This is a genomic window from Lacrimispora sp. YZC11 (genome assembly GCF_057543815.1).
Genome location: NZ_BAAJYQ010000017.1, coordinates 113032 through 170702 on the forward strand (window position 1 = coordinate 113032; position 57671 = coordinate 170702).

Genomic DNA, 57671 nt, shown 5'->3' on the forward strand with positions numbered 1-57671 from the left:
TTAAGTCAGCAGGTATATTTTGATAGTTTCCCAGAATCTGCCCGGAATCATAAGCATCAATGGCCACATGGAAGGAATTCAATGATTCCCCTTCCTGTCCCATCTGGAAATCTCTTCTTAACATCTGGTTCATTAAAAGAATTAATTGAAGCGTGCTTTCAAACGGCTCCTGCCGGTCTCCTTCCTCCCAGTGGATCAGTCCCTGCCAGCTGGCATGGTAACGATACTGCACATATATACGGAAGGTATTCCGTTTTCCCTTTCGTTCACTCTCTTTACTGATCCTGGTCACAAAATCAGGAGGATTGGTTCCGGGAAAATGACGCATTTGAAATGTCTGTTTTGGACAGCCCATGGAATCAAATATACGGTCCATATTTAAAATCATCTCCAACATACTGCCGTATAGGATTCCCTGAGAATCATCGCAATGAAACATAACCCCTTTAATGCTCCAATCGTCGCATTCATCCACTGCTACGGTAATATACCGGTCGGTACCGCGAACTACACTCACTCTTCCTTTTGTCATAATTTCCACCATCATCCTTATGTTATGTTATAATTATAAACGAAGGCGGTTACATTTTGGTAACATTTTCCATATTCGGCTAAATTTATATACTGACTGTAACCCGCCTATTAATTCTGTGATATGAGGGAAGAAAACACTCTCTGTAATAATACTTTTATGGAATTCATTTGCTATTTATAACAAAAAAAGCTTATTCAGGCTGCTGATTACAAAACACCTGAACAAGCTCAAAAGTAGCTTTTAAATACTTGGAGCTATGCTGCGGCACCGTATCATTCCGGAGGCTATTTTTTATCTGACAGGAAACGCCCGAATATTACATGCCTGTAGCTGTTCAGCACGCCAAGCAGTATGTTTCCAAGAACCCCAATCACGAGAATTTCCCCTGCTCCAACCGTAAACATCGCATACCAGATGATATCCTCTGAGCCGTATGCGTACCGCAGAACCCATGGGATAATTATGGTATTTGCTAAAATCGGCGGGAGGCATACCAACCATCTGTTTTTCCGAAGCTTATAGGAACCGATAGCTCCGATCAGGGTTGCAATACTTCCGAAAATCACATCCAGGGTAGCTGCTCCGCATAATAAATTTGACAGGAAACACCCAATGAACAATCCAGGTATTGCTGCCGGAGTAAAAAATGGCAGAATACAGAGAATCTCGGAAATTCTAAACTGGATTGGGCCGAAGCTGACAGGTGCAAAAACCATGGTCAGCACAGTGTAGACTGCAGCAATCGCCGCTGAAAAGACCATAAAATAGGTCTTTTCTGAAGTTTTGTAATGCATATTCATTTCTCCTTTAGTTTTGTTTTAGGTGTGGAAGGTCTCGAACACACCGGTCTTTACTTGCAAAACTCCTTATTAATCAAGGAATTCTACGACCTTGGTACGGGGTTACTATAGCATAAATTACCTTGAAATGCAAGACGTACCCCAAATTCATCCACAACGTATTTGGAGCTTCCTGAGGCATTGGTAAAAGATTCGTTACTTCCGCACTTGTTGTGGATAATACATGGGAATCGGTAACAGTATCGTGCTATCCTATAATTATAGATATATTAATGTAATGGGAATTCAAATATTTCATCCGCACTGCATCACTGTCAATACCCAGCTGATTAAAACAGTTTTTGGTGAATAAATACAGATGAAATGAAAGGCGGGAATCAGAAAAAGAACACTTGCGGCATTCGCTCCAAGCTTTCTGAAGTGAAAGTCCCACAGGCAGTTATACGCCTGAAGGACTTTTATTAACCGATTAAATTTAAATGCTGGACTGATTTTTATTTATGATGAGCCGTTCTGCACTCTTTCCGCCCTGGGGAATCTGCACCTGATACCCTTTTGCCGCTCCACTTTGCCAGCAGGCAGCGGTCAGAGCATTTAAGGCAGCAATTGCCAACATCTTTCGAATAATATTGGAATGGTCCAAATCGGATAGATAATCTGCTGCGCTTCGGCCCCTCAGGGAGTCATTGATTCCGCTTTTATTTTTCTGCAAATGACTTGCTTATTGACATTTTAAATCATATCATAGAAAAGGAATTAGACATTTTTCCCAACATAAAGTATACTTAAGTTCAAAAAGTCTCGCTTTCAAACCCTGTTTTTTCCGGCTTAAGCGAAGTACAAAGGAGGAGTGATAATGAAAAGTATAAAAATGAAAATATTGCTTAGCATGGCTTTGACGGTATTTCTTTCCCTATGTGCAGTGGGAGGTACCAGCATTTATTTAAACTATTCCAGCATGATCGGAACTATGAACCAGACCATGACGGAGCTGGCCCTCACCGCATCACAGCGGGTTTCCAAAGAACTGGACATTTATAAAACGATTGCCTATGAAGTCGGCAGCATTGACAGTCTTTCCAGTTCAGGAATCAGCGTGGAGGATAAAAAAACCATTTTAGACCAGAAAGCGAAGGCCCACGGCTTCCAGCGGGGAAACATACTGGGAGCAGACGGGATCAGTTTATTCGATGGAAAAGACTACTCTGACCGGGACTATTTCCAGAAATCCCTAAAGGGCGAGACAGCGGTATCCGATCCCCTGATCAGTAAGATCACAGGACAGCTTACCATTATAATATCCGCCCCATTGTGGGATAAGGGAATTCCGAATTCCAAAGTAGTAGGCGTCGTATATTTTGTTCCCACTGAGACTTTTTTAAATGACATCGTTGCCAGCATAAAAATAAGCAAGGGAAGCAGCTCCTACATATTGAACAGAAACGGCGGCATCATTGCCGACGTGGATATGGAGAATGTTACCAATGTGACAAATACCCAGGACATTGCAAAGACAGATCCCGGACTGGCAGCCCTTGCTGCTCTTGAGAAGGGAATGACCGAAGGAAAAAGCGGCTTTGGCCGTTACAACAAGGGTGGTGTAAACGAATTCCTGGCTTATGCGCCCATTGAAGGAACCGACGGCTGGAGCTTCGGCCTCAAAGCGCCCATGACTGACTTTATGGGAGCAACCACAACCGGAATCATCATTTCGGTAATACTGCTCATCGCAGCACTGATTGTGGCCGGAATCATATCCGTTGTCCTGGCCGGAAAAATCGGAAATCCCGTAAATGCCTGTGCCGAACGCTTAAAAAGGCTGGTGCAGGGCGATTTAGATTCTACTGTTCCCGTTATTAACAGCCAGGACGAAACCGGTGTACTTGCAGGAGCTACCCAGGAACTGGTGGACGGGCTAAAAATGATCATCGGAGATGTGGATCATATTCTCAATGAGATGGCAGAGGGCAGCTTAACGGTTTCTTCCAGCTGCGAATCCGCCTATGCAGGAGGGTTTGGCGGAATCCTACAGTCCATGACCCAGCTGCAGTCCAGGCTTAGAGATACTCTCCTAAGGATCAACCAGTCCTCTGAGGAAGTAGCCTCCGGCGCGGAGCAGGTATCCGCAGGGGCGCAGGCTCTCTCCCAGGGAGCTACGGAGCAGGCCAGTTCCGTGGAAGAGTTGGTGGCCACCATTAGCCTTATTTCTTCTCATGTGGATCTAAATGCTAAAAATGCAGAGGAGGCCACTCTCCAGGCAAAGGAAACTTCTTCCCAGCTGGATAATGGTAAAGAACAGATGAAGAGAATGACCGATGCAATGAACGAGATCAACCAGACCTCCAGTGAAATCGGGAAGATCATTAAAACCATCGAGGATATCGCCTACCAGACCAATATCCTGGCCTTAAATGCGGCGGTTGAAGCCGCCCGTGCCGGAGAAGCAGGAAAGGGTTTTGCCGTCGTTGCTGACGAAGTGCGCAACCTTGCGTCAAAAAGCGCAGAGGCATCAAAAAACACTGCCTCCCTCATCGAAAGTTCTTCCCTGTCGGTGCAGAAGGGAACAGGGATCGTAGGGGAAACAGCGGATTCTCTGGAACTGATCGCCGCTTCTTCCGAAAAAATGGCTTCCCTGATATATGAAATCACCACAGCATCCCAGGAACAGGCAAGCTCCATTGCCCAGGTGGCCTTAGGAATCGACCAGATATCCGGCGTTGTGCAAACCAATTCTGCTACTGCACAAGAGAGCGCAGCTACCAGCGAAGAGCTCTCCAGTCAGGCCCAGATTTTAAATGGCCTTATGGACCAGTTTAAGTTTTAATTAATAAAAGCCGCTTCATAATGAATGATTCATGACCAATTAATAATCATCATTCATAATGAAGCGGCATTATTTGTATACGGATTTTTATTCCACCAGCTCTATTGCCAGTCTCTCATCGGAATGAATGATCCTATAAATCCCTTCCTTCCCGGAAACGCCAAAATACTTTTGCATCAGATGTTTTGCATCCCCATCGCTTTCAACTATAACAAGGAAATCATAGCTGCTTAACAGATGAATCAAGTTATCTTCATAAAATGCACAGATGCCGTCTACGTTGGGGGCATAAAGCATATATCTCCCAATGTATTGCAGATAATAATCCGTTACCTGGCTGTCCACATCCGATGCATAGAATAAATATCTGTTTTCATCCACCTTGCCGCCGGAATACCAGCGGTCTCCCGTAACCTGATATACCTTGTAAGGCAGGGTCGTTTTATAGGAACGCCGGATGGTCTGCATGCCATTGTATTCTGACATCAGAAGGGTTATGGCTAACGCCATAAAAAAGATGATGCCCTTTTGATACCGGTCCTTGCTTTCCACGGTTTTAAACGCCCGGTAATCCGGCAGCTCACCGGATTTATAATAAAACGAATTTTCAAGGTCAACGGTTGCGCACAGCACCAGCCCTCCGGCAAACAAAACCACGATACTTGATGCGTAACGTTCAAACCCAGCCAATCGGAGGGACTCGTCAAGAGGCATGGAGAAGACATAAAGGGCAAGAATGCCGAGATAGTAACCGATAAGAACCATGTTTAATGCGATCAGCGCCTTCCATAAGTTCCAGCTTTTCTTTAACAGGGCGGCTGCAAATACACTGGCTAATATGGCGGCCGCATCTACACCCAGAATCCCCATGGCAGGGCGGCTTGTGATATTAAACACTGATTTGACAAACAGATCGGCTATCTGACGTATCTCTTCCGGACTTTTTCCTCCGGTAATGCCGTGGAGGTTGTTGGCAGAAACTTCAAACTTATTTTCCACCCCCTGGAAATTAACCGCCATATGGATATTCCATAAAAGATATGGAATAGAAGCAGCTCCCACGGAAAGAAGCACTGCCAGCCCATTTTTCCAGAAGGATTTATCCTTGTTCTTTAACCAGACATAAATCAGATAAAGAAATCCAATTCCCGCAAATATGGTTCCGGTATTTTTTATAATCATTATTAGCCCTGCTACAGGTATGATGCAAATGCAGGTCTTCTTTATTTCCCTCTGATACCTGTATATCATCACAAATAATACAAGGGTATATATGGGAAGGAGAAAATCGACCAACAGATTGGTGATCCGTATGGTAATGTTAAATATGGACAGCAGGGAACAGCCTGCCGCCAAAAAAGCAAACAGCAAAAACCGCTTCTTTTCCCTGATCACCCCAAACATGGCATAGAAGCAGGAAAAAATAAGGGCTCCCAGGGCTGCCAGCATAATCCCCTGGGAATTCCCGGCGAAGCGGCAGATAAAATAGAGAAACGAGGAAGAACCCAGAGGATAATTTTTAAAATCAATCAAGGCAGATGCGGCATCAGGAAATGCATTGGTGTTTAGCATCTGCTTAACAACTATGGCCCAGTGGGAGAAATTGTCATAGTGTACCAGCCTGCTTGCAAACAGCAGTTGAAAAAAGAGCAGACTTCCAACAGCAAACCCCGCCTGGAACGGGGAAATGTGGAAATTTCCATAGGACTGATTTCTGATCTTCTTTAATAAAAAGAAGAAAAACAGAATAATTCCTGCGGCAAGCACGGCTGCAGACCCTGGCAGTAAAAAGCCGGCCAGTCCGCAAAAGTAAACGGTGCAGGCAATCGCTGAGCAGACAAAGACAGGAGTGAACTCTGCCAGAAGCCCCAGTATTTCCCTTGTAAACATCATATAGCCGGACAGGGAACACAAAAGTGCCACTGCCATTAACATATGGACCATAACACTCATCCTTTACCCTTCTTTTTCCTCTGTGTTTGTTATGTCAACCATAATCTGATTGATTCTGTTTTTCCGAATGAGATCATTAAGGTTCACAACTGACAATAACTCCTTTGATGAATGCCGTATGTATATTCCCGTCCGTTTTAGTACTAAAGGAATCCCGCTTTCTGTATGATAGATAAACTTATCAGCCTGGCTGCCGTTGGTATTAAAATCGGAAACAGAAAAGTAGTGGTAGTTAAAATCAACCAGCCTGCAGGCAGCCCCGTTTGTAAATGTAATTTGTTTATTAAGCGGGATCCTGGGCATCTTTCTTTTGTCTGAAAGCGGCTGTTTCAACCGTTTTTTTATGTTTCTCAGCATATCGTCATAAACGGTGACCCATAAATCCATCTGCTTTGGGAGGGAATGGGTTCTGTCATATATGATCTGCATGTACTGGCGTTTGTTTTCATCGTCAACCGCCCGGATGGCTGCGGAATAACGCCAGCCTTTGTCCTGCTCTTTCACATAAACGATATTCCCCTCAAGTCTGGCTTTATAATAAGGCGTGGTAATCACAAATTTCACGGTTTTATTTTCCGGAAGGTATATGGGCTTCTCCGACCAGAAGGCTAATCCGTTTTCGGAAACGTCTGCCGTCCTCGCTTTATGGTTTAAGGCATTATATTGTATGGTGATATCTTCCTCTGCCCTGATCCGCTCGCTGCTTCTGTAAGAACGTCTTCCCAGCATGAAAAATAAAGCATAGAATAACGAAACCATGTTATGAATGATCCAGAACAGGATAATGCTGCTGTAAAATAATGCCCAGCCGTATTTCCCATGGATAAAGCGGACCATGGCCGCAGCGGAAAGCGCAAGTAAAATTACATGAGGGACCGCAAACACGGCAAACTCAATGCCGCTTCCTTCTTTCTTTTTATTGGTGACTTTAAATTTCCTTTGATGGATATGAAATGTCTCAAGCAATACCGGAACAATCAAATAGGGCATAAATATGGTGTCAATGATCTGGCTCCATCTCTGGTTCCTGACGTTGCTTGACAGATAACTCATGGACAGGCTGTAAAAAAAGTACGCAGGAAGCCAGAGCACGATCACATCCCAGAAATGACTATTCACGATCCTGTAATCAAACAGGGCAAACAGGATAGGGGACATGATAAATATGAGCCTGTTAAAAAATGAGCACCAGTATAAAAAAGTGTTAAGATAAGTGAGCCGTGCAAGCAGGGGGAGCCCAGGGGTAACAATTGCATGGGTATTCTGAAGGCTCTGAATGATGCCCCTTGCCCAGCGCACCCTCTGCCTGATCATGCTCTTTATTGTTGTGGTCGTAAGCCCGGCCGCCTGTATCTCATCCGTTGCATAGGTAATGAATCCCGCTTTTTGTATCCGTATGCTGGTCTCAAAATCCTCTGTAATGGTTTTTAAGGGAAAACCTCCTATCTCCTCCATGGCTTCCCTTAAAATGACGGTGTTGCTGCCGGTATAGGCGATCGCGTTTGAGGTATTTCTCATGGTATTAACTTCTCTGGAAAAGAAATCCTGCTCATTGGGGATGCTTTCTTCCGCATATAAATTGAACTGGAAAAGATCGGGGTTATAGAAACTTTGAGGTGTCTGAATTAATCCAAGCTTAAACTTTTTGTCAATCTCTTCTTCCTTTTTAAGTCTCCACTTCCCGTTTTCTTTTATGAACCTGGAAAGCTGGAAATATGGTACCGTCTTCATGAGAAACGTATGCTGTGGGATCATATCCGCATCAAAGGTAGCTATAAGGGGCGATGAGGTCTTACTTAAAGCATTATTTAAATTACCTGATTTTGCATCCTTATTATCTGCAAGCCCCAGGTAGCCGACTCCAAACTGTCTGGCCAGCCCTGCAATCTCTTCGCGGTTACCGTCATCGCAAATATAAATATGTACCTTATTTTTATCCGGATATTCCATGAACGTGCATGCATTGACCGTTTTGTACAGAATATCGGCCGGTTCATTATGGGTCGAAATGAAAACGTCCACATCCGGATAATATTCATCCGGTATTTCCGGACACTCCAGATGAAATTTATTCATCTGCATCTTTTGATAAAAAAGCTCAAAGGAGGTAAATACCATAACGGTCTCCGCCGCCACCAGCAATATACCAAATATCAGACTTAATGTCCCCTCATGAAGCGGCAGGGTAAATATCATACGCCAGCCCAGATAAATTGTCATCAAAGCCATGGTAATGATAAAAATTATATTTCGTTTTTTCTCTTCTTTATTCACGGAACCAGCCCTCTTCGCGGGAAAATACCCAGCGCTGTTGTATTTGATAACCAAGTAGAAACAGACAGCCATCACAGAGAAGCTTTGCCGTCTTTTCATTGTATCCCAGAGACACATGGAGAATATACACTCCGGCTGCAGACAGCAGTATATTGAATACGCACAAGCTTAAATAACGGATAAGGCTATGGCCTGGAGCCTGCTTGTCCTTAAACACCATACTTTTATTCAAGAGATAATTCCCGGCGGTTGAAACCGATCTGGCAAATGCCGTGGCTATCATGATTCTAAGGAAATCCTCCCCCTTCATATAAGGCTTCATCCAGTCAAGAAGCGCCCAGGTTATCCCTATGTCAACAAAAGAACAGGCGACGGAAGATGAAAGGAACTTCATAAAATCAGCCCCAAGGATACCAATAATTTTTAAGCTGTCCCTTACAGCCTTAAAATGCGTGCCTCTGTTCTCATCTTCATAGATGGTCTGAATGGGGAGCGTTAGGATCGGTATCTTAGACCGGATGCAGGTAATCAGCACCTGGGTTTCATACTCAAACCGTTCTCCCTTTATGTCAAGCATCCGTTCAGCAAGCTTCGGGCCAAAGGCCCTGAGCCCTGACTGGGTATCAGGAAGGCATTTCCCGTACAGTGCCGCAAATATTGCAGAAGTAACACGGTTTCCTATGAGGGACTTGGCCGGTATTCCGGCCTTTTTAAAGTCTCTTACTCCCAGTATCATTGCATCGGGATGGCCTTTGGTTTCAACCGCCAGCTTATAAACATCCTCCGGGGCATGCTGTCCATCAGAATCTGCGGTCACGATGCACGTATAGCCTGATATATTTTCCCTTATGTAGTCATATCCCGTTTTAAGTGCAAAGCCCTTTCCCCGGTTTATGCTGTGATGGATAACGGTACAACCGCACTCCTCCAATTCTTTGTAAATATCCTGATAATCGTTTCCAGAGCCATCATCTACAATCACAATTCGGGATAACCCGTATTCCTGCAGCTCCTTTATATAAACCGGAAGCCTTCTGTCAGGTTCAAGAGAGGGAATCAATACAATGGCGTGATCGATCGTTTGTTTCATCTCAGCTCCCGTTTCTGTTTTAAATAATTTTATTTATGTAAATTAAAGTATTTGCTATATAATATACACTCAACGAAAATTATGTCAATCTTTGTCGCCATGGTGAATTATGGATGGGAAGAATGCACTAATTCTGGCAAAATATTGCTTCCAGAAGCTGCTTACAAGTCCTCCTGCCGCCGCTTAAAACTCTGTTGACGAAATTTTTCACGTAGGCATCTGCCATATTGACTAAATTCGGAAAGATAACTATAATTATTAGTAATTCCATATACAGGAAATTCAAGAAAAGATATAATATTACATAATCATGTAATATTGTGCCAAATCTGACATTTATCCAAAAATTCATGGGAATAAGCAATTTACAGAAACATAACTTAAAAACTGGGAGGAAATTGTATGTTAAAAAAATTAAAGGTAGGGAACCGGCTTCTTGTAGCATTTCTCATCGTTGTATTGTTTTCAGGGTTGGCCGGAACCATTGGGATCCTGCTCATTCGGGCCGTTAATAAGGAATATCATGTAGAGCTGCAGGATTATGGATTTGCCCAGGGGGATATCGGAAGTCTGGGACAGGCGTTTCAGGCCCACCGCGCCACAGTCTTATACATAATCTTTTCAGAAGACACTGCTGAAACCGCCAAGCAGAAGGAAAACTTAACCAAACAGGTCGCTGTGATAAACGAAAAGATGCAGTTGGTACAGGCAAGAATGAAGACAGCCTCAGAAAAAGAGCTTTACAGCCAGCTTTCAGAGAAGATGAAATCCTATGAAGATATCCGCAGCCAGACAATCGAGCTTGCATCAAAATCTTCCCAGGAGTCTATGGCCTTTTTCCGAAGTTATGCAGCTCCGCTGGCAGCGGAAATCGCCGATACCATCAATGCCATGCTGTTGGATAAGTCAACAACCGGAGATATAAAATCTGACCAGCTTTCCCGCCAGACCTCCGCATTCATAGCAATTATGGGCATCATCATCTTTATTTCCATTGCTACATCCGTGATTATTGCAATTGCGATTACAAGGGGCATCACCCGTCCTATTGACGAACTGAAAAAGGTTGCAGACCGGATGGCCCAGGGAGATTTAAAATGCCGGCTGGAATACAATTCGGAGGATGAACTTGGCCATCTTGCCGACAGCATGCGGACAATGATGGAGCGTTTATCCTACTATATGGATTATATCTCTACCACAACAAGCCGTATGGCCCAGGGAAATTTTGACATTCCCCATGATCCGGAAGAATTCAAAGGAGAGTTTCGTTCCGTACAGCTCTCCATACAGAATCTTACAGACTCCTTAAATGTTGTCATGGCAAAAATAACCCAATCTTCTGACCAGGTGGCATCAGGAGCCGAACAGGTGGCAAGCAGCGCCCAAGCCTTAAGCCAGGGTGCGACCGAGCAGGCCTCCTCTATTGAAGAGCTGGCGGCAACCATCAACGATATTTCCAATAATATAAACCTTAATGCGGAAAATGCAAAAGAAACAAACCAGCAGGTAAACAATACCGCGTCCGAGCTGGAATATGGTAAGACTCAGATGCAGGATCTGACAACTGCCATGGAGGATATCAGCAATGCATCCTCAGAAATCGGAAAGGTAATCAAAACCATAGAGGACATCGCCTTCCAGACCAACATACTGGCCCTTAACGCAGCTGTAGAAGCAGCAAGAGCCGGAGAGGCAGGAAAGGGCTTTGCAGTTGTTGCCGACGAAGTCCGCAACCTGGCGAATAAAAGCCAGGAGGCTTCCAAAAACACTGCCGTATTAATTGAACACGCCCTGGCTTCCATTGACGCTGGAAATCAAATTGCAAAGGAGACTGCAATATCCATGGACCGCATTGTCCAGTCATCTAAAATAGCGGCAGACTTAGCATATCAGATATCCACCGCATCTAAGGATCAGGCACATGCCGTTGCCCAGGTAACGCAGGGGATTGACCAGATATCAAGCGTGATTCAAACCAATTCCGCCACATCAGAGGAAAGTGCCGCCGCCAGCCAGGAAATGGCCGGACAGGCACAGATGCTTAAGATCCTAATGGAAAAGTTCCAATTAAAAAATTAAAACAAAAAAGGTGTCTAAAAGCCGCAATTTGGCTTTTAAACACCTTTTAAATTTTCCGCAAACATGGAGGCCGTTTGGAAAACCGGCTGCTATGTAGTCAGGTCAAACCTTTCCTCCATAATGGCTCTAAGCATGTCTACCGTCTTTCCTGCATCAAGACCGTTTTCGTCAATGGTTATGTCAGCATATTTCTCATAATAAGGAACCCGCTCCTCATATAAGTCTCTTAAAGTCATTCCATCCTTTAGCACAACTCCCCGGTCTGCCAGATCACCCAGCCGTTCTTCCACGCTTTCATAGCTAAGCTTTAAATAAACTACTGTGCCGATCTCCTTTAAATGCTCCATTGCCTCTTTTCCATAAATCACACTTCCTCCCGGAGCAATGACGCTATGGCGGACATTCAGACCGGCATTGATCCTGTTTTCCACAGCCAAAAAGCCCTCCTGGCCTTCCTTTTCGATAATTTCCTTTAAAAGGCGGCCTTCCTGCTCCTGGATTACAATGTCCACGTCCACAAAAGAATATCCAAGGCGTTTTGCCAGCAAAACGCCCACTGTGCTTTTACCGGAAGCCGGCATACCGATCAGCGTAATGTTATTAAGCTTACTCGTCATTTGTTTTTCCTCCTGCCCGACGGCTTTTTTTCTGCTTTTTTCACAGAATAGCCGAAACTTCCAAGCTTTTTCCCCAATTCAAAATATTCCCCATGGGAATAAGAGATAAGTCCTGCCTCATTAAGGTGGAATTTTCCTTTCTCATCCATGTACCGGCTGTTTACGGTCACTCCGACCACCTCTGCCAAAAACATGTCATGGCTTCCTAAGGGCTTGATTTCCACAACTCTGCAGGCTAAATTCACCGGGCATTCTTCTATTCCGGGGGCTTTGATATGCTCCAGGGAACAGGGCGTCAGCCTCATTTCCGCAAATTTATCCACATCCCTGCCGGACTTCACCCCGCAGTAATCGGTCGCACGCACCAAATCCTTTGTCACCAGATTAACCACAAACTCCCTGGTTTCTTTTATAATTTTATAGGAATGCCGTTCCGGGCGGATGGATATGGACAGCATGGCCGGGGTGGAGCATATGGTTCCTGCCCATGCCACGGTAATGATATTCGGTTTTTCCCCTTCTCTTTGGCAGCTCACCATGACCGCGGGAACCGGGTAAAGCATGTTTCCCGGCTTCCAGGTAACCCTGCTGCTTTTCACGGACTTTTTGTTTTCATAGGTTTCTTTCTTCTTCATTGACCCGGCAGCCTCCTATTCCTGAACCGCCAGCATAATGCCGGGAATCAGCTGTTTCTTTCTGGATACCACGCCAGGCAGGCTTACAGTATGGTCTTCCGCCGTTGTTTCCTCTTCCTCTGCGCGGAAAGCTCTTGCAACCATCTGCTTTGCTCCCTGGCCCTCACATAACAGCACGGTGGATTCTGTCAATATGTTGGTAAGCATAAAGAACATCATGTCCACGCCATGCTCTTCTCTTGCCTTTTTCATGTAAGGCACCATCCGGTCCTTTAACTCCTCTAACTCCTTTGCGTTTAAGGAACTGATCTGTCCGACTCCAAAAGACACCTTCCCAACGGTAAATTTCTTGAAATCCTGATAAAAGATCTCTCCATCCGTCTTTCCCTTTAAATTGCTTCCTGCTGCAAACATGGAGGAAGCGTATTTATCCACCTGGATCCCTGCGATATCCGCAAGGGCAAGGGCTGCCAACCGATCCGACTCCGTACAGGTAGGGGAACGGAATAAGAGTGTATCGGAAATAATAGCGCTGCACAGCAGGCCCGCAATTTTCGGTTCAACTTCCACATTGTTTTCCTGATACATCTGATAAACGATTGTAGCCGTACAGCCCACCGGCTGGTTGCGGAAAAATACCGGGGCAATGGTTTCTACAGTGCCGAGCCTGTGGTGATCGATGATCTCCAGGATTTCCGCACTTTCCATGCCTTCTACTGCCTGAGTTTTCTCATTATGGTCCACCAGGATCAGGCGCTTTCCCTTTGCACCCAGCAAATTCCGCCGGGAGATCATACCCATGTATTTTCCGTCCTTATCAAGAATCGGAAAATCCCGGTGGCGCTTGCTAGCCATAACATCCTTTATTTCATCAATGTAATCGTCTACCTCAAAGGAAATCAGCCCATCGGTAGTCATAAAATAGCTGATGGGAATGCTCTGGTTTACCAGACGAGCTGCCGTATATGTGTCGTAAGGGGTTGTCATGACCGTACATCCCCTCTCCTGAGCCAGCTTTTTAATGGTCATGGAAACAGCTGCACCTTCGCAGACAACGATGCAGGCCGCTTCCATCTCAATGGCACACAGCTGGGATTCATAGCGGTTCCCCAGGATCACAAGATCGCCCTTAGAAATGTAGTATTCCATCATATCGGGATTGGCCGCCGCTATAAGGACTTTGCCATGATTGAAATATTTGCTTTTTCCACCGATTAACATGGCCCCTTCCAGGGTTTCCACAATATTTTCATACTGGGTATTGGCCTTTGATAAAATGCTGCTGTCATAGACGTTCATATAGGACTTGGCAATATCGCCTACCGTGATCAGCCCTTCCAACACCCCATCCTCGGTTACTGTCGGAATGGTGACTGCATTCGCTTCCTGCATTAAGTTCCAGGCTTTTTTCAAGGACAGGTTTTTCTTTACGCCCTTTGTTTCCCGAATATCGATATCACGGACCTGCGTCTTCACATTCTCCACAAGCTCCGGCGCTTCCACTCCAAAGTAATGGAGCACAAATTGTGTCTCCTCGTTGACATGGCCCGCCCTGCCTGGCTTATATTGTTCTCCGGTCAGCACTCTTTTTAAATTTGCATAACAGATTGCAGAACAGATGGAATCTGTATCCGGATTTTTATGACCTATTACTATGGTCTTTCTGTTCTTATAATTATCTTCCATACTTTCCTCCTTTTTTCATAATGTGTTTACAGGTCGTTCATATTCCGTTCATATATATTTTTTATACTAAATACATAGAAAATATATGAGTCAAATTGATTAAATCGTCAAATTGCACATAGATTTTTCATAATTGCCCCGGTTGCCTGTCAACCGGGGTCTCCTCATTATAGAGGTTTTTTTCTTTGTGAAGTATTCCCATTATATCATAATTTAGTAAATTGTAAATAAGAGGACGGGAGGAAAGGATGTCATAAAACATCCTTCTCTCTCATTTACTTCCCTAAAACATCCGCCGCTTTAATGGCAAGTGCGCTCCAGATTTTACCCGGATTACAAACTCCACTCTTCTTTTCCCATGCTCTTTTGGTATAAAGGCACACCCACAGGGTATTACGACTTTCTGCTTTTGGCAAAACCCCCATAACCTTTTAAATTCAGAATAAATCGCATAAATTATGAAATAATACAATTATACCGACTAATTTCCACTCTACTTTTATTGACAGTAGCGTCAAAAGGCCTTAACATGAATATATTATTTTCTTCCAGTCACTTTGCCAGACAATAAAGCTCTACATAGTACAATTAAATGGAGGATTTTGTATGAAAAATTTTTTTAGTAAGGATATTCCGGAGACAGTCATGGAGCTAAAGACGGACCTCCTTCAAGGATTATCCGAGCAGGAAGCCCAAAAACGGCTTGAAGAAAACGGTCACAACCGGCTGCAGGGAGCGACGGAAAGGACCCTGCTACAGCTGTTTGCCGAACAATTTAAGGATTTTCTTGTGATCATCCTGATTATTGCAGCCATCGTTTCCATGGTCGTGGGAATTATGCAGAACGAAGGAATCTTTGACAGCCTCGTCATTATAGCCATCGTTATCGTCAACGCTATTATCGGTGTAACTCAGGAAACAAAGGCAAGCAACGCGCTGAAAGCCCTTAAGGAAATGTCCAGCCCTCAGGCTAAGGTCATCCGCAGCGGAAACATCGTAAAGACGCCTTCTGACGAGCTTGTAGTGGGCGATGTGGTGATCCTTGACGCGGGAGATTACATTCCAGCGGACGTAAGGCTTGTGGAAAGCTTTAACTTAAAGATCGATGAAGCGGCTCTTACCGGCGAATCAGTTCCCGTGGAAAAGAGCTGTGAAAGCCTGCTTCCTGAGGACGCGCCTCTGGGAGACCGTGTCAATTCTGCCTTTATGGGAACTGTGATTACCTACGGAAGAGGCAAGAGCATCGTATCCGCAACGGGCATGGAAACCCAGATGGGCAATATCGCTGCCATGCTGAATGAATCCGAAGAGGAGACAACCCCGCTTCAAAAGAAGCTTGACAGCCTGGGCAAGGTTTTGGGCATTGTCTGCATTGCCGTATGTGCCATGATTTTTATCCTGGGATTGATCCAGGGGGATAAGCTTATGGAAATCTTCATGGTTTCCGTTTCTCTGGCTGTGGCTGCCATACCGGAAGGACTTACAGTGGTAGTTACCGTAATCCTTGCAATGGGCATGCAGCGGATGGTTAAATCCCACGCCATCATAAAGAGGCTTTCCGCAGTAGAAACTCTGGGAAGTACAACAGTCATCTGCTCCGATAAAACAGGAACTCTTACTCAGAATAAAATGACCGTTGTCAAGGTATTTGACTATGAAAGATCTTATGATGTGACAGGGACAGGCTACAACAGGGAAGGCTCCGTCACCGTAGAAGAAGGCGGCAGGTTAACGTCCAATATTACGGAACTTATAAAGGGCGCTGTACTGTGCAATGACGCGACCTATGACATAGAAAAAAGCCAGATCATCGGAGATCCTACAGAAGGCGCTATGCTGGTTTTAGGAGAAAAAATCGGCCTTAACAAAGACCGGTTAAATGAAGAATACCAGAGGGTTCAGGAAATCCCCTTTGATTCTGACAGAAAGCTTATGTCCACGTTCCATGAAAAAGACGGAGAACTGACCATTTATACGAAGGGCGCTCCCGATGAAATTTTAAAACGGTGCACCCACATTAATAAGGATGGAGAGGTTTCGGAAATTACGGAGACTGACCGAAAAAAAATCCTGGAAGCCAATTCCGGCTTTGCAAAAAACGCTTTGCGCGTGCTGGGCGTTGCCTGCAAAACAGTGGATACACTTGATGACTTTGACAGTCAGGAAAACTCCCTTACCTATCTGGGGCTCATGTGTATGATTGATCCGCCAAGAGATGAAGTGAAGCCGGCTGTAGATGAATGCAGAAGAGCCGGAATCCGCGTGAAGATGATCACAGGAGACCACAAGATTACGGCCAGTGCCATTGCTGCGGATCTGGGAATCATGTCCCCTGGAGAGGAGGCCCTGGAAGGGGCTGAAATACAGCTTCTTTCCGATGAAGAACTTAGAGAAAAGGTTAAAACCGTTAACGTATTTGCCCGAGTTTCACCGGAACATAAGGTACGGCTTGTATCCGCATGCAAGGCAAACGGAGAGATCGTTGCCATGACGGGGGACGGCGTAAACGATGCGCCAAGCCTTAAGAGGGCGGACATCGGCGTTGCCATGGGAATTACCGGAACGGATGTTTCCAAGGAAGCAGCCGATATGATCCTTACGGACGACAACTTTGTAAGCATTGTTGATGCTGTAGAAGAAGGAAGAACCATCTATAACAACATCCGAAAGGTCGTGGGCTACCTTCTTTCCTGCAACATCGGCGAGATACTTCTTATATTTTTGGCCATGCTCTTTAACCTGCCTATGCCGTTAATGCCCATTCACTTGCTTTCCATCAACCTTATCACTGATGCATTTCCGGCCTTTGCGCTGGGAATGGAGGAAAAGGAACCAGGCATTATGGACCAGAAGCCGAGAGATCCCAATGAGTCCATTATTGATAAGAAGATGCGTGTAGCTGTTACCTTGCAGAGCCTTTTCCTGGGCATCGGCGCTCTGACCGCATTCTATATCGGTCATGTAAACTACGGAGGCGTCGAAGGCGGAGAAACCATTGCCCGTACCATGTGCTTTGTAGCCCTTATTTTAGGTGAGCTCTTCCGCGCCTACTCAAACAGAAGCGAAAAGAGATCCATATTCGGAATCCGGCTTTTGTCAAACTCCTTCCTGAATAAATGCGTAATCGCTTCCTTTGCATTTTTAGTAGTTGTGGTTTATGTACCGTTCTTAAATATAATTTTTAGTACAGCGCCTCTTACCCTCACCCAGTTAAGCGAGGCAATCGGCTTTGCGGTAGTTCCTACCCTGGGCGGAGAGATTGCAAAGCTTATAACAAAAAAGATGAAATAGCTGCAGATTTGAATTAAGGTTACAAAAAACGGCTCCTGCTAAAATTGCAGGGGCCGCTTTTTTATCCAGGATTTTTCGTATCCTGCGATTTGTTTTCATTGGATTTCATTTGCTTCCGGTGATTTTGTTTTCATTTTTCTGTAATCATATTCATATACCGGATTGCATTTAAATGAGCGTTATCCAGCCTTATAGTCTCCTTAAAGGCCTCTTTCGCCCCCTCCATATCTCCAAGTCCCATTTTGCCAAGCCCAATAAGATAGTTGCAATGCGCTTTGTTTTTCTTATCCAGGTCGTCTTCATAAATCAGGAAATCAGGCAGGGATACGGCGAAATATTCGATCTTCATGGTATCAGACATATGCTGTTCGCCATAATCCAGCAGCTTATAGAACCTGGCTCTGGCCTCCACCGGCTTTCCCAGCTTTTCCTTTGCCAGCCCCTGGTAATAAATCATATCCGCCGGCTGGTCATAGTAATACATCATACCCGCAGGTTCATCTGTTCCTACGCCGGCTGCTTCAAAATACGCCCCTGCTTCCGCTGTCCTTCCCTGGCTCTCCATGACCATGCCCAGATAATAGTTGATATGATTGTCCTTTGTACCTTCCAGCTTCCCTTCTCCCAGATTCTCCGGGTACTTCAAGGCCTTTATCAGGTAGTCTTCCGCCCTGCCCCATTCCTTTGCATCCATCGCCTGCCTGGCCAGTTCTGCAAGGGAGACCACATACTGGGCAGTTACCTTTCCTTCCCCACCTTCCCACGGATGGAATTTGTGGTTCATAATGAATTCATAAGCCTCTCCGTATCGTTCCAAAAGATTTAATAGGGTTGCATATTCAATCATTAAGTCGTCCCGCTTCATAAATACGTCTCTTGCAGCTTCATATTTTTCCAGGCGTTCTGCTGCCGTCATATTAAGCTTTTTGTAAAGTTGATCCAGTTCCAAAAAGATCCTGGCATCGGCTGGATTTAAGCTATAGGCTTTTTCCATCGCCTCTCTGGCACTCTCCCTGTCCTTTTCCTTATTGTAATAAGCCAGTGATAAGTTTCTCCACACGGTCGGAAACCTGGGATTTAACCGGGCGGACTGTTCCCAATAAGAAAGGGCGGTACGGTACTGAAGCTTATCATAATATAAATTTCCCAGATAATAATAGGCGTTGGCTCCTTTGGGGTTCCTTTCCGCCGCAAGCTTCAGCACCGGGATGTCTTCCAGCTTATTGGGGAAGCAATAATCCGTGGAGCAGCTCTCCGCCTGCTGCAAGGCATCTGATCCATCCTTTCCCATAAGCTCCTGATAGAAGGCTTTATAATAATAGAGTATGGGCCATGTCCGGGAACACTGGTCCAGGGCCGCAACGGCGGCTTCGTATGCTCCAAATTCTGCATAATGTCTGGCCGCCATTAAGTAGTTTTCGTGAAAACCTCTGGCCAGCCGGTTTATCTCCAGCCGGATCTCCTCCTGTCGTTCCGGCTCTAAATATGCGGATTCCATCCGGGATACATAATCAAAGGAATCCACCTTCAAATTCTCCGCAATAAAGGCTCTGGCCTCCATTGTCCTGCCAAGCCTGCGCAGAAGATAGGCTTTTAAGGCTCTGGCCTTTATATTATGGGTATTCCTCACCAGTCCCTTTTCCACAAGCTCCAGAGCATTATCATAATTACCCCTTATGGACTCGATACAGGAAAGGTAATAAAAGCTCATTTCCTGCTGCTCTCCGGACCATGTGGCCTTATAAAAGGCGTCAAAGGCTTCTTCAATCTTTCTCTGGTACAAAAGCGCCAGACCCAGGTTGTAGTAAGGCTCGGAATCATAAGGGTTGGGGTTTTTTAGGACCGCCCGTTTAAGCGCTTTCCTGAAATACTCCTCCGCTTCTTCAAAGCAGCCTCTTCGCATGAGCAGGGAGCCGTAGGCATTATTGATGCGGATATCCCCAGAATCCCTTTTTAAGCCTTCTATGTAATAAGGATCCGGCCTGTAAGTGGCGTGACGGTACTGCTCGATATGAAGCCCGGTCAGATACAGCTCTTCATTTGTCATGATCCTTTCCGGGTCATCGGCCACTTTGGCAGGGCTGGGGAGTTTTGGAAGTTCCTTCTTTAAGGGTGTGTAGGAAACCAGTTCCCTGTCCTCGGAAAGGACCTTAAGAGTCAGCCTTGTCTCATCCTCCACACCGGTGTGAAGCGTCTTTTCATAGGTATGGACAGGGGATAGAAGGGTGAGTTCATCTAACAGCGTCTCATTGCCATAGGTCAGCAGTATCCGCGCGTTGGGATACTCCTGGGTTCCGTATGCCAGAATATGGATCTCATCTTCCCTTGTCTCCAGGTTTATAACAGCGTGAATGGAGGCATTCTTCACAGGGCCCACGGCTTTATAAGGCATGAAATACTGGGTAAAGGTTTTTTCTTCCATGGGCTTTAGCCAGGTGAAATCCGGCTGGTTATCGGTGTAAACGCCGGTCATCAGTTCAATGTAGGGGCCGTCTTCATCGGTTAAATTCCGGTCCCAGGCCTTTCCAAAATCCCCACATCCCCAGGTCCACTGCTTCTTGCCCGGAGAAATGTGGTGATCCGCTACATGAAGGATTCCCGCCTCCACCTGGTAATCGTAGCCGCCTACAAAATTGAACTCACTCTTTTCAGCCATGTAGGAGGTGGGAACCGGAATATTTTTATAACGGGAAATATCAACGCCTTCGCTGTAGTCATGCTTATAGTATACGCCCGTTGCAATGGGAAAACGGGATACATCCCTTTTTCCATGATCCATGACGGCATGGACATCTGGGGGGAAAATAGACTGGGTGTAATCGTTAACTGGGACCGCAGGGTTTGCCCACCATAAAAAGGTCTGGGGCATTGGCGTAGGATTGTACAGCTGGCCCTTTATTTCTATATAAGCCTTTCCGGGATACAGGGTGAAACTGGCCTCCCCTTTGGTTCCGTACATCTGGTCCACATCGCAGACCCGGCAGGTTCTTGAGCCATCCTCATTTTCTATCAGCATGTAGTCCACAGGGGAATAGGTGGTTGGCCTGTGGTGCTGGGGCCAGTTAAATTCGATCCCTCCGCTGATCCAGGGACCGCATAGCCCTACCAGGGCAGGCTTTATCACATGATTGTAATAGACGAAATCATATTGGTTGGTTTTGTCAAAGGCCCGCTGGATCCTTCCGCCCAGTTCCGGAAGTATCATTACCTTTAAGTATTCATTTTCCAGCCAGACCGCCTGATAGGCTTTGTCCTCTCTGGTATCATGGATCTTCTCAATGGTAGGATACGGATAAATTTTTCCCGAGCTTCCCTGATAAACACGGCTTTCTAAAAACATCGGATTTTTATCTGCTTCCCCCACCTCATAGGTCGGTATGATTACGGATTCCTCCCAAATTTTCACAGTTTCCATTGTTAGACCTCCTTTTAAGTTCTTGCCTATACTATATAATCTTTTACTCTTGTTTTCATTACGTTTAGTTGCCTATTAGTTTACAAAAATTGCTCTAATATAATTGACGAATCAGCTTTTTTTTCCTATAATGGTTTCATTGAAAGAAAGGAGGGCCCATGTATGCTGTCTACGGAACGCGGAGTCATATCAGGGTCGGATTTTTATGTGTATACGCCCAGTGCCCAAGCAAAAAGGATCTTCTTATACCCCATTAGTATGGGACTTTTCCGGTACGAGCCAGGCTATTCCCTTCATCGGAATGCCTATGACAGCTTCCTCATCATGTTCATCCGAAGAGGAGAATGCCAGGTGGAGACTGGCGGACGAATCTATCATGCAGTCGGAGGGCAGGTGGTTTTGCTAAACTGCTACGAGCCTCATGCCTACTGGACAACAAAGGGATGGGAGGCGGAATGGCTCCATTTTGACGGAAGCGGTGCTGCCGGATATTACGAAGCGATCTTAGATGGCGGCCCTCCGGTCATCTCCCTGAGAGATACCTACCGTCTGGAAAAATATCTCCATAAGATTTATCTGCAGATTAAGGAGTGTATTTCTACAAAAGAGGCCTGGCTGAACAACTATATTGTTAACATTTTAACAGAGCTTTTGGTCAACAGGGATTTTGAGCATTCGGAAAATGTTTCTTCCAGCATCATTGAAGACACCATCGCCTACATCAACGAGCATTTAACCGACCCTCTCACCTTGAAGGATATGGCGGATCAGGCCTCCTTAAGCCCCTTTTATTTCAGCAGGCTGTTTAAAAAGGAATCCGGCTTTTCTCCTCACGAGTATGTGATTGCTGCCAGGATCAACAATGCCAAGTTCCTCTTGAAATCTTCGGACATCACCATCAAAGACATCTGCTTCAGCACAGGCTTTGCCAGTGAAAGCAGCTTTTGCACCACATTTAAAAAAGTGACGGGAATCACGCCTTCCGAATACCGTTTTTCTATCAGAAACTGAAAAAAAGAGCCCCTGCATTGCAGAGGCTGCTTTTTTCATCACCAGGCAATCAGTTTATTCCGCTGCTTTCCCCATCACTTCCTTGTAATTTTCGGGGGTAACGATCACAGCGTCTACGGCTGTTTCCATAGGAACCTCTTTTCCGCTGATCACATCGTATAAAACATTGACCGAGCCTGCCCCTACGGAATCAGAGGAGAAGTAGGCGGCTGCCTTCATGCAGGTTCCGTCGCCTCCCTTGTTGTTCCATTCATCCTTTGCCATATAAGCTCCCAGACCTACTACCGTAGCATTAGCGTCTAAACCTGCGCTCTCCATAGCACGGACTGCTCCGATGGTGCCTTCCTCATTGGCTCCCGTAACCAGCCATTTCTTGATTTCCGGATGGGCGGTAATGACGGACGTAGCTGCTACATTTCCTTTGTCCGTGGTTCCGTCATAATCTGCTTTGTAAATCCGGTCTTTTGGAAAATCAGGGCAAGCTTCCGTAAACTTGTCGTATTCACCCTCCGCACGGGGAACGCAGGAAGAAACCGTGTCCATGGTCAGAATCAGCATTCCGCATTCCGGATCCCCTGTCAGATTATTTTTATTGGCATAATCCGCCAGCCACTGGCCATTGGCCTGTCCGATTACGTAGGCATTAATGCCGACCCATGGAGCGATCTTTTCTCCTGCCTCCGTCTGGAGCGCGTCATCGGCTGCTACAATGGGGATGCCTGCTTCCTTGCATTTATCAACCACGGCCTGGGACATGGTCTGATCCGGAATGCAGGTAACGATTCCCTTTGCCTTATTTGCAATGGCATTGTCAATGGCCTTTAAATACTCTTCCGGGCTCATTTTTGCATCCACATAAATAAATCCATCTCCCTTTTCTTCCACTGCCTTCTGGGCTGCCGCTCCTTCGTCAATGAACCAGGTCTGATCCCCGGCCTTATAAATTCCATAAACAACGCCCTTTCCCCCTGCTTCCGTCTGGGTCCCGCCAGTTGTTGTCTCTGCCGTACCTGCCGTTGTGGTTGCTTCCGGCTTTTCATCGGTAAATCCGCTGCAGGCTGTCAACCCCATTGCCATTGCTGCCGCCAAAATAATTGCTGCTGTTTTTTTCATGTTTTAAAACCCTCCTGTTTTAGTTTTTGCTCTATTATAAGAAAACCTGCCGGTTTTCCATGGAACCCCTATAAATTCTTCATGGATGCTGCCAGTAAATCCCGCTCTCTCTTCTGCTTTCTCAAATAGTCTGTTGCCAGGGCGAATAAGAGAAGGCCTCCCTTTGCCACAAACTGCCAGAAGCTGGGGACATTTACCATGGTAAGACCTGTGTTAAAGGACTGGATCAATATAATTCCGAGAATAGTTCCTCCCATGTTTCCCACTCCGCCAATGAAAGATACGCCGCCCAGTATAACTGCAGTAATGGCGTCAAATTCCAGGTTCACATTGGCCGCCGGCTGACCGGAATTCATACGGGCTGCGAAGATGATCCCTCCGATGGAGCAGAGGATTCCCATCATCACATAGCAGGTGGTAATGATCCTTTTGGGATTTAATCCGGCAAGTCTGGCGGCCTCCATGCTGCCGCCGATGGCATATACACTTCTTCCGAACTTCGTTTTGGAAAGGATGATGCCAAAGATGATGATACAGATCACCATGATCCATACGGAAAGAGGAATGTTTAAGATCCTTGCCTTTCCCAGGATGAGAAAGGTCTTGTTACTGATGGAAACCGGCTTTCCGCCGCATATGATATAGGCAAAGCCTCTGATAATGGACTGGGTCACCAGGGTTGCAATAAAGGCTTCCAGATGAATCCTGTTCACCATAAAGGAATTGAAAAATCCAATGAGGACCCCGCAGCCAATGGTTAAAATCAGCGCAACGCCGAAAGGAACTCCCTTGCCTACCAGCAGGGCAGCCATAACGCCGGAAAACGCCGCCACAGAGCCTGGAGACAAGTCATTTTGCCCCGCAATGATTAAATATGTATGGCCCACTGCCACCAGCCCCACCAGAGAAGCCGCCACCAGGATATTGATCAAGTTCGTAACTGAAAGAAAGTTCCTGTTCAGAGAGGTAAAAAGCCCAAATACCACCACGATTGCCGCCAGCAGTACGATCTTGTCACCGTTTATCTTGATTCTGCTTTTCTTAATTGTTCCCATTATTCCTGTACCTCCCCAATCATACCCAGGCTCAGAAGCTTGCTTTCAGTCGCTTCCTCCGCCGCTATTTCTCCTGTGATTCTCAATGATTTCATAACAATGATCCGGTCTGATAAGCCGATCACCTCAGGAAGTTCGGAGGATATCAGAATTATCCCCAGCCCTTCCCTGGCAAATTTGCAGATCATATGATAAAATTCCGACTTTGCACCTACGTCAATTCCCTTGGTAGGCTCATCCAATATGAGCACCTTTGGATTTGTGCTGATCCAGCGGGCCACAATACATTTTTGCTGGTTTCCACCGGAAAGCTCTACGATCTTTTTGTCAGGAGACGGAGTCTTAATCTTAAAGTCCCGGATTCCGCCAAGCGCCAGTTTCTCTTCCTTTTCCCTGCTGACAAATCCCAGCCTGTTGGAATTGGTATCAAGCAAGGCAATGTTCATGTTGTCACTGACGCTTAAATTTGAAAGAATTCCCTGAAGCTTCCGGTCCTCCGGCACCAGAACGATTCCGTGCTCCATGGCTTCGTGAGGGGAACGGTTTCGTATTTTCTTCCCCTCCAGATAAATCTCTCCGCTCCTTACCTCATCCGCTCCGATGATAGCCCGCATAAGCTCAGTCCTTCCCGCCCCTACAAGACCGGAAAAACCCAGCACCTCACCCTTTCGCAGCACAAAGGAATTCTCTTTCACATAGTCAGTGGATAGGTTTTTCACCTCCAGAAGCACATCGCCGATCACCTTGTTCCTGTCTAAGTTTCTGTATATATCTCCTAAGTCACGGCCCACCATCATGCGGATCAGCTCCGCTTCCGGCACTTTACCCGTCTCCACCGTGGCTACGTAACGCCCATCCTTGAAAATCACCGCCTTATCCGTAATCCTCCGAAGCTCGTCCATGCGGTGGGATACATAAATGATGATCTTCCCCTCTGCCTTCAGCTTCCCGATGATCTTAAACAGGGATTCAATCTCCGAATCCGACAGGGAGGCCGTAGGCTCGTCAAAGCAGATCACCTTTAAATTTTCTCTGGAATAGGCCTTCATGATCTCCACCATCTGCTGATAGGCGATACTTAAATCCTTTACCTTAGCGGTGGGACTGATGGGAAGGCCAAAATCCTCTATGATTTTTGCCGTCATCTCATTTGCCCTGCGGATATCGATGAACCCAAGCCTGTTCACAGGCATCCTTCCCAGATAAATATTCTCCGCCACGGATAATTCTAAAAGAATCTGCCGCTCCTGATATATGACGGAAATCCCTTCCTCAATGGCCTCATGAGGAGACTGAAAATGCTTCTCAACCCCATCCAGAAGATATTTACCCCCGGTAGGCTGGTAATCCCCATTCAGCACCTTTAAAAGAGTGGACTTGCCGGCCCCGTTTTCCCCCAAAAATGCCAAAACCTCCCCGGAGTACGCCTGAAAGGATACCTGGTCCAACGCCTTTACTCCGGGAAAATATTTGGATATATTCTGGAATTCCAATACGCTCCCCATGCCTTACCTCCTCCTTTTTTATTCCAGTTTTAAATTTTTTAATAAATTCATTATATCATCTAACTAAAATTCATCATTATGTAGGCTTGCTCAATCATTGTGAAAAATTGCTCTCATTTAATGCCGTCCCTCCTTTCAATATAATGAAACAGTTAACATCCGTTCAAAATTTTGCCATAATCCACTTTTTTACCGCAAACTGGCTCCGTTACCTTCTTTCCGTACCTGTTTGTCTGCCAGACTGTTTGTCTTCGGGTTTCCGTTGCTTTCTCTTGCTCTGTCATTTTGAAAAATTGCTCTTCTGTTTTTTTGCCCTTTTCCTTTCGGGGGCAAATCCCTATACTGGTTTTAAATGGAGGATATGTTTATGAAAATCAAAACCAGAGAATTATGGAATCAGGCGGGAACCTCTTATACGGTTTATGATATGACTACCAGCCTTGGCATGACGGTTTCTGTAATGGCGCTGGGAGCGGCCATTCAAAAGGTTGCCGTTAGGGATGAAAGCGGCAGGGAACATCCAGTCGCCCTGGGCTTTGAAAATATGGAGCCGTATGAAAGCTGTATCTGCTATGCAGGAGCCACCCTTGGACCTAATGCCGGAAGAATTGGGGAAGCCTTGCTTCCTGTTGGGCCGCAGATATATGAGCTTTCAAAAAATGATGGGAAAAACCAGCTCCACGGAGGGGTAAATAGCTTGTCCTCCCGGCTATGGCAGGTAACATCTGTAGCTTCCTGCCTGGAATCAGCCTCCATCCTGCTGTCCGCAGTCCAGCCTGACGGCCTGGATGGGTATCCGGGCAACAGGGTCTATCAAGTCAAGTACACCTTAGAGGACACCAACTGGCTTACCATAGATTATACCGCCGTGACAGATATTCCGACTTATATCAATATGTCCAACCACATCTACTGGAATCTTTCCGGTGATTTTTCTGTCTCCGGGCTGGAACAGGAGATCCAGATATTCGCCAATAACGTGTGCATAAATAATAAAGATCATCTTCCGTCCGATATAATACCCGCGGCAGATACATCCTTTGATTTCCGTTCTTCCAGGCAGCTTCTGTCCCGGATCCGGTCCGCAAAAACCCCTGTCTGCAAGGAACAGCTTTCCATTGGAAGGGGATACAATAATGCTTACATCCTTAATAGAAATCAGACTTACCGGCCGCTGCGGTTTGCAAAACGGCCCGGAGAGCTTAAAAAGGCCTGCATCCTGCGGGATAAGAAAACCGGCCGTACCCTGGAAATGATGACGGATGCCCCCGCCCTGATTTTATATTCTGGAGGATTTTTACCCTATGGAATGGCTTTGTGCGGCGGTGCATCATCTTTCGCTTCCTGCGCCATTGCACTGGAAGCGCAGGATATTCCGGATGTGATGCATCTGCTGCCCGACAATTACAGGCTCACCACTCCGGAACAGCCATTTTGCAGAACCATCCGCTACCATATTTCATAATGAAGAGTCTGATCCTCTGTTAATAACAGAAAACTTGTGGAAATGGAAAACCCTCTTGCCATACTTTCCCTGTTTATTATAAAATGATTATTAAATAATTATCAAGAAGACAATCAAATGCCAGAAAGGAGAACGGCATGGAACTTAACTGTAATTGCTGCGGCAAACTGTGTACCTCGAAAATTCCTCTTTTTGAACCCCTTTCCTTAGAGGAGCAGAAGGAACTGGTATCAAAGGCCCGGCATTTGGATTATAAAAGAGGGGAAACGGTTTTTCATGAATATGATCCGGCAGATAAAATACTGATCATCCGTTATGGAAAAGTCAAAATCAGCCGCTATACCCTGGAAGGAAAGGAGTATGTTCTTGATATTCTGACAGAAGGCGATATCTACGGAGAACAGAACATATTCGGGGGGAAAGCTTTTGAAGCAAATGCCATTGCCCTGGGAGAATGCGGAGTATGTCTCATCTCCTTGACAGATATTCAGGAGCTGATATTAAAAAAGCCTGAAATCGGAGTCAAAATACTAAACGTGGTGGGTCAGAAGCTGTCGGCGTCAAATGAGCTGGTACAGCTATTATCCGTAAACGATGCCAAGGCCCGGGTCGCCGGTTTTCTTTTATTCAGAAGCAGCCGGATCAAGGAAGAAACCATTGAACTGACCAGAGATGACATTTCCGCTTATATCAATGTCAGAAGAGAGACCATAAGCAGAAAGCTGGGAGAGCTTCGCAAGGAAGGCGCCATTGAGCTGGAAGGGAACCGCAAGATCCACGTCCGCAACAAAGATATTTTAAGAGATGCTTTTGAAAGCGAAGCTTAGAAAAATAATTTTTATTAAATAATGATCTGAATCACATTTTTTATTCTCTTTTACGGATATACTGGCCTTACGAACAAAACAAACGTTTCTGAAATAAAGAGAAGTCAGGAAAGAGGAGGAAAACTATGATTACAGATAAAATGAAGGTAACTGATGTGGTTAAGGCCTATCCGGAAGCGGTTGAGATCTTTAATGATTTTCATATTGATTATTGCTGCGGCGGAAAGGATGTCCTGGAAGAAGCCCTACTGAAGCAGGGAATCGAATCAAAAAGCTTTATTGAACTGCTGAATAAAAAAATTGTGAATCAACCTCATAAATCCAACAAAAGACAAGTGCTGGCTGTGGAACAGCTGACAAATATGGATATCCCTGATTTAATTGATTATATTATCAATACACACCATTCAAAGGAAAGAATCCTGCTGACAGAAATCGATGAGCTGATCAATAAAGTCCTGCTGGCGCATTACGAACACCATCAGGCACAGCTGGTTCCCTTACACGGACTTTTTTCAGATTTGAAAAAAGAGCTTCAGGAGCATTTTGCAAAAGAAGAAAAACTTATTTTTCCTTATATGAAAAAGAGCTATGCCGGGAATCAAGATGTCGGGTATGTGAGGGAACTGGAGGATGAACATGAAGCGGCCGGGAACCTGATAAAAGAGATCACCGCCTGCACCAATGATTTTACAGCACCGGATGACGGCTGCGCTTCTTACCGCCTGGCCTTCAAGAAGCTGCAGGAGCTGGTTAAGGATGTGCACATTCATATATTTACAGAAAACTCACTGCTGTTTCCAAAATATGAAGGAGGAAATTGATAATGAAAAAACTAGTGAAAAACAATGTTTACTGGGTAGGATTTATGGACTGGGAGCTGGAATCCTTCCATGGGGCGGATTACTCTATTAATCATGGTTCAAGCCAGAATGCTTATTTGATCCGGGAAGAAAAGACGGTCCTCATCGACACGGTCTGGAAACCTCATTCTACGGAATTTATAGATAACCTGGAAAGGGAGATTGATTTAAAGGAAATCGATTTCATTGTTGCCAACCACGGAGAAGTGGATCACAGCGGCTCTCTTCCTGCATTGATGGAGAAAATCCCTAATACTCCTATTTACTGTACGGCTAACGGAGTGAAATCCCTTACCGGACAATACCACCACCCGGAGTGGAATTACCAGGTGGTGAAAACCGGAGATTCCATTGATATTGGAAACGGCAAGAAGCTGGTCTTTGTGGAAATGAAAATGCTTCACTGGCCTGACAGCATGGCTACTTATCTGACAGGTGATAATATCCTCTTTTCCAATGACGCCTTTGGACAGCATTATGCCGTAGAAGAATTATTTAATGACAAAGCTGACCAGTGCAGGCTTTGGGAAGAGGCTATCAAGTACTACGCCAATATCCTGACTCCGTTTTCTCCCCTTGTGAAAAAGAAAATAGAAGAAATACAGGGGCTCAACCTGCCCATCGATATCATTGCAACCAGCCACGGCTCCATCTGGAGGGAGAATCCTTTGCAGATCGTGGAAAAATATTACGAATGGTCCCAGAATTATCAGGAAGATCAGATCACCGTTGTTTATGATACCATGTGGGATGGAACAAAGCTGCTGGCCCATAAGATCAGCGCTGAAATCGCACGGATTTCACCGGATACCAGGGTGAAGATCTATAATATTTCCAAGACAAATAAAAATGATATTATGACAGAGGTATTTAAATCAAAAGCAATCGCCCTGGGCTCTCCAACTGTAGGAGGCAGTATCCTTTCTTCTGTGGGAGGATGGCTTGATTTCCTGAAAGAATTGAAATATAAGGGGAAAAAGGCAGCCGTGTTCGGGTGTTACGGCTGGAGCGGAGAGGTAACTAAGGTCCTTCGGGAACGGCTGACAGAAGCCGGTTTCTCGGTGGTGGAAGAGGAAGCCAAGTGTCTTTGGAATCCGGAAGAAGAGGACTTTAACAAGGCAGCTGAGATTGCAAAGGCTCTTTGCCAATAAAATTGTATTCATAAACCTATAAAAAGGCGGATTCTTTGGAATCCGCCTTTCTTACTTTTAATCCAGGATCAGCCTTGCTGCTCCATAAATTCCCGCATCATTTCCCAGCTTCGCCAGGACAATACCACTCTTATTTTGGGAAATAGGAGTGTACTTGTCAAAATGCTTAAAGAGTAAATCAATTAAGAATGCTCCGGCCTTTGAAACGCCTCCTCCAATAACGAAGACCTCCGGGTCTGTTACCATGGAAATCTGAGCCAGGGCAAGGCCCAGGTAATGGCCTACAACCTCCATGACATCACTAGCCAGTGCGTCTCCTTCCTTGGCGGCATCCAGCACATCCTTTGCCGTTACGCTGTCCCCAAATGTCCTGAGAACAGAAGGAGTATCAACCGCAGCCATTTTTCTTCTGGCTTCTCTTGCTATGCCTGTTGCGCTGGCTATCTGCTCCACGCAGCCCACGCCTCCGCAATTACAGCTTTCTGTTTCTTCGTCACGGATATGGATATGTCCGATCTCTCCGGCCAGGCCATGCTTTCCGGCAACGATCTTCTGGTCAATGATAACGCCGCCGCCGACTCCGGTGCCCAGAGTGACCATAACGATATCGTCATAGCCTTTTCCGCCCCCCTGCCACATCTCGCCAAGAGCTGCTACATTGGCATCGTTTCCGCTTTTTACCGGAATGCCATGAAGCATCTCACTCAGTTCTTTTTCCGGATACATATCACGCCAGCCTAAGTTCACGCAGACCTCCACATATCCGCTTGGCATTACCGGTCCTGGGACTCCCATGCCTGCTCCTTTTACCTCTTCTAAGGGAATACTAAGCTCTTTAAGGGTTTTCAGTATGGAAGCGGCGGTGTCACCAAGGATGTATTTTCCGCCTTCTTCCTGTCTGGTGGGAACTTCCCACTTATGGATGAGTTCTCCTGTCACTTCAAATATTCCGATCTTTACAGATGTACCGCCTACATCAACACCGACACATTTCATTCCCATTTTGAATACACTCCTTTTTACCTTTGTATCATAAATCCGCAGTGCAGCTCGCAGAACCTGCGGTTTTACTCGCTCACGGGCATTCGTCCTATGAAATAGGCCATGAGAAGATTTTCTTATGTGCAAGCACAACGAAAATGTTCTCCTGCCCTATTTTGCACTGCTCATTGCTTTCGTGGATATCTCTTAAATGGATCTTGCGGCTTCTGCCACATTTTCCGCTGTAAATCCAAAATGTTCAAATAAAAGATTTGCAGGACCGCTGGCGCCAAAGCCCTTCATGGTCACATAAGTTCCGTCAAGGCCTACATATTTGCCCCAGCCGAAATCACTTAAGGCTTCTACCGCCACGCGCTTGCGGACTGCCTTTGGAAGGACAGATTCCTTATATTCCACGGTCTGTTCCTCAAAAAGATCCATACAAGGCATGGAAACCACACGTACGTTTCTGTCGGCAAGAAGTTTCTTCGCATTGACTGCAAGCTCCACCTCAGAACCGCTTGCGATCAGGATGATCTCTGGCGTGCCTACGCAGTCATCGATCACATAGCCTCCCTTTAGAGCGTCCTTGCTGCTTCCCGGCATAGGTGTTAAGTTCTGCCTTGTAAGAACAAGGGCAGTAGGGGTCTTTTTAGAGGTCAGTGCAGAATACCAGGCTGCTGCTGTCTCTGTCTCATCGCAGGGACGGAACACATGGAAATTAGGCATAGCCCTTAACATGGCAAGCTGTTCAATCGGCTCATGAGTAGGTCCATCCTCTCCCACGCCGATGCTGTCATGGGTAAATACAAAGGTCAGGGGAACGCCCATTAATGAGGATAAGCGCGCCATTGGCTTTGTATAATCACTGAATACGAAAAAGGTTGCCACATAGGTGCGAAGGCCGCCGTGAAGCATCATTCCGTTTCCGATGGCTGTCATTCCAAGCTCTCTTACGCCAAAATGCAGGTTGCGGCCGCTGCTGTTGATTTTTGAAAAGTCACCCATATCAGACATGTTGGTCTTATTGGAAGGAGCAAGATCCGCAGAACCTCCGATTAAGTTGGGCATATAAGTTTTTAAGCGGTTTAATACCTGTCCGGATAAATTCCTGGTTGCATCCGCCTTCTCAGACCGCTTCCAGTAATCCTCACATTTTTCAATGGCCTTTTCTCCTGCATCCGGATCATGGTATGCGCTCCAAAGCTCTTCCATATCAGGATACTCCTGGCAGTATGCGGCAAACATCACATTCCATGCCGCTTCTGTCTCTGCCTTCTCCTCTGCGATCTTCTGATAATGGCTGTACACCTCTTCAGGAACATAGAATGGGTCCATGGAAGGCCAGCCTAAGTTTTCCTTCAGGGCCGTCACATTGTCGGCTCCCAGAGGCTCTCCATGAGCACTGGCTTTCCCCTGCTTTGCAGGGCAGCCATAGCCGATCTGGGTATTAATGGTAATAAAAGAGGGATGCTCTGTATCTGCTTTTGCTTCTTCAATGGCTCGTCCAATGGCTTCTAAATCGTTTCCATCCTCAACGGTAATGGTCTGGAAATGGAACGCTTCCATACGCTTCCTGACATCCTCGGTAAATGCAATGTCAGTGCTTCCTTCAATGGAAATCTGGTTAGAGTCATACAATACGATCAATTTCCCAAGGCCAAGGGTTCCTGCCAGGGAAAAGACCTCAGAGGAAATACCTTCCATCATGCAGCCATCTCCACCCAGTGCATAGGTGTAATGATCAACAACCGGGTAATTCTCTTTGTTGAATACGGCTGACAGATGTTTCTCTGCAATGGCCATACCAACTGCCATGCCCATACCTGCGCCCAAAGGTCCTGTGGTAGCTTCCACGCCAACGGTGTGGCCATACTCCGGATGTCCTGGAGTCTTTGAGCCATGCTGGCGGAAATTCATCACATCCTCTTTTGATAAATTCCCATAACCAAATAAATGGAGCAGGGAATACAAAAGCATGGAACCATGACCTCCGGATAAGATAAAGCGGTCCCTGTTAGCCCAGTCTGGATCTGCTGGATTGTGGTTCATGTGGTTTGCCCATAATTCATAAGCTGCTGATGCGCAGCCTAATGGAAGTCCCGGATGTCCGGAATTGGCTTTTTGGATGGCGTCCGCAGATAGGACACGGATTGCATTGACTGACATGGTATCGATGTTGCTCATTGGTATTGTCCTCCTATTTGTAATCTTATTTCTTTCATGTTTTGGGGGCCGGTTACGATCAGAGTATTGGGGAACCTGCCGTTTCGGATCTTAGATATCGGAAAATCAAATGTCCCGGCAAACTTAAGCCTTCCGGACATGTTATAGACTCTGCAAGAATCTTCATTATACAAAATTACATGGTCCCCGTCAATATCAGCATGGGTGTACTGGTATTGGAAAGCTTTGGAAAACACAAGATTTCCATTTGGTTTGTAAATATCCAGCCGGTAGGGATTTTCTCCTTCCGGGTTGTCCACAATAAGCCCTACATATTTTTCCGAATAAAACACACTCTTTATCTCTTCTTCCACAGCTACCTGCCGGATCAGCTCCGGAGAAAGCTCATTCTTTGTGGAATAAAAGGATATGCTGTTGTCAGCAAAAGCACAAGAGTATGTATCGTCAAGGAACTGGACCCGGGCAACAAGCGAAGAATCATAAGGCTCGTCAAAACCTCCCACCAACCTGTCGGGAATGCTTTTACCGATCTCTGCAAAATTGTGGAACGCCACCCTGCCGTTTAAAGTCCCGTTTTTCAAATATGCATAAGCCCCGATGAGCTGATTACCGTCAGGAGACAAGCCAATATCCACAGGATATCCGGAATCTCCCCCTAAAAGTGCCTTGATCTTCACATCCAGGGCGCTTCCATCCCGCTTAAAGAAATAAACATAATTTGATGTGGAGTCCTCCAGGATTGCGGCCACCACTCCGTAAGAGGACACCGTTGCCTTCACAATAGGAAGTACCGTGGTCGCTATGCCGGTATTTCCTGTCTTATCAAAGATATAGATGGAATTTCCCTGCTGGTCCGCAATGGCCGCATAATTTCCGTTTACACATGCCCTGGGAGATTTCATCTCATAGCTTTGTATCCATACTTCTTTCCCCTGGGAATCCAGATAGGAGGCGCCGTCCTTGCTGTATTTTAATACATTGGAACCAAAGCTTAAATATCCCACATAGCTTCCCTCGTTCATTTCTTTCGCCCAAGCTACACTATATTGGGTATATTGATAAAGGGTAAAATACTCATATACCCCTATGGCTCCTGCCAGAAGCACCAAAAACAACACCAGAGCAATCCTGATCCTTCTTTTTTTCACCCTGGTGAGGGCTTTCTTTATGATTTCCTGGCTGTTTTCGCCCTCCTGAGGAGAAGATGAAACAATCTGCCGCCGAAGCTGGTTTTTCTTAATCTCTCTATTCATAGAGTTCCTGTCACTCATGCTCTTTTCTCCCAAAAATGCCCATATATACTGGTAGTATACATCATTTCGGGAAGAAACGCATTATAATTTTCTATGGAAGAAGTAATTTCTGGCCGGCTACAATCTTATTTTCATCATCCAGACCGTTGAGCTCACAAATTTCCTTTAATTTATTTACCGTATGATATTCCGCTATGCAGATACCGTAAAGAGTCTCCCCCTCCTGTACCACATGTACCCGCTGACTTCCGTTTGCCGCCGCCTCTGTTTCCTGGACAGCAGCCTGAGTTGCTGCCTGAGTCGCTGCCTGAGTCTCCGCCTGAGTCTCCTGGGGCATAGTTTCTGCTGCCTTGCTCTCAGCCAAGGTCTCCGCCTGGGATTGTGCCGGCATTGTCTCAGACATGGTCTCCTTACTCACTGCAGTGGTAGGATAAACGCCTCCCTCTGCCTCTTCCACAACCACCTTGGACCCGCCGCTTATTCCCTTTTCCGTGCCCTTCTTCCCAATCAGAATCTGTTCCGCCTTGGCCGGAATGGCCGATGCGATCACACTTTCCATACTCCGCATCCGTTCATAGTTGTTAAACATAACAATTCCGCCAGCTAATATGACGACTGACATGGCCATACACATGCCCCGGAGAAGTCCTACCGTCTGATGCCGGTCCGTAACTTCCACCTTATGCTCGTCCATCCGCTTGCGGAATTCTTCGATTACCTTATCATTTGTATCAGTTTCGATACGTTTTACATCCTTTCGCAGTACCATATAGTCCTGCATCATCTGGTTTCGTTCATAATAAATGCTGTATCCACGCAGCTTGTAAAATCCATCCTCCGATGTTATGTAAATTGATTCATCTCCGTCTGCTCCATTGCTTAAATACATCAGCCTGTTGGGTCCCCCAAAATACTGAACATGCTGTTTCCAGTAATTGATGGGACTTAGATCATCTCCCGGCCTGCCGCACAAAAACCAGCCCTGAATGGTCCGCTTTGGAAAAAGCTGTTCCATATTCCGATAGGCTCTCTTCCAGGACAGCTCGGAAAACACCACCCTGCCTCCGGCCTCCGTCACATCCTCCATTTCTAAAGCTCCGTCAATGAAGATATATGGCGTTCCGTCATTGAATTCTATGCCGCCTAACAGAAGACCAACCCGCAGTTCCTGTCCACCTGCAGGATACAGACGTTTCAAATAAGTATTTACATAATCTTCCACATACAATTTTACAATCTGATCCCTTTCCCCAATCTGCCTGATATTCTTCGGCAGCTTCGGGAACGGATTATATAATTCACCCATTGGCTCACCTCGCTATTCTTTTTAATCCAATGAATCATAGCATACAACAGGTGAAAATCGTGTCAAAGCAGGGCAGTGTTTTCCCATAACTTTTCGACAAGATAAATACTATAGCTGATGCAGTCAGCCATGCGCATAACAATGGAAAGCCGGATGCTCTGCAGCATCAGAGGGTCATAATTTCCGCAGCTTCCTACGATCCCGGTAATAAAAATATCCCCTACGGCCCGAAGCTCTTTGCTGACGCCAAGGCCAGGCTTTAACGCTCCTTTTCCCAATGTCACATAGCCGATGTGTTCCATACTCCCGACGGAAGCATCCACTGCCACCACCACATGATTCGGATAACGAAGCTTTAAAATGGTCTGGTAAGTATCCAGATTCATGGCATGGACCGGACGTTCCAGTGTCCCCAGGATTTCTAAGTACTCCAGCTCTTTTTCCTTCAGCTTGTAACCGATGAGCGGCCCAAGACTGTCTCCGGTCGAGCGGTCGGTACCAATGCATAAAAACAGCACTCCCGCCACCTTTCCGTTCTCCTGCTCCGTAAGTATCATGTCGTAAAGCCTGGAAGCAAACTCCTCTGCCTGGAATGCCTGCTTGGTATCATAATAAAAAACGTCCCGGTTTCCGCGGATCGCAATTCTTTCCCATAATCTCATAATATCCTGCCTTGCTGTCCTTATTTTCTCTGTTCTATTATAAGCCGGCGTTTATGGATTTATTCATTTGCCCGGTCAGGAAATATCATGGGGAAAATCAGTATGCCTTTGGTTCACCGAAAGGAGGATTTTCTAAATTCAGGGTGAAAAGCCCTGCAGCAAGCTGCAGGGCTTTCCACCTTATTCTTTAAGACTCTTATAAAGGGTTTTTGCTTCGCTGATGGAGGAAGCCTTGCCCATCCGGATCATATCGGCCAGTTCGTCAAGCCTCTCCGGAACCATAAATTCTTTTCCAATATAGGACGCATAGTTGTCATTGATAAACAAGGTCTGCTCCTTTACCCTGACTTCTGCCTCCTTGGCGTTAGCTGCTGCCGCTTCATAATCTTTCTCAAGCATTGCGATCTTTTCCCTGCTGTTGCCGGCGATCTCATCGGACAGGATCGTCCGTGTTACCTTATCAAAGGTATTTAAGGCTTCCCGCTTCTTATCGGCAATATCTGATAAGTCCTGGTCGATCCGGGCAATCTCATCATCGTATTTTTCCAAATTGTATACGGCTTCATCACGGTCCCGTTTTATGGAATGAACGATAACACGGATCTTATGTTTGTTGGACTTAATAATGTCCCTGATAGACCTTCCTTTCCTCAATGCCCCCTGATGCCTTACCTTGGTAAAATTATTGATGAGGATGTAAAGGCCCCCAAAAAACAGAATAGCAGCAAAGTAAATTCCCATGAGGTAGAAAGGTGATTTCTCTGGAAGCAGCAGATAGATTCCACAGGGGATTGCAAGAAAGAAAAGGAATATATTAAAAAGCAGCACAAGGAACTCTGAAAATCCTCTGGGAAGATATAAGGCATAATACCAGCCGCTTTTACAAAATCCAGGAACCCGGTCCTGCTGGAAAACAGACTTCATCTGCAGCATTAATTCACGGTTGTTTCCCTTAAGCTCTGCCGTCTCCTCTTCAATCCTCTCCCTGACTCCCTGGGTTTTCGCCTTCTCCCGCTTACTTCTCATCCGTTTTAAGCGTTCTTGTTCCCTGGCAATTTCCCTGTCATAAGTGTCGCTGATTTCCTCGATCCGTCTCTTCACCGTAAGGCTGATGGCATCTGTCACAGCCTTTCTTTCTGCCTCCAGTTCCTTTTCCAGACGTTTCTCCTCCAGACGGAACTTTTCCAATAAACTCCTGCTCGTAGATAACTCCTGGACAGCCCTGCAGGCCTCTCCAAGAAATCCAACCTGATCTGTTATGGGTTGCGCCATCTTAAGTCTTCCTCCTTCGGTTTTTTCTACAAAGATTCTATCATATCTTTCATTGTTTTACAACGTCCGGCATTTTCCTTCTTGCCTTTTTCTGCGTAATAATGCTATAATCGTTGCATCATAAAAACAACTGATAGCATCCCCTTATTTCAGAAAGGAAAATTCGTTTATGTTTCGTATGTGGGCAAAATTAATGAGAGACACCAGGATCATGAAAGACACCGTTATCTGCATATCCGACTACAGTCTTTCCAGGACTGCCATGGTCTTTCAGGCGCTTGACGACATCTGCCTCCAGTTCGATCTTGGAAAGCCCATGTGGTTGGATGCAACCGTACATGAATTTCAAAAACATTCCAAAGCCCGGTTTAACCAGGATAATTTCATAGAGCACATTGATTTCGATTTTCTGGAAATTCAGGTCATCGAAGAATAGGCGGAAGAAGTGTTCGTGCACCATACGGCATAGTCAGCTTTGACTATGCCGTTTTGCTGTTGTATTCGCTGGTATTATGCCGTACGATCACACTTACGGTTTCAAACTGTTATCTGGCGGCGGCCTGCATATAATGCTTATACAGGGCCCCAAAACGATGAGAATAGGATGCTGCCCAGGGTTTTCTCTTTCCGCAGAAATGAAGAACCGCCGTGTTTTGCATCACCCACTCCAGATTAATAATGCCGCCGCTTCTTATCAGGTAATTGGAATAATACCTGGCATCATAGTTCCATATGGCGTCGTCCACCTGCATGGTCTGCTGCCCATACAGGAAATTAAAAACATCCTGATCCGGGAGCAGAAGATCCGATTCGTGTTCACTGACGCACTTAAAAATATCATCTGTCCTGACTAACTCCCTGGCCCTTTCTAAATCCATCAGCACAACACCTGTATTGTAATAGTCGTGCTCGGTACCCAGCCTTACACGGTTGATATCATTCATTATCTCCGTAATTCCGGTATGAGACGCAGCAGCAAAGGCACGCCCTTTTAGCTCCACATCCCACAATGGGCGGAGGGGATTAATCACCAGGATATCCGGATCAAGATATAGAACCTTTTCTAAGGACTCAGGCAGAAGATGAGGAGCCAGCAAGCGGTAATACATCTCCTGGGGATACCTTTTTGAAATGGGGGCATTCTGGAATATTGCACGGTCTACTTTCAGAGGAGTTAAGGGTACGCAGTGCAAGCCACAGTATTCCTCCAGAGCTTGCAGCTCCTCCTGGGGAATCGCGCTATGCAGAAGCCAGACGTGTACGGTTTCCCGCGGATTATTATTAATCAGAGACATTAGCATGGTTTGAAACGGTTTTATATAGTTTTTATCAAAGGTTACAAGCAGATTGATCCGGTCATTTTGCATGATTCTTCTCCTTCCCTGGCAAAGTTGTGTTTGTATTCTTCAATGCCAAAACATTACGAATTCCGTAAAGAACAAGGGAAACTAACATCATTACGATGCAAATTGCAATAAGGATATCCGATAATATCCTGGGAATGTCATTCCATATCACATGAAGGATCATCATGGCATAAAGCAGAATGGTGGCTGCTTTTCCATGCCAATTTGCTCCGAAAACCTGCCCCGTGTTCCGGATCACCAAAAAGCCTGTGATTCCTGCAAATATCTCTTTCAGAATCAAAAGTACAAGCGGCGCCATCATAAAGGGAAAGCGGGTGACAAGGCAAAAGAGCATAGCCCCCTGGGTCAGCTTATCAGCAATTGGGTCTAATACCTTGCCCAAATTACTGATCATATGAAAACGTCTTGCAATAAAACCATCCACAACATCTGTCAGGCCAGACAGGATCAACAGGCCTCCTGTCCATAAATAATCCTGCTTTACGTAGTATAACCAGACTAGAAGCGGTATCATGCATATGCGAAAAGCGGAAAGCATATTGGGGATTGTCAGGATCTTATTTTGGGGTTCTCGATTCATAATTCTCCTTTCTGCTTGTTTTCATAACCTGCTTTACTCTTTATTTATTTCTTCACGCAATAGGGTAATATATTTTCCCATCAATGCGATAAATGTCTTAAGCTCCTGCTCCGGCATCTTTTCAATGGCTCTCTGTTCTGCTTCATATATATGCAGAACCCTGTTTTCACCAAACTCTTTTCCTGCTTCGGTCAGACGGATGATTTTCCGGTTTCGTGTGCCAGGAACTGTTTCCAAAAATACATAGCCTTTTTTTGTTAAATTTGCGATTACGGAGTTGACGGTTTGTTTCGGCAAAGACCATATATCGCAGATATTTTGCTGGGAATACTCACCTCCCAAGACCAAAAGGGCATACCATACCCAAAGTTCACTGTCTGAAATTCCGGATTTTATAGCAGCATTGCGATAGATGGCTGTAAGTTCCTTTTCATGTTGGTTTAAAATTCCCTGTTGCTTTTTGATTTGATCATCCATTCCAGAATCTCCTCTATCATAAAGTATCCGATTTCGGACACTTAAAGTTTAGTCTGAAATCAGATACTTGTCAAGCAGATTTATAAAATCTACAAAAAATGCTGTTTCTTCCGCATAAACGCGAAGAAACAGCATCTTTAAAGGGCTGGCAGATCCTAATTCTCACCCTTCCATTTACTGACACTTCCCCTAACAATCAATTTTGTAGGTAAGGAAATATGCATACTGATCTCACGGCCGGAATATATCCTTTCCGCAAGTATACTTACCGCCTGAGAGCCCATAAAATCCATATAAATATGAACGGTTGTAAGAGGAGGAATCAAATATTTAGCTATGGAGATATCATTAAACCCGATCACGCTGATATCTGCTGGAATTCCAAGACCAGCCTCCTGTATGGCTTTATAGCAGCCAACGGCTAAAGAATCATTTGCTGTAAAGATAGCGCTTGGTCTTTCATCCAATGCCAGGAGTTCCTTTCCAAGCCTGTATCCGTGCTTGGGTGTATAGCCGCCTATTTTAATATATTCCTCATTTAAAATCCCTCTCTCTTCCATGAAGGAACGATAAATAGGAACTCTTAAATCCACCACCTCTTTCCCATCCACATCCACATCACGGCCTCCGATAAATGCGATCTTATTGTGGCCTTCCTGTAAAAAATAGCTGAGCACCTTCTTTACAGAGTGTCTTAAATCTGTTACCACGGAATCAAACAAATCCAAGTCACCTAATGCATCCACAAAAACAGCCGGCTTATGAAAGGCTTTTACCTTGTCTACCATGGATTCACTAAAGGTCCCAAGGCAGATCAATCCGTCCAGATTCGATGTGCTTTCCACTGAATCCCCTAAATTGACCGGAAACTTTTTAAACCCTTCCTCTTCTATTTTCCTCTCTATTGCGATTCGTACAGATAGATAAAAGGTATCTTCTAATTCCTCTTCCAGGGAATAGGAGGATATCATGCCAAGCTTTAATTTCTTTTTATACTTTTTCTTGTCCCGCATCTGATATTCTAATCGTTCTGCGGCCTCAAACACCCTTTGTTTCGTCTCGTCCTGTACATTTAACGTGTCATCAAAATTAAGGACACGAGATACGGTCGCAGCAGAAACGCCTGCCATTTCAGCTATTTCTTTAATTGTTGCCACTATTTTATCCTTCCTCGCTTCATATATTGTCCTCATTTTATCATATCTGATATTGTGCCGCAACTATCATGGTTCTACGATTTTCAGCAGATCTGAGAATGTGTTTAATTGATAAGTTGCAATGTTGCAGGACATTCCATCCCCAATCGCCCCACAGTCCATATTTCCGGCTTTGGCAGCCTCTAATCCGGCTTTGGCATCTTCTACCACAAGGCAGTCTTTCGGGTCCTCAAAAAGGAACCTGGCTGCTTTTATAAACACTTCCGGGTCAGGCTTGGAATTAGTAATATTATTTCCATCCGAAATGGCATCAAAGTACCCAAAAAGGCCAAGGCGCTCTAAGATAAATCCTGCATTCTTACTGGAAGAGCCAATGCCAAGCTTCAGCCCTTTTAAGCGGAGGGCATCCAGTGTTGCCTTTACTTCTTTGGAAAGATCCTTCGGGCTCATATGTTTCAATAATTCCTTATAGATCTCATTTTTCTTTTCTGCTAATAACGTCTTTTCTTCCTGTTTTAAGATCCCGTGATAATTCTCTAAAATAATCTCAAGGCTTTCCATGCGGCTTATTCCCCGCAAACGGTTATTGATTTCTTCATCAAAATAAACGCCCAGTTCATCTGCGACCTGCTTCCATGCCTGATAATGGTATCTGTCCGTATGGCAGATAACCCCATCCAAATCAAAAATAACTGCCTTATATTTCATAAGGAATTCCTCCTATTCTACTTACCCGGCTTCTGAAAGGTTTGATATTACAACTGCTCCTAAGATGATTATGCTGCCCGCCAACATGCGGGGGGTGACGATTTCCCCAAGAATCAGAATAGAAAACAGTGTTCCAAATACAGACTCCAGGGACAGAATAATGGCCGCTTTTGTTTCATCCACATATTTCTGGCTGGCTGTCTGAAGCAGGTAGCATATCGTTGTGCTGATCACGCCTAAATAAAGCACACTTAATATTCCTTTCCCTGTCACGTGATACTGCGTCTCTCCAAAAGCCATCAGGCTGATGAAAGATAAAAAGAATGCGGTTATCATCTGAATAAAATTCAATACAGTCGCACGGTATTTCTTTACAAATTCACTTGTAAGAAATATTTGAAATGCAAACCCAACTGCACAAATAAGGGTCAGACCGTCCCCTAAGCCTAAGGAAAAATTGCGTTCCAATGACAGCAGGGCCACACCTGCTATGGACATCAATGCCCCGGCTATCCCTCTTGCTCCTATTTTCTTTTTTAAGATCAGAAATGAAATAAAGGGAACAATCACTACATTTAAAGCTGTTAAAAAAGCATTTTTAGAGGGCGTGGTGTATTGCAGCCCCACAATCTGAAATGCAAATCCGGCAAAGAGGGCGAGTCCCATGAGCCCCCCTGCCTTTACTTCTGATTTTGTGATTCCTTTTAAGGACCGGATGCTGATCAGCCCCATTAAAATAGTGCCTAATAGAAAACGGACCGCCATAATCTGGAATGGTCTCATACTCTCCAGAGCCATGTCGCTGGCAACAAAGCCGCCGCCCCATATGATGGTTACTAAGATAAGCCCCCCGATTGCAAGCCTTTTTTTCATGAACATGTCCTCTCTATTCCCTGGATGCCTTTATGATCTGCCCATTCACCTTTACTTCCAGGGCTTCCCCGTCCAATACCTCCACTAAGACACTGTTATCCCTGTTGATAGTGATCTTTAACCAGGAATTCAGATAGTGGAGGCAAAATTCCAGCCCCTCCCATTCCTTTGGCATGTTAGGGCGGACAGCCAGCATACCGTCTTCCCCAATGGAAACCCCGGCAAAGCCAAATACCACGGTCTGCCATACGCCTCCCGTATTGGCAGCGTGAATCCCTTCCCTTGTGTTTTTCTGTAAGTTCAGCAAATCCAGGAAGGCGGCTCTTTTTAAATACCGGTACGCCTTGGAATCATCTCCAACCTTTAATCCCATAACAGAGTAAATGCTTGGGCTTAAAGAAGATCCATGAAGGGTACGTTTCTCATAATACTCGTAATTTTGACCTATTTCTTCTTCCGAGAATTCTTCTCCCATTAAGTGCAGCAGCATGACAACATCTGCCTGTTTAATCAACTGTGTCTGACTTGCCCTCTTGGTTTTCAAGGCTTCCGGACGAATCGGCCAGTCATTTTCATCGTATTTCTCGATCACCACATTGTCAAGTGCAAAGTAACCTTCAAACTGCTCCAACAAGCCCCCGCCTTCTTTTCTCGGAAGGTACATCTTCTCCTGGACAATCTCCCAATTATCAATTTCCTGGGCCGTTAACCCTGTTTTCCGGATCAATGTATCATATTCATTGGCATGCTCTTTCTTAAGGGTATCAATTAAGGAAATCACATAGCGCAGATTCCATTTCGCCAGATAATTCGTATAGAGATTGTTATTTACCGGTTCATGCCATTCATCAGGGCCGGTTACCTGGTTAATCTCATAGCGGTCCTTTTCTGCGACATATTCACACCGGCTGGCCCAAAACCTTGCTGTCTCAGTTAAAATCTCCGCTCCCTGGTTCAGTAAAAAATCTATGTCTCTGGTTATTTTCACATAATTATAAATGCCATAAGCAACTGCTGCCGTCACGTGATGCTCATAAATTGCTACATAACAGCGGTAACAGGAACCATCCGGCTCAATGGTCCAATCAGGACACTGCTCTGTGCCGTCATCCGCAGATTCCCATGGGTATTGTGCTCCTTTATAGCCGTTTTTTCTGGCATTTGCCCTTGCTGCATCCAGCAGATGATATCGGTAAGATTCCAGATTTTTTGCCGTTTTAGGGAAAACGTATGCAAAAAAGGGAAGCATGAAAATTTCTGTATCCCAAAAGGCATGTCCGCCGTATTCTTCACCGGAAAGGAGCTTCGCGCCCACATTGACCCTGGCATCTCTCTCATTGCCTGTGCTCATTAAATGGAAAATATTAAAACGGACTGCACGGTCCAGCTCAAAATCTCCTGCTATACGGATATCCGCGGCTTTCCACATCTCCTCATAAACCGCCCTATGGGCTGCCAGCTCTTCTTCAAAACCTGTTTCCAAAAATCCATCCAGTTCTTCTTTTACCGTCATATGAAGTGCATATCTTGCTGCATCACGTTCTGTATACATGGACACATATTTTATGATTTCTACGGTTTCCCCTTCTATGGCATCAAAATCACCAAACTCCACCCCTTGTTCCCCAAAAGCATGGAACATCCGGTTTTTCATAATTCCCTTACCGTTTTTATAGGCTTCGATCCGGCATCCGGAACCTACATGAAGGTGATCATCCCTGGTAGCCACTTCCATATAAATACCGTCTTTATCCAGCGTTTCATTCGCTGTTATATATGTATGTTTTACTTTAAAACGAGGGGCATCATGGAAGTTAATAATCGTACCGTCAATGATATTTTCCACTTCTATGATCCCGCTGTAATTTAACGGTGTGACATATAGTTTGATTCCCATACGGTGTACATTGGCACGGCTCACAAACCGGATTCCTTCCACCAGGGTTTCTCTTCCCTTTTTATCCCGCAATATATAACTTTTTGCAAGAAGGGCCTGTTTCATATCTAGGACCCTGGAAAACTTAAGAATCTGGCAGTTCTCTATTCCAATCAGCTCTTTTTCAATGGTAAGCTTTATCCCAAGCCAATTAGGAAGAGCAGCAAGCTCCCTCATAAAGGTTTCTGATTTATCAAATACACCGTTAATATATAAATACGGAAGAGTTATTTTCCCGCCTTCTTCATAACTTCCCCGGATTCCCAGATAACCATTGGATAAACTGAATAAACTTTCAAATTTCAGATTTTCTTCCGGATCATATTCCGGCTGCAGAATCATCCAGTCATCGGAGCTTAGCATCTCATTTAATTTTCCTGAAAATCTCTCTTTTATCATTCTTTGACTGCTCCTTTATCTCTTCCTAGTCCAAATAACGCTTCTTTGCTTCCTTCCTTATTTCCCCGTCGGCAACCACCTGCATCACAAATTCCATAGAAAAATCCTGAAGCTTTACTTTAAATTCTTCCATCTGTTCCTCTCCGCAGCTATTGCTTCCAAGGCCGGACTGTAAATAATCCAAATGGATTTCAACATGGTCTGCCCGTTGTATCTGGAATGGGTGCTTTGCCTCTTCCAGGCTTCCATCTGTATAATTTGCCAGATTCAGTCCCAAAGGTGCTTCCATTTTACATAACAGACTCTTATTCCCATCTCCTATTCCAAACCATTTAACTTCTTCCCTGTGTCCATTTTCCTGGGGAAATACATAGTTGGTTCCCATTCCATCCACAGAGCTGGAATAAATCCCCATAATGCTGGCGGCTTTGCTGTCAGAATAGTTTTCACCCGGTCCAAGACCATACCACACAGCCTTTTGCAGGGACTGATTCCCCTTCATGACCACACCGATTCTGGGAAGGAAAGAAGGTTCCAGTTTTCCTCTCTGAATGGCCTTGCCCTGTAAATTCACCTTGACCTGACCGCAGGAATAGATGGTATATTCATAGTCACATTCAAAGCCCCAGGACTGATTTAAACATCCAAAATATTTTCCAATAGAAACAACCACTTTATCAGCCCCTGTTTCATAGGTAAAATATTCTGTCTGTTCACTGGATTTCTGAATAAAATGTTGATTCATCCAATCCTCTTTTTTATACATATCATTATCAATGGTGGCACGGTATACGCTCATCACCGGACCTTCACTTAAATATTCCTGATCTTCTGCCGCAACAGACAGCAGTTTCCCAAATATTTTATGGAATGTTACCGTGACTGCCCCATTTCCTACCTTGAGGATATCCGCTGTTTCAGATACTTTCAATGGTTCTCCTTTGGGACGTTCCTCCAGTACATCACAACTTATATCCAATGGAAACTGTACTTTTAAAATTTCATGGCCGGCTTTTGCAAAGTTTGCATCCTCTTTCTGGCAGACCGTTATATTCAGATAGTAATCGGTATTTGCTTCTGGCATGAACGGAAGGAAGGGTATGGTTACCTTCTCAGCTTCATGAGGAAGAGCAGTCATATGAGAAATGCATCCTTCCTGAATGATATGTTCTTCCGCCTGGATCTCCCACCGTAAAGAAACATGGCTTAAGGTCAGGAAGTCATAATAGTTCCTTACAAGAATCTCCCGCCCAGCACTTATCCTTGTCACTTCCACCGGCGCAATGACCTGTTTATATTCCAGCATGGCAGGAGAAGGGCTTCTGTCAGGCATTAACAGCCCATCGATACAGAAATTCCCGTTGGTGGGAAAATCCCCGTAATCCCCCCCATAGCGGTAGTAAGTTCCCTTTTCTTCTTCGGTATAAATTCCATGGTCATACCATTCCCATAAAAAACCGCCTTGAAGCCGTTTATATTTGCGGTACATCTCCTGATATGCCTTTAATCCACCCGGTCCATTTCCCATTGCGTGTCCATATTCGCACATAACGTGGGGTTTATTCCCTTTAGAATCAGTTTCTCCGATCTCTTTCAACCTTTTCAGCCTTGTGTACATGGTAGAATAAACGTCAGTCACTTCTGCTTCATAATCTCCCTCATAGTGGAGCAGCCTTGTAGCATCCAGATCTTTTATTGCCTTGGCAGCACTTCTGAAATTACAGCCAAAGCTGGATTCATTTCCCATGGACCACATGATAATGCATGGATGATTCCTGTCCCGCTTTACCATGCGCACGCTTCTGTCCACATAGGCTTCTTCCCAGGACGGGTCATTTGTAATCCAGTCATACCTCTCTACCCATTCAAATCCATGGCATTCTAAATCTGCCTCATCAATCACATAGAGCCCATATTCATCACATAAATCATATAGATATCCACTGGCAGGATAGTGGGAACAGCGCAGTGCATTGATATTATACTGTTTCATAAGCATGATATCTGCTTCCATCTGTGACCGCGTGACACAGCGTCCTTCTTTGGGATGGAAGTCATGATGATTCACACCATTTAACAGAATCACCTGATTATTTACCATAAAGTTATTATCTTTTATTTCAACCTTTCGAAATCCAACACGCACTACGATTTCATGCTTATCCGCAGATACTGTTAATACATATAAATTAGGGGTTTCTGCCGTCCAAAGGTCTGCATCTGGAATGATCTCTGTTACGTGTGCCTTTCCCTCTTTTGCCTGAAAGGTGCCGCTGGTAACCGCCTTTCCATCTCTTTCTAATTTCCATGTACCACCACAAATTTCCCGCTTTGTGGTTATATCTGCCCTTAATATCCCATTTATATAAGAGCTGTCCAGCTCCCCATCCACTGTACAATCAATGATACTGTCTTTCGGTTCATTGATTAATTCCACATCACGATAAATCCCGGAAAGCCACCACATATCCTGGTCTTCCAAATAGGTTCCATCCGACCATTTGTAAACCCGTACTGTAATGTCATTTTCCCCTTCCTGGATATAGGCCGTAATATCGAATTCACTTGGAAGGCGGCTGACCTTGCTGTATCCTGCATGAGTTCCATTGATCCATACATCAAATGCACTGTCCACACCGTGAAACTTTAATATAGTATCATTCTGAATCCACTCCCTGTTGATGTGGACTGTTTTTTTATAAATTCCGGTGGGATTTTCTGAAGGTACAAAAGGCGGATTGACTGGAAACAAATATAACACATCCGTATAGTGCATCCGGTCATATCCTCTTAACTGCCACACAGAAGGCACATCAATGATATCCCAGTCTGTTCCTGTTGCTTTGTTCATAAATCCTTCCGGTGACAGTTCCGGCGCTTCCAAATAGAGGAATCTCCACTCTCCATTTAGATTAATTCTGGAAGCAGAATCTTTATAAAATTCTGTACGGGCTTCCCTTCTTCCAATATGTCCCAGCGCCTGGTCTTCCCATCTCTTTTTTGTTCGCCTTATCATCTTTGTTTCTCCTCTATATGTTTGTGTCAAACAAATATATAGCCGGGAAGAAAACAGTGCATCAATGCACATGAAATACTTAACCCGGCTGCTCTTTCTATTTAATAGAACCACTTGTCCCTTCTACAATATACTTTTGCGCAACAATAAATATAATAATTGGCGGGATAATCATAATGATTGTAATACAAAGCATAGGGATAATCCGTGTGCTGTGAACTCCCTTAAAGGTTGCAAGACCTAAAGCAAGTGTATATTTACTTCTGTCATGAAGGAAAATCAATGGTCCAAGATAATCATTCCACACCGAAATCATATTTAAGACACCTACCAGAATGAGGGAGGGCTTTAAGATCGGCATAAAAATCTTCCAATAAATCTGAAATGCATTGGCACCATCAATTCGCGCCGCCTCTTCAAAGTCCTTGGGAACCCCCATTAAGAATTGCCTCATTAAGAAAATATAGTAGGCAGAGCCAAACCATGCCGGCACAATCAGCGGTTTTAATGTGTTAATCCAGCCAAATAAATTAAATTCCATATATTGTGGTATCATGGTAACATCCCATGGAATCATCATAGTAGAAAGCAAAATCATAAATAACAGGTTTTTTCCTTTAAATTCAAACCTCGCAAAACCATATGCCACCAGGGAACAGGAAAGGATCTGCCCTGCAGTCGTCATAACCGTAATGATAATAGAATTTTTTAAGTATGTACCAAAGGGCTGAGATTCCCATGCATTTTTAAAATTTTCAAACAGCCATTTCGAAGGAAATAGCCGGGGAGGATAGGCAATGGCTTCTGCTTCCGTCTTAAAGGCTGTAAAAAACATATAAATAAAAGGTGCAAGAAAGTAAACTGCAACAGCAGTCAGCAGGGTATAGATAATCACTTTCGATTTTATGGACATCTTCATTATTTTTTACCTCCCCTTTTCTTCTTTCCATTCTTTGCTTCCGTTTCATAGAATACCCATGTAGAAGAAGACTTAAAGATCAGTGCCGTCAGAACCAATATAATAATAAACATCACCCATGCATTGGCACTTGCATAGCCCAGCTTATGGTGCTTAAACGCATTGTTATAGGTATACAGCCCATAGAAATAAGTGGATTTTAACGGTCCGCCCCCGGTCAGCAGCATTACCAGCGTCACCTGCTGGAAAGAACTGATAACAGAAGTGATTAAATTAAACAAAATGGTAGGTGTAATAATCGGCAGCGTAATACTGAAAAACTGTCTTGCCGGACTGGCTCCGTCTAAAGATGATGCTTCATATAAATCAATTGATATATTCTTAATATCCGTGTAAAAAATAAGCATCATCGTCCCTACACCAAAAGCACTGGCCAAAACAACTGCAAACAGCGCCCAGGCAGGGTCTACCAGCCACCTGGGGCCTGTAATCCCCAGTAAGGATAATAAATAATTCAATACGCCGTAGTCCCCATTTAAAATCCAGCCCCAGATAATCGATACTGCTACGCCGGAAATAACTGCAGGTATATAGAAAATCGTACGGTACATTTTTACACCAGTTACCGGCTGTGAGATCAACATTGCAAGAAACAGCGCAATCGCCATATTAAGTGGTACAAAAATCGCTGCATACTTTAAGCTGATCGTCAGGGATTTCCAGAACTGAGTATCTTTTGTAAACATCTCAGTATAATTGCCGACCCCCTTAAATACCGGATCAGACGTCAATGGCCAGTCAAAAAAGCTCATGCCCAGGGACAGAATAAGCGGTCCGATTGTAAATACTAAAAACCCAATAATCCACGGAGTAATGAAGAAGTACGGAGTTGCATTCCTTATAAACTTTTTTTGCTTCATAGCGTTTCTCCCATTAAGCTGATTCTTTTTCGTAGCCCCATAGAGGAATCTGGCTATCTGGTGACGATTCACCAGACGGCCAAATTCTCCTTTTCTATTTTGTTTTACTGCTGTGCTGCACTGTTCAATACATCCGGTACGCTCTGTAGAGAACTTGGATTAAATACTTCTTCAAAGGATAAGGACAGGTTTTCTGATAATTCAGACCACTCTTTAATAATAAAACTTGCAGAAGTATAACCGGTGCTTTGTTCAAGCATTAAGTAGAATGGCGCATATTCCGGCTGCTCCATAATCTTTTCTGATTCTACAACACTGCTTAGTACCGGTAATTCCAAACCAATACGTGCTTTATTGGATTCTTCATTGGTCCAGAATTTCACAAATTCCCATGCAGCTTCTTTATTCTTACTGTCTTTAGAAATGGAAATACCGGATGAACTTAAAATGCTGACAGAATCTTTCCCTGCATTGGCAAAAGCAGGAATTGCAACCACGCCGTAGTTTAACCCGTCTTCTTTTAAGGAATTAATTGACCACGCACCATAAACATACATTGCCACAGCACCGGAACGGAATTCATCAGTTCCGTTTTTTTCCGTGGCGACAGCATACCCTTCTTTCTCCATATCCTGGAACATCTGAAATACTTCCTCTGATTCTTTGGAATTAATATTTCCCTCCAGCTTACCCTCTTTATCACAATACGCCGCTCCATTGCTCCATAAATACATTTCATAATCATATGGATCCGGCTTCATCGGGAATGCGAAGCCTTTTGCAGAAGTTTTTTCAGATATGGTCTTTGCCGCCTGCTGTAAATCATCCCATGTCCAATCATTGGTAGGCTCAGGAATTCCTGCTTCCTGGAATAAATCCTTATTATAGAACAAGGTGTGTGTTGTAAATCCGATCGGAATACCATATACCTGTCCATCCATGGAATTGTAATTCCATAAGGTATCATAGAAATTTGCTTTATATGCTTCCCCTTCTTTTTCAATGAAGCTATCCAGCGGTTCTAACCCCTGATAATATGCCGGATAATTCCACATATACATGACATCAGGAGTATCCCCGGACCCCATGCCTGCACTGATTTTTGTATCGAAATCTTGTCCATAGGCTTCTAAAGCTACTTCAATGTCCTCATGTGCCGAATTAAACTTATTCACCAGTTCCTGCTGGCGGTCTACATCTTCTGCCACATCCCAGGACGCAAAACGGATTTTAGTTTTTCCGCCTTTCGCTGTATCCTGATTGGCTTTACTTCCGCCGCATCCACTTAATACGGTTACTACTGTCAGAGATAACATACATAATGCAGCCAACTTTCTTTTCATAAAAATACCTCCTCTTTTTTCGATAAAATCATTATATAATTTACTAAGTAATTTTTCAATGTTTTTAACTAAATTCTTGTATTTTCTTCTATTATTAACATTTTTCTTACGTTGTATTTGTGCATAATTACCTGTTTCTATAATTAATTCAAACCATCTTTACTTGTCGCAAATATTCATCTAGTAAATATTTACCTGGTTTTACTAATATTTAAAGGCAATATTCTTACACCATTGCCATAATTAAGGTATGGTGATGGATATTCAAATGCTGGCAGCAAAGTACTATTCAAATTTTTCCAGAAAAGATTTAGGTAATATGGGTTTAAAAAGATATATTAAATAACAGACCATACAGAATATAATGATAAGTGCGGTTGAGACTTTCTTGCAATGGTAAATGGAGTTAATGGCAGTTCTGAACGAATGTATGCCGCTTCCACATAGAGATAAACCTGGAATATTTATAAAAGGCAAAGGCGGAAGCTATTTGGCAAATCCTGCCGCTTCCAATGCCTTTGCCTTTCTGAATGTTCCTTAACACTTCTTTATTAGGTGCGAGCTAATGATGGGGAATTTTTATTGCAGTCTATTTACTGGGTCCCCAACGCGCTGGCATCGATTTCCGTATATCCCTCCAGATCCGGTGCCGTGACTTCAACAGTCTGACCAGGATTATTATAAGTGGAATCCGTATCCATGACCATGGCTATCGTTTCACCCTGAGCGTTCATTTCAAGGGACATCTTGATCTTTGAACTGGTAAAATACCCCTCCTTATTCACTGTCGCCTCTCCGCTGGCCTCTTTGATGGAGTAGGTTACACCGTCCATATTGGTTCCTAACTGAGCCATCATATCCTGTACGTAGGCATCCATCTTTTCAGCATCAACGTTAAAGGTAAGAATCTGGTTCGCTCCATCCTTCTTTGCCGTGATGTCCTTTAAATAAGTAGAATCTACACTTGCACCTTCTGTGCTCTGCTTTACCTGTTTCATAATCGCATCTAAATCCATGGCGTATTTCACCTTCTGGCCCATGGAATCCATATAATAATACCCGTTCTCATAATACATGAGTATATCCAGATTCTGGTCCATAAACGAAGTGGTTCCCTGTGCAAGGTATCTCATCTTCTCCGTGTTTATGTCCGCCATCTTCATATCCAAATCCATTTTAATATCCGTGGTGTCCTCTCCCTGGGTCATCTGCATATTAATCACAGAGATCACATCCATAGAGGCCAGCTCCGATGTTTTTTTCGAAGCCTCATCATAGAGCACCTTAGGATCCTTTTCTCCCTTGCAGGCAGCCAATGACAGGGTCGTGGCCAAAGCAAGGAAAAGCAACAAACATTTTTTCATATCTTCCTCCTTCAATCATGTGTTTTTATTCACGCACTTTAAGTATACTATACTGCACTATTATTTCATATCTAAAATTTTCTTAAATATCTCTTTATTATTTCCAATAAAACCAAAGTTTATAAAAACGCCGGTGTCCCGGCCCGACCTTTAATAAAAGTCTGGACCAGAACACCGGCGCTGTCTGCCAACATCCTATAATCTCTTTAAGAGCTCCTCTCTTTCCTTCTCATATCCCGGTTTTCCAAGGAGTGCGAACATATTCTTCTTATAGCTTTCCACTCCCGGCTGGTTAAACGGATTTACGCCCAAAATATATCCGCTGATCCCGCATGCATATTCAAAGAAGTAGAACAGCTGCCCCAGGCTGTACTCATCCTGTTTAGGAATCCTGACCATCAGGTTAGGCACGTTCCCGTCGGTATGAGCCAGAATGGTTCCGTTCATAGCACTTTTATTCACAAAATCTACACTCTTTCCTGCAAGATAGTTCATACCGTCAGTATCAACTTCTTCTTCCTTAAGCAGGATTTCCGCAGGAGATTCTTCCATCTCCAGTACGGTTTCAAACATAATTCTGGCACCATCCTGAATAAACTGTCCCATAGAGTGGAGATCTGTGGTCAAATCCACTGCGGCAGGAAAGATCCCCCGTTGATCCTTTCCTTCACTTTCTCCAAACAACTGCTTCCACCACTCGGAAACATAATGAAGGCTTGGCTCATAGTTTGCCACGATCTCCACTGTTTTCCCTTTACGAAGCAGGATATTGCGCACAGCCGCATACTGAAGGGCGCCGTTTGACTCATAGGGCGTTTCCAGGACTTCCTTCCTGGCCGCCTCCGCGCCTTCCATTAATTTATCAATATCAGCGCCGGACACTGCAATCGGAAGAAGGCCGACTGCTGTAAGCACTGAGAAACGTCCTCCTACGTCATCCGGAACCACGAAGGATTCATAGCCTTCCTCGTCAGCCAGATTCTTCAGTGCGCCCCTTGCCTTATCCGTGGTGGCATAAATCCTTTTATTTGCCTCCTCACGGCCATATTTTTCAATCAGCATATCCTTAAATACCCGGAAAGCGATTGCCGGTTCTGTGGTCGTACCGGACTTTGATATAATATTAACGGAGAAATCCTTTCCTTCCAGCACATCTTTTAAATCATGGATGTATTTGCTGCTAATACTGTTTCCAACGAAATAGATCTCCGGAGTTTTACGTTTTCCTTTTGGCAATACATTGTAAAAGCTGTGGGATAAAAATTCTATGGCTGCCCTGGCTCCAAGATAGGAACCACCGATACCGATGACCAGCAGAACATCAGAATCATTTTGAATCTTCTCTGCTGCCGTCTTTATTCTGTGGAATTCTTCCTTATCATAATCCACCGGAAGGTCGATCCAACCTAAGAAATCATTGCCTGCACCGGATTTGTCCATCAGCATATTCTTTGCACACATAACTGTGGCCTTCATATTCTCCATTTCCTCTGCTGATACAAAGCCTGTTGCCCTGGAATAATCAAAAATTATATTTCCCATTGCTATTATTCTCCTTTTCCTTTTATTCTCGCAAAGGCAACGAGCCGAAGTCAAGCCCGCTTGACCTTGGCGACTGCCAACGGGGACAAATAGCCCGTAGCTTGCTATGGGTTATTTGACTTTAAGTTTCTGACCCCCTGCTTAGGAAAATTATACCACAGAATAGTTCTAAATGCGACATGATTTTCTTTCTGTCTTCCAAACGTTCATGTTAAATATTCCTGGAGAATTTCACCGATCAGCTTTAACTCATCAGGACTTAGATCCTTTAACCAGTCCTCTCCCTGCCTGCCTCCCCGTTCTCTTTCCCTGCTGGCGGCAATCTGTTCTAAACTGCGTTTTAAGTAGTCCACATCCCGCCTGGAGTTCTTAGGCTCCGGCGGCGCCTGGCTTTCCCCTCTTTCGGGCACCTCCCCCGATGCTTCAGGAAACACCTCCATGGACTGCTTGGGGGATCGGTTCCTTAAAGGCTTTTCCAATGTTCCGTTCCTCTGCCTTGCACTTCTCCTGTCCGCCTTCTTGTCCTGCTCCGGCTCAGCTTCTGCCACGGCCTTTGTTGACTGGGAATAAATGGATCTTATATTTTCACGGGTTTCCATATGAGGCCCCGATATTGCCTGTAAATCCTCTCTTTCCAAATCCAATCGGTAAATCAGCGTATTTTCCAGATAATTGTCCAGAGCCGCAAACAGCTGCTGCCGTTTCTCCACAATTCCTGCACCGTGGTCCACCAGAATGGTAAACAGTCCGGCCATGATCCCTGCAGAGCCATACAAGACTATGTAATAAGAATCGGTGCGGTACCAGTAGGCCGCAAATGCCGCCGCACCTCCTGCCAAAAAGCACCAGAGCGTCATCTGGTTGGAAAACATATTCCATCCGTGAAGTGTTACACCCATATATTTAAAATCATACATCTGCCGTTCCAGATACGGCTTTACCTTTGGAATTCCCTGGTTCATCTGGTACGTGTTTTCTGTCTTCTGTTTAAATGCCCGAAGACTCTTGTTTTTGGTCAATGTAAGGTTATCGGATTCCTTGATCAATCTTTTGTAGAGGTTACGTGTCAGCCATCTGGTAATAATGCCGATGCCGCACAGGGCTGCCAGCACGAATAGCGCTTTGCCTGTCTGTAAAAATTCCAGCATAATAGTAGCTCCCCTTTCTTCCCGGTTTCGACCGGTGATAGGTCTATTATAATCACCTCGTTTGGCTTTGGGAAGATGAGAGAGCCTAGAATCGTTCGTCAAATCCTGTCAGGATTCGATTCTCAACCTAATATGAATACCGTTTTGCAATGGCTAAAATAAGGTTTACAGAGTGCTTAACCGCCTTCTCCTCAAACTCGCTATAGTCCATGTTTGCGCTGTCATCCGCCTTATCTGAAATAGCTCTTATGATGAGAAAAGGGATGTGGTTTAAGTATGCCGCCTGTGCGATGGCAGCCCCTTCCATCTCCGTGCAGAATCCACCGAAAGTCTGGGATATCCACTGTTTTTTAACCCTATCAGAAATAAACTGGTCCCCGGAAACCACCCTTCCGGTAAAAACTCCGATATCAGGATTAACCTCCCTGCAGCATTCTTCAGCCAGATTCCGAAGCCTTTCATCCGCCCGGAAAGCAAATTCCTTCATCTGTGGGATCTGTCCCGCAGGATATCCAAAGCCGGTGGCATCCATGTCGTGATGTACCGTATCTGTGGACAGTACCACATCTCCGATGTTGATCTCATTCTTTAAAGAACCGGCGATCCCGGTATTGATGACCGCAGTCACATGGTAATGATCTGCCAGAATCTGGGTGCAGACCGCTGCGTTTACCTTTCCGATACCGGAACGGACAACCACTGCTTCCTTTCCTTTTAAGATTCCTCTATAAAAGTCCATTGCAGCTATGGTCTCTACCGTAACATTATCCATGGTTTTTTTTACTTCTGCCACTTCTACATCCATGGCTCCGATGATTCCTAACATAATTTTTCTCCTTTTGATAAGCTTCCCTTAAGTACCGCTTTTTGTTCTGCTACCTATTATAGCAGTTTGTATCAAATTTGTCAGGATAAATGCACAGGAAAATCACCGGATTCCCATAGCCTTAAGGGCTGACCCTCATATCTACCACCTTTCCTTCCCTCATTATATAAACGCGGTCGCACAATTCATATAGTTCCTTTGTATTAGGCGACAGCAGAAGGACATCAGCTTCTGCAGCCTCACGTAAATAGGGAAGCATGGACTCATCAGACTCTGTTGCAAGCGCGATGGCATCAACACCCTGCTGAAGTCTCCATGATATTGCCCTGCTCTGTGATTGTGCTTGCATTGCTTGATGGAGCCTGAACAATCAATTCAATCTGATCACCGTTTTCTGCAATCTGTTTTTTTGCACCGTTGATTGTCATTGTATAGGCGGTATTCATTGTAACCGGAATCAGGCCAAGTTTTATCTTACGGTTGTAATCTTTCTCGGTTTCACCCCATACTCCTCTGTACCGGCTGCCACAGAAGTGTCTGCTGCGCCCGCCTTTTTAGCATATGTCTCTGCCGCTGGTGCTGTGGTTGCTGCCGGTTCTGGTGCCTTCTGGTTGGATGTTGAACATCCGCTCAATGCCACTGCCGTCAAAGCTGCCACCGTCATAAAAATTGTTAATCTTCTCATAGGTAAACCTCCCATTAATATTGTGATAATGGTCGTTATTAACCATTTCATTACATTCAAATTATACAACATGCCTAATTCAGCTACAATGCCGCTGATTTTTGAATTAGTGGGTTGATTTTTCGTTTTTTATGTAAATTCATCCATTCATGCTTTTAATATCTCCGGGTATGCAAAGAGCTATTGACAACCAAGCCCGGATTTCCTATAATTTTATAATCCGTTAAGATGAGATTTTACGAATTGGAGGAATTTAAGTTGAAATATAAAACACACGGCGTCTGTTCACAGGAGATTAATTTTGAAGTTGAGGATAACAAGCTGGTTCAGGTTCAGTTTGTAGGCGGCTGCTCCGGCAACACCCAGGGCGTGGCCCGTCTGGTGGAAGGCATGGATGTAGATGAAGCCATCAGAAGACTGGAAGGGATTCAGTGCGGCTTCAGACCCACTTCCTGCCCGGACCAGCTTGCGGAAGCATTGAAGCAATACAAAGAAGGATTACAATAAATAATAGAACATAAACCTGAATCTTGATGTTCTTTGATATAATGAAATCTT

Annotated in this window: 46 protein-coding genes (1 of these 46 running past the window's edge); 10 read left to right on the plus strand and 36 right to left on the minus strand. The window is 44.8% G+C overall.

Annotation, left to right across the window (positions count from 1 at the left end; translation table 11 throughout):
* From AC27IJ_RS19845 to AC27IJ_RS19855, 3 genes are all read right to left on the minus strand, one after another.
* On the minus strand, positions 1–532 hold the 5' portion of the coding sequence (locus tag AC27IJ_RS19845; protein ID WP_487150483.1) for a hypothetical protein. Its footprint begins 353 nt before the window's first position; the window shows 532 of its 885 coding nt (coding positions 1–532); it begins with the start codon at positions 530–532; the stop codon falls past the left edge of the window.
* A 287-nt stretch (positions 533–819) separates the two neighbouring features.
* A complete protein-coding gene (locus AC27IJ_RS19850; protein WP_312445521.1) occupies positions 820–1329 on the minus strand; it encodes a QueT transporter family protein in 510 nt (169 codons plus the stop codon).
* A 481-nt stretch (positions 1330–1810) separates the two neighbouring features.
* Positions 1811–2047, minus strand: coding sequence for a hypothetical protein (locus AC27IJ_RS19855; protein WP_487150485.1), 237 nt, complete (start codon positions 2045–2047; stop codon positions 1811–1813).
* A gap of 144 nt (positions 2048–2191) precedes the next feature.
* Between AC27IJ_RS19855 and AC27IJ_RS19860 the strand changes: the two genes are divergently transcribed.
* Positions 2192–4159 (plus strand): methyl-accepting chemotaxis protein, encoded by a 1968-nt coding sequence (locus tag AC27IJ_RS19860; protein ID WP_487150487.1) that lies wholly within the window; start codon positions 2192–2194, stop codon positions 4157–4159.
* 87 nt (positions 4160–4246) lie between these two features.
* On the opposite strand, the gene AC27IJ_RS19865 is transcribed toward AC27IJ_RS19860, so the two are convergent.
* From AC27IJ_RS19865 to AC27IJ_RS19875, 3 genes are read right to left on the minus strand one after another with little or no spacing between them, the layout of a single operon-like run.
* Positions 4247–6103 carry a hypothetical protein gene (locus AC27IJ_RS19865; protein WP_487150489.1) on the minus strand — a complete coding sequence of 619 codons (1857 nt, stop codon included), beginning with the start codon at positions 6101–6103 and terminating at the stop codon, positions 4247–4249.
* Between the two features lie 12 nt (positions 6104–6115).
* Positions 6116–8386: a glycosyltransferase gene (locus AC27IJ_RS19870; protein ID WP_487150491.1), complete on the minus strand. Its 2271-nt coding sequence runs from the start codon at positions 8384–8386 to the stop codon at positions 6116–6118.
* Positions 8379–9476, minus strand: coding sequence for a GtrA family protein (locus AC27IJ_RS19875; RefSeq protein WP_312445513.1), 1098 nt, complete (start codon positions 9474–9476; stop codon positions 8379–8381). Before AC27IJ_RS19875 ends, AC27IJ_RS19870 begins: the two co-directional genes overlap by 8 nt.
* A 402-nt stretch (positions 9477–9878) precedes the next feature.
* Between AC27IJ_RS19875 and AC27IJ_RS19880 the strand changes: the two genes are divergently transcribed.
* On the plus strand, positions 9879–11558 hold the full coding sequence (locus tag AC27IJ_RS19880) for a methyl-accepting chemotaxis protein (protein ID WP_487150493.1): 1680 nt from the start codon (positions 9879–9881) through the stop codon (positions 11556–11558).
* 89 nt (positions 11559–11647) lie between these two features.
* On the opposite strand, the gene AC27IJ_RS19885 is transcribed toward AC27IJ_RS19880, so the two are convergent.
* From AC27IJ_RS19885 to AC27IJ_RS19895, 3 genes are read right to left on the minus strand one after another with little or no spacing between them, the layout of a single operon-like run.
* Entirely contained in the window at positions 11648–12175 is a 528-nt protein-coding gene (locus tag AC27IJ_RS19885) for a shikimate kinase (RefSeq protein ID WP_487150495.1), read from the minus strand.
* On the minus strand, positions 12172–12810 hold the full coding sequence (locus AC27IJ_RS19890) for a flavin reductase family protein (RefSeq protein ID WP_487150497.1): 639 nt from the start codon (positions 12808–12810) through the stop codon (positions 12172–12174). The genes AC27IJ_RS19885 and AC27IJ_RS19890 overlap by 4 nt, the downstream gene beginning before the upstream one ends.
* Positions 12811–12825: 15 nt before the next feature.
* Positions 12826–14496, minus strand: coding sequence for a putative manganese-dependent inorganic diphosphatase (locus AC27IJ_RS19895; protein ID WP_487150499.1), 1671 nt, complete (start codon positions 14494–14496; stop codon positions 12826–12828).
* A 606-nt stretch (positions 14497–15102) separates the two neighbouring features.
* Here AC27IJ_RS19895 and AC27IJ_RS19900 point away from each other — a divergent pair.
* Positions 15103–17787, plus strand: a complete 2685-nt coding sequence (locus AC27IJ_RS19900; RefSeq protein ID WP_487150501.1) for a calcium-translocating P-type ATPase, PMCA-type — start codon at positions 15103–15105, stop codon at positions 17785–17787.
* Between the two features lie 130 nt (positions 17788–17917).
* Here the strand turns inward: AC27IJ_RS19900 and AC27IJ_RS19905 are convergent, their stop codons facing one another.
* The gene (locus AC27IJ_RS19905) at positions 17918–21202 is read right to left on the minus strand and encodes a DUF5107 domain-containing protein (protein ID WP_487150503.1); all 3285 of its coding nucleotides are present in this window, start codon (positions 21200–21202) and stop codon (positions 17918–17920) included.
* Positions 21203–21364: 162 nt separating this feature from the next.
* On the opposite strand from AC27IJ_RS19905, the gene AC27IJ_RS19910 reads away from it, so the two are divergent.
* Positions 21365–22213 (plus strand): helix-turn-helix transcriptional regulator, encoded by an 849-nt coding sequence (locus AC27IJ_RS19910; protein WP_312445503.1) that lies wholly within the window; start codon positions 21365–21367, stop codon positions 22211–22213.
* A 54-nt stretch (positions 22214–22267) separates the two neighbouring features.
* On the opposite strand, the gene AC27IJ_RS19915 is transcribed toward AC27IJ_RS19910, so the two are convergent.
* The 3 genes from AC27IJ_RS19915 to AC27IJ_RS19925 form a co-directional block, all read right to left on the minus strand.
* The gene (locus AC27IJ_RS19915; protein WP_312445502.1) at positions 22268–23326 is read right to left on the minus strand and encodes an arabinose ABC transporter substrate-binding protein; all 1059 of its coding nucleotides are present in this window, start codon (positions 23324–23326) and stop codon (positions 22268–22270) included.
* A gap of 68 nt (positions 23327–23394) precedes the next feature.
* Positions 23395–24381, minus strand: a complete 987-nt coding sequence (locus tag AC27IJ_RS19920) for an ABC transporter permease (RefSeq protein ID WP_312445501.1) — start codon at positions 24379–24381, stop codon at positions 23395–23397.
* Positions 24381–25886: a sugar ABC transporter ATP-binding protein gene (locus tag AC27IJ_RS19925; RefSeq protein ID WP_312503499.1), complete on the minus strand. Its 1506-nt coding sequence runs from the start codon at positions 25884–25886 to the stop codon at positions 24381–24383. Before AC27IJ_RS19925 ends, AC27IJ_RS19920 begins: the two co-directional genes overlap by 1 nt.
* Positions 25887–26253: 367 nt before the next feature.
* On the opposite strand from AC27IJ_RS19925, the gene AC27IJ_RS19930 reads away from it, so the two are divergent.
* The 4 genes from AC27IJ_RS19930 to AC27IJ_RS19945 all read left to right on the plus strand — a co-directional run bounded on the left by AC27IJ_RS19930 (position 26254) and on the right by AC27IJ_RS19945 (position 30192).
* A complete protein-coding gene (locus AC27IJ_RS19930) occupies positions 26254–27351 on the plus strand; it encodes an aldose epimerase family protein (RefSeq protein ID WP_312503497.1) in 1098 nt (365 codons plus the stop codon).
* A 137-nt stretch (positions 27352–27488) separates the two neighbouring features.
* On the plus strand, positions 27489–28178 hold the full coding sequence (locus AC27IJ_RS19935) for a Crp/Fnr family transcriptional regulator (RefSeq protein WP_487150507.1): 690 nt from the start codon (positions 27489–27491) through the stop codon (positions 28176–28178).
* 125 nt (positions 28179–28303) lie between these two features.
* Positions 28304–29002, plus strand: a complete 699-nt coding sequence (locus AC27IJ_RS19940) for a DUF542 domain-containing protein (protein WP_312445494.1) — start codon at positions 28304–28306, stop codon at positions 29000–29002.
* A 2-nt stretch (positions 29003–29004) separates the two neighbouring features.
* Positions 29005–30192: an oxygen-binding di-iron domain-containing protein gene (locus AC27IJ_RS19945; protein ID WP_487150509.1), complete on the plus strand. Its 1188-nt coding sequence runs from the start codon at positions 29005–29007 to the stop codon at positions 30190–30192.
* A gap of 57 nt (positions 30193–30249) precedes the next feature.
* On the opposite strand, the gene AC27IJ_RS19950 is transcribed toward AC27IJ_RS19945, so the two are convergent.
* From AC27IJ_RS19950 to AC27IJ_RS19975, 6 genes are all read right to left on the minus strand, one after another.
* Positions 30250–31194, minus strand: coding sequence for an ROK family glucokinase (locus tag AC27IJ_RS19950; RefSeq protein WP_312445490.1), 945 nt, complete (start codon positions 31192–31194; stop codon positions 30250–30252).
* A 186-nt stretch (positions 31195–31380) separates the two neighbouring features.
* On the minus strand, positions 31381–33360 hold the full coding sequence (gene tkt, locus AC27IJ_RS19955) for a transketolase (RefSeq protein ID WP_312445488.1): 1980 nt from the start codon (positions 33358–33360) through the stop codon (positions 31381–31383).
* Positions 33357–34631 carry a DUF5711 family protein gene (locus AC27IJ_RS19960; protein ID WP_487150512.1) on the minus strand — a complete coding sequence of 425 codons (1275 nt, stop codon included), beginning with the start codon at positions 34629–34631 and terminating at the stop codon, positions 33357–33359. Before AC27IJ_RS19960 ends, tkt begins: the two co-directional genes overlap by 4 nt.
* 73 nt (positions 34632–34704) lie before the next feature.
* A complete protein-coding gene (locus AC27IJ_RS19965) occupies positions 34705–35919 on the minus strand; it encodes a LysM peptidoglycan-binding domain-containing protein (protein ID WP_312445484.1) in 1215 nt (404 codons plus the stop codon).
* A gap of 62 nt (positions 35920–35981) precedes the next feature.
* On the minus strand, positions 35982–36581 hold the full coding sequence (gene yyaC / locus AC27IJ_RS19970; RefSeq protein ID WP_312445482.1) for a spore protease YyaC: 600 nt from the start codon (positions 36579–36581) through the stop codon (positions 35982–35984).
* Positions 36582–36761: 180 nt separating this feature from the next.
* The gene (locus AC27IJ_RS19975; protein ID WP_312445481.1) at positions 36762–37853 is read right to left on the minus strand and encodes a hypothetical protein; all 1092 of its coding nucleotides are present in this window, start codon (positions 37851–37853) and stop codon (positions 36762–36764) included.
* 169 nt (positions 37854–38022) lie between these two features.
* Here AC27IJ_RS19975 and AC27IJ_RS19980 point away from each other — a divergent pair, with 169 nt between their 5' ends.
* Entirely contained in the window at positions 38023–38289 is a 267-nt protein-coding gene (locus AC27IJ_RS19980) for a hypothetical protein (protein WP_312445479.1), read from the plus strand.
* Positions 38290–38398: 109 nt separating this feature from the next.
* On the opposite strand, the gene AC27IJ_RS19985 is transcribed toward AC27IJ_RS19980, so the two are convergent.
* From AC27IJ_RS19985 to AC27IJ_RS20065, 17 genes are all read right to left on the minus strand, one after another.
* Positions 38399–39220 carry a glycosyltransferase family 8 protein gene (locus tag AC27IJ_RS19985; RefSeq protein WP_487150515.1) on the minus strand — a complete coding sequence of 274 codons (822 nt, stop codon included), beginning with the start codon at positions 39218–39220 and terminating at the stop codon, positions 38399–38401.
* Positions 39210–39800 carry a CDP-alcohol phosphatidyltransferase family protein gene (locus tag AC27IJ_RS19990; protein WP_312445475.1) on the minus strand — a complete coding sequence of 197 codons (591 nt, stop codon included), beginning with the start codon at positions 39798–39800 and terminating at the stop codon, positions 39210–39212. Before AC27IJ_RS19990 ends, AC27IJ_RS19985 begins: the two co-directional genes overlap by 11 nt.
* Positions 39801–39833: 33 nt before the next feature.
* Positions 39834–40277, minus strand: coding sequence for a MarR family winged helix-turn-helix transcriptional regulator (locus AC27IJ_RS19995; protein ID WP_487150517.1), 444 nt, complete (start codon positions 40275–40277; stop codon positions 39834–39836).
* A 155-nt stretch (positions 40278–40432) separates the two neighbouring features.
* Positions 40433–41434 carry a LacI family DNA-binding transcriptional regulator gene (locus tag AC27IJ_RS20000; protein ID WP_312445473.1) on the minus strand — a complete coding sequence of 334 codons (1002 nt, stop codon included), beginning with the start codon at positions 41432–41434 and terminating at the stop codon, positions 40433–40435.
* A gap of 66 nt (positions 41435–41500) precedes the next feature.
* Positions 41501–42142, minus strand: a complete 642-nt coding sequence (gene pgmB, locus AC27IJ_RS20005) for a beta-phosphoglucomutase (protein ID WP_312445471.1) — start codon at positions 42140–42142, stop codon at positions 41501–41503.
* A 21-nt stretch (positions 42143–42163) separates the two neighbouring features.
* Positions 42164–43015, minus strand: a complete 852-nt coding sequence (locus AC27IJ_RS20010) for a DMT family transporter (RefSeq protein WP_312445470.1) — start codon at positions 43013–43015, stop codon at positions 42164–42166.
* Positions 43016–43028: 13 nt separating this feature from the next.
* A complete protein-coding gene (locus AC27IJ_RS20015; RefSeq protein ID WP_487150521.1) occupies positions 43029–45350 on the minus strand; it encodes a glycoside hydrolase family 65 protein in 2322 nt (773 codons plus the stop codon).
* A 25-nt stretch (positions 45351–45375) separates the two neighbouring features.
* Complete coding sequence (locus AC27IJ_RS20020) at positions 45376–48366, minus strand: glycoside hydrolase family 2 TIM barrel-domain containing protein (RefSeq protein WP_312445468.1); 2991 nt, start codon at positions 48364–48366, stop codon at positions 45376–45378.
* A gap of 97 nt (positions 48367–48463) precedes the next feature.
* The gene (locus AC27IJ_RS20025; RefSeq protein ID WP_312445467.1) at positions 48464–49285 is read right to left on the minus strand and encodes a carbohydrate ABC transporter permease; all 822 of its coding nucleotides are present in this window, start codon (positions 49283–49285) and stop codon (positions 48464–48466) included.
* Positions 49285–50205: a carbohydrate ABC transporter permease gene (locus tag AC27IJ_RS20030; protein WP_312445466.1), complete on the minus strand. Its 921-nt coding sequence runs from the start codon at positions 50203–50205 to the stop codon at positions 49285–49287. The genes AC27IJ_RS20025 and AC27IJ_RS20030 overlap by 1 nt, the downstream gene beginning before the upstream one ends.
* Positions 50206–50309: 104 nt before the next feature.
* Entirely contained in the window at positions 50310–51548 is a 1239-nt protein-coding gene (locus AC27IJ_RS20035; RefSeq protein WP_312445465.1) for an ABC transporter substrate-binding protein, read from the minus strand.
* A gap of 593 nt (positions 51549–52141) precedes the next feature.
* The gene (locus AC27IJ_RS20040) at positions 52142–52912 is read right to left on the minus strand and encodes a DUF6612 family protein (RefSeq protein WP_487150525.1); all 771 of its coding nucleotides are present in this window, start codon (positions 52910–52912) and stop codon (positions 52142–52144) included.
* Between the two features lie 195 nt (positions 52913–53107).
* On the minus strand, positions 53108–54454 hold the full coding sequence (locus AC27IJ_RS20045; RefSeq protein WP_487150527.1) for a glucose-6-phosphate isomerase: 1347 nt from the start codon (positions 54452–54454) through the stop codon (positions 53108–53110).
* 206 nt (positions 54455–54660) lie between these two features.
* On the minus strand, positions 54661–55602 hold the full coding sequence (locus AC27IJ_RS20050; RefSeq protein WP_312445461.1) for a hypothetical protein: 942 nt from the start codon (positions 55600–55602) through the stop codon (positions 54661–54663).
* 127 nt (positions 55603–55729) lie between these two features.
* Positions 55730–56428: a 5'-methylthioadenosine/adenosylhomocysteine nucleosidase gene (locus AC27IJ_RS20055; RefSeq protein WP_312445460.1), complete on the minus strand. Its 699-nt coding sequence runs from the start codon at positions 56426–56428 to the stop codon at positions 55730–55732.
* Between the two features lie 121 nt (positions 56429–56549).
* On the minus strand, positions 56550–56777 hold the full coding sequence (locus tag AC27IJ_RS20060; RefSeq protein WP_487150530.1) for a hypothetical protein: 228 nt from the start codon (positions 56775–56777) through the stop codon (positions 56550–56552).
* Positions 56778–56897: 120 nt separating this feature from the next.
* Positions 56898–57113, minus strand: a complete 216-nt coding sequence (locus AC27IJ_RS20065; RefSeq protein WP_487150532.1) for a hypothetical protein — start codon at positions 57111–57113, stop codon at positions 56898–56900.
* 258 nt (positions 57114–57371) lie between these two features.
* Between AC27IJ_RS20065 and AC27IJ_RS20070 the strand changes: the two genes are divergently transcribed.
* Positions 57372–57620 (plus strand): TIGR03905 family TSCPD domain-containing protein, encoded by a 249-nt coding sequence (locus AC27IJ_RS20070; protein ID WP_312445455.1) that lies wholly within the window; start codon positions 57372–57374, stop codon positions 57618–57620.
* Positions 57621–57671: the final 51 nt, after the last annotated feature.

What these genes read in the sequence shown, in the direction of transcription:
- AC27IJ_RS19910 (WP_312445503.1), top strand. Translation starts at nt 21,365, where the DNA reads ATGCTGTCTACGGAACGCGGAGTCATATCAGGGTCGGATTTTTATGTG.
- AC27IJ_RS20060 (WP_487150530.1), bottom strand. Translation starts at nt 56,777, where the DNA reads ATGCAAGCACAATCACAGAGCAGGGCAATATCATGGAGACTTCAGCAG.
- AC27IJ_RS19885 (WP_487150495.1), bottom strand. Translation starts at nt 12,175, where the DNA reads ATGACGAGTAAGCTTAATAACATTACGCTGATCGGTATGCCGGCTTCC.
- pgmB (WP_312445471.1), bottom strand. Translation starts at nt 42,142, where the DNA reads ATGAAATATAAGGCAGTTATTTTTGATTTGGATGGGGTTATCTGCCAT.
- AC27IJ_RS19860 (WP_487150487.1), top strand. Translation starts at nt 2,192, where the DNA reads ATGAAAAGTATAAAAATGAAAATATTGCTTAGCATGGCTTTGACGGTA.
- AC27IJ_RS19890 (WP_487150497.1), bottom strand. Translation starts at nt 12,810, where the DNA reads ATGAAGAAGAAAGAAACCTATGAAAACAAAAAGTCCGTGAAAAGCAGC.
- AC27IJ_RS20065 (WP_487150532.1), bottom strand. Translation starts at nt 57,113, where the DNA reads ATGAGAAGATTAACAATTTTTATGACGGTGGCAGCTTTGACGGCAGTG.
- AC27IJ_RS19985 (WP_487150515.1), bottom strand. Translation starts at nt 39,220, where the DNA reads ATGCAAAATGACCGGATCAATCTGCTTGTAACCTTTGATAAAAACTAT.
- AC27IJ_RS19880 (WP_487150493.1), top strand. Translation starts at nt 9,879, where the DNA reads ATGTTAAAAAAATTAAAGGTAGGGAACCGGCTTCTTGTAGCATTTCTC.
- AC27IJ_RS19850 (WP_312445521.1), bottom strand. Translation starts at nt 1,329, where the DNA reads ATGCATTACAAAACTTCAGAAAAGACCTATTTTATGGTCTTTTCAGCG.
- AC27IJ_RS19895 (WP_487150499.1), bottom strand. Translation starts at nt 14,496, where the DNA reads ATGGAAGATAATTATAAGAACAGAAAGACCATAGTAATAGGTCATAAA.
- AC27IJ_RS20010 (WP_312445470.1), bottom strand. Translation starts at nt 43,015, where the DNA reads ATGAAAAAAAGGCTTGCAATCGGGGGGCTTATCTTAGTAACCATCATA.
- AC27IJ_RS19920 (WP_312445501.1), bottom strand. Translation starts at nt 24,381, where the DNA reads ATGGGAACAATTAAGAAAAGCAGAATCAAGATAAACGGTGACAAGATC.
- AC27IJ_RS20055 (WP_312445460.1), bottom strand. Translation starts at nt 56,428, where the DNA reads ATGTTAGGAATCATCGGAGCCATGGATGTAGAAGTGGCAGAAGTAAAA.
- AC27IJ_RS19900 (WP_487150501.1), top strand. Translation starts at nt 15,103, where the DNA reads ATGAAAAATTTTTTTAGTAAGGATATTCCGGAGACAGTCATGGAGCTA.
- AC27IJ_RS20045 (WP_487150527.1), bottom strand. Translation starts at nt 54,454, where the DNA reads ATGGGAAATATAATTTTTGATTATTCCAGGGCAACAGGCTTTGTATCA.
- tkt (WP_312445488.1), bottom strand. Translation starts at nt 33,360, where the DNA reads ATGAGCAACATCGATACCATGTCAGTCAATGCAATCCGTGTCCTATCT.
- AC27IJ_RS20015 (WP_487150521.1), bottom strand. Translation starts at nt 45,350, where the DNA reads ATGATAAAAGAGAGATTTTCAGGAAAATTAAATGAGATGCTAAGCTCC.
- AC27IJ_RS19915 (WP_312445502.1), bottom strand. Translation starts at nt 23,326, where the DNA reads ATGAAAAAAACAGCAGCAATTATTTTGGCGGCAGCAATGGCAATGGGG.
- AC27IJ_RS19875 (WP_312445513.1), bottom strand. Translation starts at nt 9,476, where the DNA reads ATGAAACAAACGATCGATCACGCCATTGTATTGATTCCCTCTCTTGAA.
- AC27IJ_RS20050 (WP_312445461.1), bottom strand. Translation starts at nt 55,602, where the DNA reads ATGCTGGAATTTTTACAGACAGGCAAAGCGCTATTCGTGCTGGCAGCC.
- AC27IJ_RS19965 (WP_312445484.1), bottom strand. Translation starts at nt 35,919, where the DNA reads ATGGGTGAATTATATAATCCGTTCCCGAAGCTGCCGAAGAATATCAGG.
- AC27IJ_RS19865 (WP_487150489.1), bottom strand. Translation starts at nt 6,103, where the DNA reads ATGGTCCATATGTTAATGGCAGTGGCACTTTTGTGTTCCCTGTCCGGC.
- AC27IJ_RS19995 (WP_487150517.1), bottom strand. Translation starts at nt 40,277, where the DNA reads ATGGATGATCAAATCAAAAAGCAACAGGGAATTTTAAACCAACATGAA.
- AC27IJ_RS19975 (WP_312445481.1), bottom strand. Translation starts at nt 37,853, where the DNA reads ATGGCGCAACCCATAACAGATCAGGTTGGATTTCTTGGAGAGGCCTGC.
- AC27IJ_RS19905 (WP_487150503.1), bottom strand. Translation starts at nt 21,202, where the DNA reads ATGGAAACTGTGAAAATTTGGGAGGAATCCGTAATCATACCGACCTAT.
- AC27IJ_RS20040 (WP_487150525.1), bottom strand. Translation starts at nt 52,912, where the DNA reads ATGAAAAAATGTTTGTTGCTTTTCCTTGCTTTGGCCACGACCCTGTCA.
- AC27IJ_RS19935 (WP_487150507.1), top strand. Translation starts at nt 27,489, where the DNA reads ATGGAACTTAACTGTAATTGCTGCGGCAAACTGTGTACCTCGAAAATT.
- AC27IJ_RS20035 (WP_312445465.1), bottom strand. Translation starts at nt 51,548, where the DNA reads ATGAAAAGAAAGTTGGCTGCATTATGTATGTTATCTCTGACAGTAGTA.
- AC27IJ_RS19925 (WP_312503499.1), bottom strand. Translation starts at nt 25,886, where the DNA reads ATGGGGAGCGTATTGGAATTCCAGAATATATCCAAATATTTTCCCGGA.
- AC27IJ_RS19945 (WP_487150509.1), top strand. Translation starts at nt 29,005, where the DNA reads ATGAAAAAACTAGTGAAAAACAATGTTTACTGGGTAGGATTTATGGAC.
- AC27IJ_RS19980 (WP_312445479.1), top strand. Translation starts at nt 38,023, where the DNA reads ATGTTTCGTATGTGGGCAAAATTAATGAGAGACACCAGGATCATGAAA.
- yyaC (WP_312445482.1), bottom strand. Translation starts at nt 36,581, where the DNA reads ATGAGATTATGGGAAAGAATTGCGATCCGCGGAAACCGGGACGTTTTT.
- AC27IJ_RS19940 (WP_312445494.1), top strand. Translation starts at nt 28,304, where the DNA reads ATGATTACAGATAAAATGAAGGTAACTGATGTGGTTAAGGCCTATCCG.
- AC27IJ_RS19930 (WP_312503497.1), top strand. Translation starts at nt 26,254, where the DNA reads ATGAAAATCAAAACCAGAGAATTATGGAATCAGGCGGGAACCTCTTAT.
- AC27IJ_RS19990 (WP_312445475.1), bottom strand. Translation starts at nt 39,800, where the DNA reads ATGAATCGAGAACCCCAAAATAAGATCCTGACAATCCCCAATATGCTT.
- AC27IJ_RS20025 (WP_312445467.1), bottom strand. Translation starts at nt 49,285, where the DNA reads ATGAAGATGTCCATAAAATCGAAAGTGATTATCTATACCCTGCTGACT.
- AC27IJ_RS20030 (WP_312445466.1), bottom strand. Translation starts at nt 50,205, where the DNA reads ATGAAGCAAAAAAAGTTTATAAGGAATGCAACTCCGTACTTCTTCATT.
- AC27IJ_RS20020 (WP_312445468.1), bottom strand. Translation starts at nt 48,366, where the DNA reads ATGATAAGGCGAACAAAAAAGAGATGGGAAGACCAGGCGCTGGGACAT.
- AC27IJ_RS19950 (WP_312445490.1), bottom strand. Translation starts at nt 31,194, where the DNA reads ATGGGAATGAAATGTGTCGGTGTTGATGTAGGCGGTACATCTGTAAAG.
- AC27IJ_RS19960 (WP_487150512.1), bottom strand. Translation starts at nt 34,631, where the DNA reads ATGAGTGACAGGAACTCTATGAATAGAGAGATTAAGAAAAACCAGCTT.